Annotated in this window: 47 protein-coding genes and 1 riboswitch (1 of these 48 running past the window's edge); of the genes, 15 read left to right on the forward strand and 32 right to left on the reverse strand. The window is 47.2% G+C overall.

Going from position 1 to position 57,671, the window contains the following annotated elements:
- Positions 1–144: 144 nt before the first annotated feature.
- The 6 genes from BC351_RS08375 to BC351_RS08400 form a co-directional block, all read right to left on the reverse strand.
- Complete coding sequence (locus BC351_RS08375; protein ID WP_079410671.1) at positions 145–1,269, reverse strand: FtsW/RodA/SpoVE family cell cycle protein; 1,125 nt, start codon at positions 1,267–1,269, stop codon at positions 145–147.
- A 134-nt stretch (positions 1,270–1,403) separates the two neighbouring features.
- On the reverse strand, positions 1,404–2,807 hold the full coding sequence (locus BC351_RS08380; protein ID WP_079410674.1) for an NCS2 family permease: 1,404 nt from the start codon (positions 2,805–2,807) through the stop codon (positions 1,404–1,406).
- 135 nt (positions 2,808–2,942) lie between these two features.
- A riboswitch (purine riboswitch) is annotated at positions 2,943–3,043 on the reverse strand.
- Positions 3,044–3,138: 95 nt separating this feature from the next.
- The gene (locus tag BC351_RS44285) at positions 3,139–3,228 is read right to left on the reverse strand and encodes a GMP synthase (glutamine-hydrolyzing) (protein ID WP_079410676.1); all 90 of its coding nucleotides are present in this window, start codon (positions 3,226–3,228) and stop codon (positions 3,139–3,141) included.
- Positions 3,229–3,293: 65 nt separating this feature from the next.
- Complete coding sequence (locus BC351_RS08390; RefSeq protein ID WP_079410678.1) at positions 3,294–3,656, reverse strand: hypothetical protein; 363 nt, start codon at positions 3,654–3,656, stop codon at positions 3,294–3,296.
- Between the two features lie 41 nt (positions 3,657–3,697).
- On the reverse strand, positions 3,698–4,015 hold the full coding sequence (locus BC351_RS08395) for a hypothetical protein (RefSeq protein ID WP_079410684.1): 318 nt from the start codon (positions 4,013–4,015) through the stop codon (positions 3,698–3,700).
- Between the two features lie 205 nt (positions 4,016–4,220).
- Positions 4,221–4,664, reverse strand: coding sequence for a hypothetical protein (locus BC351_RS08400; protein ID WP_079410687.1), 444 nt, complete (start codon positions 4,662–4,664; stop codon positions 4,221–4,223).
- Between the two features lie 267 nt (positions 4,665–4,931).
- Between BC351_RS08400 and BC351_RS41455 the strand changes: the two genes are divergently transcribed.
- Entirely contained in the window at positions 4,932–5,138 is a 207-nt protein-coding gene (locus BC351_RS41455) for a hypothetical protein (RefSeq protein WP_144028316.1), read from the forward strand.
- A gap of 79 nt (positions 5,139–5,217) precedes the next feature.
- A complete protein-coding gene (locus BC351_RS08405) occupies positions 5,218–5,919 on the forward strand; it encodes a hypothetical protein (RefSeq protein WP_079410692.1) in 702 nt (233 codons plus the stop codon).
- Positions 5,920–6,490: 571 nt separating this feature from the next.
- On the opposite strand, the gene BC351_RS08415 is transcribed toward BC351_RS08405, so the two are convergent.
- The 6 genes from BC351_RS08415 to BC351_RS08440 all read right to left on the reverse strand — a co-directional run bounded on the left by BC351_RS08415 (position 6,491) and on the right by BC351_RS08440 (position 14,743).
- Positions 6,491–6,757, reverse strand: coding sequence for a S49 family peptidase (locus BC351_RS08415; protein WP_244208924.1), 267 nt, complete (start codon positions 6,755–6,757; stop codon positions 6,491–6,493).
- A 208-nt stretch (positions 6,758–6,965) separates the two neighbouring features.
- A complete protein-coding gene (guaA, locus tag BC351_RS08420) occupies positions 6,966–8,504 on the reverse strand; it encodes a glutamine-hydrolyzing GMP synthase (RefSeq protein WP_079410698.1) in 1,539 nt (512 codons plus the stop codon).
- 165 nt (positions 8,505–8,669) lie between these two features.
- Positions 8,670–11,051, reverse strand: a complete 2,382-nt coding sequence (locus tag BC351_RS08425) for a transglutaminase-like domain-containing protein (RefSeq protein WP_079410700.1) — start codon at positions 11,049–11,051, stop codon at positions 8,670–8,672.
- Positions 11,038–12,252, reverse strand: coding sequence for a DUF58 domain-containing protein (locus BC351_RS08430; protein ID WP_158082016.1), 1,215 nt, complete (start codon positions 12,250–12,252; stop codon positions 11,038–11,040). The genes BC351_RS08425 and BC351_RS08430 overlap by 14 nt, the downstream gene beginning before the upstream one ends.
- Positions 12,253–12,262: 10 nt before the next feature.
- Positions 12,263–13,240, reverse strand: coding sequence for an AAA family ATPase (locus tag BC351_RS08435; RefSeq protein WP_079410707.1), 978 nt, complete (start codon positions 13,238–13,240; stop codon positions 12,263–12,265).
- A gap of 57 nt (positions 13,241–13,297) precedes the next feature.
- Positions 13,298–14,743, reverse strand: coding sequence for a polysaccharide deacetylase family protein (locus BC351_RS08440; RefSeq protein ID WP_079410710.1), 1,446 nt, complete (start codon positions 14,741–14,743; stop codon positions 13,298–13,300).
- A 175-nt stretch (positions 14,744–14,918) separates the two neighbouring features.
- On the opposite strand from BC351_RS08440, the gene BC351_RS08445 reads away from it, so the two are divergent.
- Positions 14,919–16,436 carry a methyl-accepting chemotaxis protein gene (locus BC351_RS08445; RefSeq protein WP_079410713.1) on the forward strand — a complete coding sequence of 506 codons (1,518 nt, stop codon included), beginning with the start codon at positions 14,919–14,921 and terminating at the stop codon, positions 16,434–16,436.
- Here BC351_RS08445 and BC351_RS08450 read toward each other — a convergent pair.
- Positions 16,426–16,638, reverse strand: coding sequence for a hypothetical protein (locus tag BC351_RS08450; protein WP_144028317.1), 213 nt, complete (start codon positions 16,636–16,638; stop codon positions 16,426–16,428). The genes BC351_RS08445 and BC351_RS08450 overlap by 11 nt on opposite strands.
- Before the next feature lie 248 nt (positions 16,639–16,886).
- Entirely contained in the window at positions 16,887–17,363 is a 477-nt protein-coding gene (gene bcp / locus BC351_RS08455) for a thioredoxin-dependent thiol peroxidase (protein WP_079410718.1), read from the reverse strand.
- 159 nt (positions 17,364–17,522) lie between these two features.
- Between bcp and BC351_RS08460 the strand changes: the two genes are divergently transcribed.
- On the forward strand, positions 17,523–18,770 hold the full coding sequence (locus BC351_RS08460; protein ID WP_079410720.1) for an S-layer homology domain-containing protein: 1,248 nt from the start codon (positions 17,523–17,525) through the stop codon (positions 18,768–18,770).
- A gap of 48 nt (positions 18,771–18,818) precedes the next feature.
- Here the strand turns inward: BC351_RS08460 and BC351_RS08465 are convergent, their stop codons facing one another.
- Positions 18,819–19,829 (reverse strand): hypothetical protein, encoded by a 1,011-nt coding sequence (locus BC351_RS08465; RefSeq protein ID WP_079410722.1) that lies wholly within the window; start codon positions 19,827–19,829, stop codon positions 18,819–18,821.
- 76 nt (positions 19,830–19,905) lie between these two features.
- On the reverse strand, positions 19,906–21,207 hold the full coding sequence (locus tag BC351_RS08470; protein WP_079410724.1) for an ArnT family glycosyltransferase: 1,302 nt from the start codon (positions 21,205–21,207) through the stop codon (positions 19,906–19,908).
- Positions 21,208–21,351: 144 nt separating this feature from the next.
- Between BC351_RS08470 and BC351_RS08475 the strand changes: the two genes are divergently transcribed.
- The 4 genes from BC351_RS08475 (at position 21,352) to BC351_RS08490 (ending at position 25,846) form a co-directional block, all read left to right on the forward strand.
- On the forward strand, positions 21,352–22,047 hold the full coding sequence (locus BC351_RS08475; RefSeq protein ID WP_079411138.1) for a response regulator transcription factor: 696 nt from the start codon (positions 21,352–21,354) through the stop codon (positions 22,045–22,047).
- A complete protein-coding gene (locus tag BC351_RS08480) occupies positions 22,040–23,050 on the forward strand; it encodes a sensor histidine kinase (RefSeq protein WP_079410726.1) in 1,011 nt (336 codons plus the stop codon). The genes BC351_RS08475 and BC351_RS08480 overlap by 8 nt, the downstream gene beginning before the upstream one ends.
- A 98-nt stretch (positions 23,051–23,148) precedes the next feature.
- Positions 23,149–23,910 carry an ABC transporter ATP-binding protein gene (locus BC351_RS08485; RefSeq protein WP_079410728.1) on the forward strand — a complete coding sequence of 254 codons (762 nt, stop codon included), beginning with the start codon at positions 23,149–23,151 and terminating at the stop codon, positions 23,908–23,910.
- The gene (locus tag BC351_RS08490; protein ID WP_079410730.1) at positions 23,900–25,846 is read left to right on the forward strand and encodes an ABC transporter permease; all 1,947 of its coding nucleotides are present in this window, start codon (positions 23,900–23,902) and stop codon (positions 25,844–25,846) included. Before BC351_RS08485 ends, BC351_RS08490 begins: the two co-directional genes overlap by 11 nt.
- 85 nt (positions 25,847–25,931) lie before the next feature.
- Here BC351_RS08490 and BC351_RS08495 read toward each other — a convergent pair whose 3' ends face one another.
- The 3 genes from BC351_RS08495 to BC351_RS08505 are packed head-to-tail and all read right to left on the reverse strand — an operon-like array spanning position 25,932 to position 28,564.
- Positions 25,932–26,717 (reverse strand): ABC transporter permease, encoded by a 786-nt coding sequence (locus BC351_RS08495; RefSeq protein WP_079410732.1) that lies wholly within the window; start codon positions 26,715–26,717, stop codon positions 25,932–25,934.
- Positions 26,718–26,721: 4 nt separating this feature from the next.
- Entirely contained in the window at positions 26,722–27,516 is a 795-nt protein-coding gene (locus BC351_RS08500) for an ABC transporter permease (RefSeq protein ID WP_079410734.1), read from the reverse strand.
- On the reverse strand, positions 27,509–28,564 hold the full coding sequence (locus BC351_RS08505; RefSeq protein WP_079410736.1) for an ABC transporter ATP-binding protein: 1,056 nt from the start codon (positions 28,562–28,564) through the stop codon (positions 27,509–27,511). The genes BC351_RS08500 and BC351_RS08505 overlap by 8 nt, the downstream gene beginning before the upstream one ends.
- A 243-nt stretch (positions 28,565–28,807) precedes the next feature.
- Here BC351_RS08505 and BC351_RS08510 point away from each other — a divergent pair, with 243 nt between their 5' ends.
- The 4 genes from BC351_RS08510 to BC351_RS43255 all read left to right on the forward strand — a co-directional run bounded on the left by BC351_RS08510 (position 28,808) and on the right by BC351_RS43255 (position 36,663).
- Positions 28,808–29,803 carry an LCP family protein gene (locus BC351_RS08510; RefSeq protein WP_079411140.1) on the forward strand — a complete coding sequence of 332 codons (996 nt, stop codon included), beginning with the start codon at positions 28,808–28,810 and terminating at the stop codon, positions 29,801–29,803.
- A gap of 24 nt (positions 29,804–29,827) precedes the next feature.
- On the forward strand, positions 29,828–31,174 hold the full coding sequence (locus BC351_RS08515; RefSeq protein WP_079410738.1) for a glutamate-1-semialdehyde 2,1-aminomutase: 1,347 nt from the start codon (positions 29,828–29,830) through the stop codon (positions 31,172–31,174).
- Positions 31,175–31,868: 694 nt separating this feature from the next.
- A complete protein-coding gene (locus tag BC351_RS08520) occupies positions 31,869–36,419 on the forward strand; it encodes a glutamate synthase-related protein (protein WP_244208926.1) in 4,551 nt (1,516 codons plus the stop codon).
- Positions 36,420–36,552: 133 nt separating this feature from the next.
- On the forward strand, positions 36,553–36,663 hold the full coding sequence (locus tag BC351_RS43255) for a DUF6254 family protein (protein WP_244208927.1): 111 nt from the start codon (positions 36,553–36,555) through the stop codon (positions 36,661–36,663).
- Positions 36,664–37,671: 1,008 nt separating this feature from the next.
- Here BC351_RS43255 and helD read toward each other — a convergent pair.
- The 9 genes from helD to BC351_RS08565 form a co-directional block, all read right to left on the reverse strand.
- Entirely contained in the window at positions 37,672–40,113 is a 2,442-nt protein-coding gene (gene helD, locus BC351_RS08525) for an RNA polymerase recycling motor HelD (RefSeq protein ID WP_079410740.1), read from the reverse strand.
- A gap of 215 nt (positions 40,114–40,328) precedes the next feature.
- Positions 40,329–41,213, reverse strand: coding sequence for a VOC family protein (locus BC351_RS08530; RefSeq protein WP_158082017.1), 885 nt, complete (start codon positions 41,211–41,213; stop codon positions 40,329–40,331).
- Positions 41,214–41,277: 64 nt separating this feature from the next.
- Positions 41,278–41,940, reverse strand: coding sequence for a bifunctional 2-keto-4-hydroxyglutarate aldolase/2-keto-3-deoxy-6-phosphogluconate aldolase (locus BC351_RS08535; protein ID WP_079410744.1), 663 nt, complete (start codon positions 41,938–41,940; stop codon positions 41,278–41,280).
- A gap of 28 nt (positions 41,941–41,968) precedes the next feature.
- A complete protein-coding gene (locus tag BC351_RS08540) occupies positions 41,969–42,946 on the reverse strand; it encodes a sugar kinase (protein ID WP_079410746.1) in 978 nt (325 codons plus the stop codon).
- A gap of 471 nt (positions 42,947–43,417) precedes the next feature.
- Complete coding sequence (locus tag BC351_RS08545) at positions 43,418–44,278, reverse strand: inositol monophosphatase family protein (protein WP_079410748.1); 861 nt, start codon at positions 44,276–44,278, stop codon at positions 43,418–43,420.
- A 173-nt stretch (positions 44,279–44,451) separates the two neighbouring features.
- Entirely contained in the window at positions 44,452–45,222 is a 771-nt protein-coding gene (gene fabI / locus BC351_RS08550) for an enoyl-ACP reductase FabI (RefSeq protein ID WP_079410750.1), read from the reverse strand.
- Positions 45,223–45,320: 98 nt separating this feature from the next.
- Positions 45,321–46,310, reverse strand: coding sequence for a UV DNA damage repair endonuclease UvsE (gene uvsE / locus BC351_RS08555; RefSeq protein ID WP_079410752.1), 990 nt, complete (start codon positions 46,308–46,310; stop codon positions 45,321–45,323).
- Positions 46,311–46,403: 93 nt separating this feature from the next.
- A complete protein-coding gene (locus BC351_RS08560) occupies positions 46,404–46,721 on the reverse strand; it encodes a hypothetical protein (protein WP_079410754.1) in 318 nt (105 codons plus the stop codon).
- 95 nt (positions 46,722–46,816) lie between these two features.
- The gene (locus BC351_RS08565; protein ID WP_144028318.1) at positions 46,817–47,398 is read right to left on the reverse strand and encodes a TetR/AcrR family transcriptional regulator; all 582 of its coding nucleotides are present in this window, start codon (positions 47,396–47,398) and stop codon (positions 46,817–46,819) included.
- Positions 47,399–47,519: 121 nt separating this feature from the next.
- On the opposite strand from BC351_RS08565, the gene BC351_RS08570 reads away from it, so the two are divergent.
- Complete coding sequence (locus tag BC351_RS08570; protein WP_079410758.1) at positions 47,520–48,722, forward strand: MFS transporter; 1,203 nt, start codon at positions 47,520–47,522, stop codon at positions 48,720–48,722.
- 57 nt (positions 48,723–48,779) lie between these two features.
- Here the strand turns inward: BC351_RS08570 and BC351_RS08575 are convergent, their stop codons facing one another.
- From BC351_RS08575 to BC351_RS08585, 3 genes are read right to left on the reverse strand one after another with little or no spacing between them, the layout of a single operon-like run.
- On the reverse strand, positions 48,780–49,097 hold the full coding sequence (locus tag BC351_RS08575; protein ID WP_079410760.1) for a hypothetical protein: 318 nt from the start codon (positions 49,095–49,097) through the stop codon (positions 48,780–48,782).
- Between the two features lie 6 nt (positions 49,098–49,103).
- Entirely contained in the window at positions 49,104–50,249 is a 1,146-nt protein-coding gene (locus tag BC351_RS08580) for a D-alanine--D-alanine ligase (protein WP_079410762.1), read from the reverse strand.
- Between the two features lie 40 nt (positions 50,250–50,289).
- Positions 50,290–51,309, reverse strand: a complete 1,020-nt coding sequence (locus BC351_RS08585; protein ID WP_079410764.1) for an amidase domain-containing protein — start codon at positions 51,307–51,309, stop codon at positions 50,290–50,292.
- 343 nt (positions 51,310–51,652) lie between these two features.
- Between BC351_RS08585 and acnA the strand changes: the two genes are divergently transcribed.
- Both acnA and sleB read left to right on the forward strand, forming a co-directional pair.
- Positions 51,653–54,370, forward strand: coding sequence for an aconitate hydratase AcnA (gene acnA / locus BC351_RS08590; protein WP_079410766.1), 2,718 nt, complete (start codon positions 51,653–51,655; stop codon positions 54,368–54,370).
- A 257-nt stretch (positions 54,371–54,627) separates the two neighbouring features.
- Complete coding sequence (gene sleB, locus BC351_RS08595) at positions 54,628–55,287, forward strand: spore cortex-lytic enzyme (RefSeq protein ID WP_144028319.1); 660 nt, start codon at positions 54,628–54,630, stop codon at positions 55,285–55,287.
- A 1,741-nt stretch (positions 55,288–57,028) separates the two neighbouring features.
- On the opposite strand, the gene BC351_RS08605 is transcribed toward sleB, so the two are convergent.
- On the reverse strand, positions 57,029–57,671 hold the 3' portion of the coding sequence (locus tag BC351_RS08605; protein ID WP_079411145.1) for a cation diffusion facilitator family transporter. Its footprint extends 248 nt past the window's final position; the window shows 643 of its 891 coding nt (coding positions 249–891); the start codon falls outside the window, past its right edge; its stop codon occupies positions 57,029–57,031.

Raw genomic sequence — 57,671 nt, forward strand, 5'->3', positions numbered from 1 at the left:
TTTTTTTCAATTTCTTTCGTTCTTTCGTTCGACCGCCGAAGCGACAAGGAGTAATATAACAAAACTGAAAACAGAATGCAAGCTTTTTCTATATAAATAAAAAAGAATAGGAATGCACATTCATTCGCGCACTCCTATTCACTTCTAATCATTATGAATTTTCACACTCAGTACTAGACCCATACAAAGCATATTAGTCATCAAGGAGCTGCCCCCGTAACTAACGAAAGGAAGTGCAATCCCTGTAAGCGGCATTAAGCCCGTATGCATGGCAATGTTCTCGAAGATCTGCAAAGTAAACATGGAGATTACTCCAATAATGATATAGGACCCTGCGAGATCTTTAGATGCTATTGCAATATGGATCATTCGATAAATCAGGAAAAAATACAAGAATAGCAGCAAGGACGATCCTACAAAACCGAACTCTTCACCAATTACAACATAAATGGAATCTGCATAATCATACGGTATATAACCGCCATGAATCATTGTCCCACGCAGATAACCCTCACCCATCAATTGTCCGGAACTTACTGCCTTTATTGAATTAAGAACATGATAACTTTGGTCTGGATCGCTGGCAGGGTTCAGGAACGTTTGGATTCTGTGCAGTTGATGTGGCTTAACGATTTTATTAAACAAAGGCAAATTGTAAAAATAAAGAGCTGTGACGCTGCCAATTACCCCAACAATCGCACTTCCCCCGACTAAAGCGAGTTTAATCGGAATTTTACCAATCCACATCATCCCAATTAAAATACATACAAACACAATGGAAGTCCCTAGATCTGGCTGTTCCAGAACGATAAAAAAAGGAACTCCTACTAAAACGATCATTGGCAAGATATCACGAATCAGACGCAAGTATTCTCCTTGCCTAGCACTCAGCATCTTGGCCAGAAGTAAAATAACGAAGATTTTGACGAGCTCAGAAGGCTGGAATTGCATAAAGTGAAGGTTAATCCAACGCGTGGAGCCATTGATTGTCATTCCTTTGAACTTAACAAAGAGAAGCATGAGTATGCCGACAGCATATAAGTAAATTGAAAAGTGCTGAACTATTCCTTTGTAATCAATAAGAGCTATGGCAAGCATAACGATAAAAAACACAAAAAACATGACCAAGTTGTTTATATGAAGCCCCGCGTATTTCGTGTTACTGGTAGCGCTATAAATAGCCATCGTGCTGATTGCCATGAAACATAGCAAGATAATGAGCGTTGTGACATCGATTTTTTTGCCTCTAAATAGGATTTCTTTAAACACTTCATTTCCCCTGTTCTTTTCATTCTCCTTCTATCATAAATGAGTTGATAGGCATGTTACAAATATAGCTTCAAGGAACTAAAAAAAGCTATGGGATTCATTCCCACAGCTCGACGGTCATTCCGTTTATTTTATTAACCTTGGCTTCCAATAAAAACGTACCGAGCTACAACCAGAATAGCCAGCACCCACATTAACCAGTGAATCGGATATTTCGTCTGACTTTTGCCGCTTACGTTAGAAGCTGTTGCAAGAACAACATAAGTCACAATACCAAAAGATATTCCGTTGGCAATATTGTAAGTGAAAGGCATCAAAACAATAGTAAGGAAAGCTGGAATCGCAACAACGAAGTCTTGGAAGTCGATCTCACGAATGGATTGAACCATAAGCACACCAACAACGATTAGAGCAGCCGCAGTAGCGGAGCCAGGAATCAACATAGCAATAGGAGCCAGGAACAAAGCAAGCAAGAAACATACGCCTGTGGTTACTGCCGTTAAACCTGTGCGTCCACCTTCAGCAACACCTGCCGCGCTCTCAACGAAAGCCGTAACCGTACTTGTTCCAACCAGTGCACCACCACTAACACCAATGGCATCTACAAACATTGCTTTACCAACACGTTTGTTGCCTTCTTCTTTATTCTTCATCATTCCTGCACGGTTAGCTGTTCCAACCATTGTACCGAAGGTATCAAATAGTTCAACGAACGTAAACGTAGCAATGACAGATACAATCCCCGTTGTCATAATGCCAGCAAAATCAAAATCAGCAAAACGAAGCTTGGACAAATCCGGAACCCATGTCGTATCTGCACTAGTCAGCGTACCCAAGTTAACCAGACCCATGAAATAACCGATAACCGTAGTTGCCAAAATACCAATTAGAATCGCTCCACGAAGACGAAGCACCATAAAGATGGAAATCAACAAGATCCCGATGATCGTTAAAATAACACCCTTATCTTGCAAAGAACCTAAGTGGAAGATCGTTTCAAAGGAAAGGACATCGGTGTACTGATGCGCTTTAAGATCTTTGCCGCTTTCGACAGCAACGCTTAGGATACCGCTGTTTTTAAAACCGATCATCGCGATAAACAATCCAATACCTACCGTAATCGCGTGTTTCAAACTGTCTGGTACAGCAACGAGAAGCATCTGACGAACTTTCGTAACCGTTAATATGATAAAAATAATCCCCGAAATAAATACGGCGGTTAGAGCCATGGAAAACGTAAATTTACCTTGCGAGGTTAAAATGATCGTTGCAAAATAAGCATTTAAGCCCATTCCCGGAGCCAACGCAACAGGAAAATTAACGAACAGCCCCATCGCAATCGTCATTACTCCCGCCGCAATCGCTGTAGCCAAGAAAATCGAAGTCCAGTCACCGCCGGTAGCCCCCGATTTAAAAGCACTAAGCACGTCAGGGTTTACTGCTAAGATGTAAGCCATCGTCATGAACGTTGTAATCCCTGCCATGATTTCTGTTCTTACGGTCGTGCCGTTTTGTTTCAGTTTGAAAAAGCGATCCATTTTCCTACTCCTCCTAAAGTATGGTGGGACAGCAAAAAACCCGGAATCGTAATGCTGATTCCGGGTACGAAAAAGGAGCTTCTATATGAGAGCTGCCTTCGATGCTAGGTGCAAAGTGTAGTAGTAACTCATACAGATACCGTTCCTTTTTTTCGTAGCCAGATCATTTGCGGTGATCTCGTAGAAACTCTCGGGCCAATCCCCAAGATTATACGAAAAACTGTTATCCATATCACATTTTAGTAGGGAACTAAGCCGATGTCAATAAAAAAGACGAACATTAATGGGGTAATTTTTCCCACAACGTTCGTCTTTTCTGGCGATTCTATTTCTACTCGATTGTAGCAAGCGGTTTGGACGTAATGTCGCACGCAATACGGTTTACATTCTCGACTTCGTTCAAATTGAAACCAGCCCCCAACCAGAGTTCCCTAAGCTATTGAGCTGATTTTCATATTCTGCGGCATCAACTAATATACATGAAAGTCAGTTTTTATTGGTACCTGATGAAATCTTATCGAGGACTAACTTTGCAACAAGCAGAAATGAATAAGTCCCCATTAATAATACAACTCCAGCAAGAAGCGCTTTGATTATGTTGCAATGAAAGAGCAATCCAACAATAGGAAAACAAAGTAATATCAATCCACTGGTTATAACAATCTCCCGTTTACTCCCAATATGGGTTTGCTTCTTTACTCCTACAAAAGAACTTGCAATCAAAAATCCAATAAATGAATATAGTCCGACATGCCATTCCCCATTATTAATTAATAACGTCATAGTAGCTATCCAGAATGGACCAAGAATTAGCATCTTCAAGAAAAATACTATCATTCTCTTTTTCACTGTTAGATCCTCCAGAAAATGAAACTACTATTTCATTAAATTCAGTTGATTGTTTTTAATCTTCTATTTCTATCTCGAAGAAAGTCACCTTGCTTGATGCTCATTTGTTGCTTTTCTTGATTGAACACCCAACCATTCTCTATTGCATACTTAATGAGAGTGGAACAAGTATCTGGTAGGTTGAGATTGAAGTACCAAGATTCTTTCCATGAGAAGAGCACTTCAAAAAAAGATGTTTTTGTATTATGCGGATACACACGGAAAGAAACAGACTCATTTCTAAAGTATTCGTTAATTATACAATGGAATTGAAAACCATTCACTGTTACTTTTCTGATACGTTTTTCAAATCGCTTCAACTATTTCACCTCTAGCAAATAATGATAAATCTACTTGCTTACATCCTGTCAATATAAAAATAAGAATGAGTACGATTAAAATTATAGAATCTTTCATCTAAACACCGCTCTTGCAAAAAAGTGAATGGATTCCATTCATGAATTACCCTTCCTAACAATATCATCCATATTCATCAGCTAATTATTAATCAGTATAATCAGTCTCTCATTTACATTGTTCAATTCTACTTCTTAATTTTTCTATTCCTTTAGCAAGTTCTTCACGATTTTTTCTACTCTTTATCCATTCAGGAAGCCTGCTCGCCAAACTCTGGTTTCTATTAGGGATTCGTTCTCGCAGTGAGGAAGTAATATAATTATCCAAAAAATCTAAATGCTCTTTGTTATAAGCCCATAGCAAATTACCACAACAGTTAGTTTTTAGCCAGAGATTAATCCCCATGAAAGTACCGTAGCCACTCGAGCCTGCAGTTGCATTGGTCAGGATTCCACAACGACTGCAACTCAGCTTGTATTCAAAATCTGTATTTTGAGTTCTTATTCCTTTTGCACATTTCAAGCAGTAAGGACACTCAATAAGAATACCATCAGACTTTAAAAGAAAATCATACACACTTTTACCTTTGTCGTTAAATCTTGATTCCGTCATTCATATGTTCCTTTACCCTTTAATAAAATCTTTCTTCTAAGTTCATTTGCTAGCTAGACGTGCATCCCCCTTTTAGACATTAAGAGCAATGCAAGAAAAGATTAAAAAGACGTTCTAGGAACAATCCTCGCGTGTCTTTTTTTTAAAAAAATCCCCCAATTATTCTTCACCTAAGTTTTTAATTACCCTCTTGAAGTGCGTTATCGATGCAGGTATTTAGTAATTGAGGTGCAAAGGTTTGATTCTTTTGACCAGATGTGGGTTACTATGAATAGTATCCCTCTTAATAGGTCCTACTTTCAATCCGTACCCCATGTCTCTGAACAAATACAAGTAGAGTATCCGAATGCTAATCATCAAGATTATCGCATTAAGGTAACAGGCTACCTTACTGGTGCTGAATTGGGATCATCTCCTACAAGAACCGCATATTCGAACGTAGTTATTGAATTAGGCTATACGATTGCCAGATAATATCTATATAAAGGAACATAGATACTGGAAATGATTCAGTATCTATGTTCCTTTCACCACATCTTAAGGAGATAAATTAATGATTTATTTTGAAGATATTGATACCAGTCTTCTAAAACAAAAAACTAAAACTGAGTATTTTCAATATGTAGATACTAACTTTACATCTGTTCCACCAACAAGTGAAATAGAAGATAAATTTTCCCCATTATCAGAATATTACATCGCTCCATATATATTTAAAACAACGGAAATATGTATCATCATAACACTGACAGATTATATAAATCTAAATGAAGAAAAAATCAGAAGACTACTTGGTCATTTTCTTAATGTTCGTATCGTAACATCAAAGAGCATTCCAATTGAACTTAGGTTACAAAATCTTAAAAATGAGTCTAAAGAAATGTTTGATTTGTTGATAAGTCAAAAAAAAATTAATCCCTTTATTATGGATTTATATCATTTTCACGGAGTATCTACTTCATCTGGTAATATTAGGCATGTAAAATTAAACAGCAAATTTGAGGCGCCTATTTATGGGGATTTAGTAACCCCAAATCATATTCAGGAATTCGATGAAATATGGAATCATATAAAAGGAATGTATTCTGATAAGAAATATGTGCAGCTATATCCTAATTGGTTATTCTCTAACCAGTTACTAAATTCAAACGTCATGAAGTATTTTTCCAAAGCCTGCAATGAAGTTTATTTGTGTGTAGATAATACAACTTTACGCGTTAATGAGTTAATCCTTTCTAATGATGAAAATAGCTGATTCTGAGCGGTACTTTCTCATATCCTTTCATATGACTTTGCATAAAAAATACTCCCTTCTATTCGCTAAACAACGCAAATAAAAGAGAGTATTTTTTGCACTCTGTTGTTGCAGGTGTACATGGAATTTCAATAGCTTCAACATAATATCGTACACGATATAAACGGAAACTAAATTTGTATAAATTTGTATAAATAACCTGTAACGATGCCTGTAATCCAGTAGGTTATGAGATCATGCTTTTTATGGCTGATTTTTCTGTTATGCCATATGTCCAACAGTATAACCACGGCAAATAAAGAGATTTTTATGATGAGGATTGTAAAAGGCAGTGCAAGTCCGATCCCAAAGGCAATAATTCTGAGAACTGCAGAAAAGGGTTTCATTATCAACGTTACCTCCAACTCTATCGTGGGTGTATGGAGCCTATTAGATTGTTCATACGCGCTAGAAAAAAACACAGCTAAATTATATCATTTTAATATATAGGTAACTCTAGGTCCAGTTTCATTAACGGCAACTTTTAGCTCTTGAACAAGCTGTTTGAGAGACACGGAATTCGATGTTGCAGTCAGCAAAGCCAGCATAGAACTTTTTGTCCATAACGTACTACTTTGCCATCAGCTAAACCGAGTTTTTCCCCAATAAATTTGGTAGCGTCTTGCAAGGAACCGAACTCATCTATCAATCCAAATTCCTTAGCTTTTTTTCCAGAGTACACTCTTCCGTCTGCAAGTTTCAGAGCTTGCTCTCTTTCCCGCATTGGGTCTGCAATATCTTTATAGGCACCGCTCTTGGTCTGCAGCTGTTGATATATAGTATCCGCCTGATGCGGCAATTGATCCCATATGATGGAAGATTTACGGACGTATGCCCAGCAGCATCCTGACTTCTTGTAGTTTGCTTCTAAGGCGGTGGTGATGGATTTAGCATAAGCTAACTAATTTTGAGGTTGAATCTTAATTTTAGTTATAAAAAAATACTCTCTTCTATTCGCTAAACAACGCAAATAAAAGAGAGTATTTTTCGCACTCTATTGTTCCAACCTATTCCCACTCAATCGTAGCAGGCGGTTTGGACGTAATGTCGTACACAATACGGTTCACATTCTCAACTTCGTTCACGATACGAACCGAGATTTTCTCAAGCACATCCCACGGAATACGCGCCCAGTCGGCGGTCATTCCGTCGATGGAAGTTACCGCGCGGATACCTACGGTGTAGGAGTATGTTCTGGCATCGCCCATAACGCCAACGCTTTTCATGCCAGGAAGGGCTGTGAAGTACTGCCAGATCTCGCGATCCAAGCCGGCTTTGGCGATTTCATCGCGCAGGATGGCGTCGGATTCACGGACGATTTTCAGCTTGTCCTCGGTTACTTCACCAAGCACACGGATCGCTAGACCCGGACCTGGGAAAGGCTGTCTCCAGACGATTGCGGAAGGCAGACCGCACTCTTCGCCGACTTTACGCACTTCGTCTTTGAACAGAGTTTTGAGCGGCTCGATCAGCTTGAACTTCATATCTTTCGGCAGGCCGCCGACATTATGATGGGATTTGATCGTTTGAGCCGTAGCTGTACCGCTCTCTACGATATCCGTGTAAAGCGTGCCTTGCGCCAAGAACGTGAAGTCATCGAATTGAGCGGACTCTTCTTCGAATACACGGATGAACTCCGTGCCGATGATTTTACGTTTTTGTTCTGGATCGTCCACACCGGCAAGCTTGCCGAGGAAACGGTCACGCGCATCTATTTTAACCACTTTCATATCGAATTTGCCGACAAATGTATCCATAACGCTCTCTGCTTCGCCTTGACGCAGCAAGCCATGATCAATGAACATACACGTCAGCTGTGCACCAATGGCTTTATGCAGCAAAATAGCTACAACGGATGAGTCTACGCCGCCGCTGAGCGCACATAGCACTTTTTTGTCGCCAACTTCTTGGCGAAGCTCTTTGATCATATCTTCCACGAAAGAGGACATCGTCCAGTCGCCTTCGCAACCGCAAACGCCATAGATGAAGTTATGGATCATTTCGTTCCCTTGCAGGGAGTGACGAACTTCAGGGTGGAATTGAACCGCGTGAATGTTGCGCTCACGGTTGCTCATAGCCGCAATCGGCAGGGAATCCGTGCTCGCTTCGATCACGAAGCCATCCGGAAGAACAGAAACGTGGTCCCCGTGACTCATCCAGACCGTTTGCTTCGCATCCAAACCTTTGACCAGCGGGCTTTCGTTCGAAAAGGAAAGATCTGCCTTGCCATATTCACGCGTATGCGCACGTTCTACTTTACCATTCAATTGGTGAGCAATCAGCTGCATGCCGTAGCAAATTCCCAGAATCGGAATCCCCAAATCGAAAATAGCTGAATCTACAGCTGGAGCTCCTTCGCCATATACACTTGCCGGACCGCCTGAGAACACAATCCCCTTTGGCTGAAGCTCGCGGATTTTATCAACCGTGGTGTTGTGCGGAAGCAATTCGCTGTACACGCCCAAATCACGGATCCTTCTTGCAATCAGTTGGTTATATTGGCCTCCAAAATCTAAAACGACGATCATTTCACTCGGTTTACTCATTATCCGTTCCTCCTATTTTCATAGCGATTGAAGCATTTGGGGGTCCCCGAAAAGTAATCGGAATTGACTACAAAGCCTATCTTCACTTCTTGGGGACCGCTTGTCTACTAAGCGCTATTTATAGGTACTAATTTTAAACATTAGGTACCTAGGATGTAAAGGGGTTTAATGTGTCTTTTGAATGGCTTTCCAAATTGCCAAGATTTCCCGCTTCGAATAAGGGAGTGAATGGGCCGTGTCATAACGGACACTTTCATAGATCAAAGCAAATTCCAGCAGTGCTTTCTGTTGAGTTTGATGCGGAATTTTCAGAGCTTTCACATACTCACGAACGGTTTGATCCTTGGATTTTAAGCCGTATTTGCGAAATAACTGCATCCACAAACGATCCATATAGGGAATTAGTGGATGAGCGTTGTTCGGTCCGTATTTGTAAAATGGCGGCTGAAGCCGACCTTTGTAAAGGAACCCTTTGCGTCTGAGGAAGAGCAGAATACCAGCAAGCAGGAGCCCGCCTCCAATCATCACATTGAAAACTTGACGATAACGAAACGCAAAATCAACGAGTGCATCCTTGGCTGCTTGAAGCCATTCTTTTGGATTGGCTGTAAATCTATCCGACTTCGGTATGGTTGCCAAGGAAGCTGTCATCTCAGCCTGCGCCATAGCAGCCGTCGTCAACGTCAACTGAGCATGGTCAGAGGACAGGCCTGAGAATCCCGGTGTTGGCTCAAAAGGCACCCACCCTGCGTTAGGGAAGTAAACTTCCACCCACGAATGGGCATCTTGATTGCGCACTATGACCTCCTGAAGCTGATCCCCATCGTTCGCTGCTTGCAGGGAACCTGGTGCGAACCCTTTGACCCAGCGGGCTGGAATGCCAATAGAACGGAGCATGACGACCATTGAGGTTGAGAAGTGGTCACAATATCCAGTTTGATCTACGAACAGAAAATGACTAACGAAATCCTCATTGCGGCTGGGATGGGTTGGCTTCTCCAAGCTGTATGGATAGGTTCGGCTTAAATACTGCTCTATAGCTACGGCTTTCAGATAAGGCGTGGAGCTATTCGCTGTCACTTGCTCGGCCAAGCTGCGAACGGACCGCGGCAGGCTTGTCGGCAGTTGAAGATAATCCCCCACGATATCAGCAGGATAACGATTGGACTCGGCATTCAGCAAAGAGGAATCCGACTGTGAAGACTGGACGGTGACTTTGTAATACGATAACGGGTCCATCACTTCCGGCAGCGTTACTTTGCCGCTGAACGAGGAGGCCAGTAAGAAATCTGACGACAACGGCTTTCCTTTTTCGGTTAACAGCATATCTACCTGCTGTAAGTTTCCGCCTAGAAATAATTGTTTATTCGTCGAATTGCTGTTCCACAATATTTCCTGTGTAATGATTCGGCCTGACCCTGTCTGATGACCCGCGGAAAATGGCTCCAGCGCTTGATTGGTTTGTATCCAGCCCTTTCCATTATAGAAATTTTTGGATTCTCCGCGCCAATAAGTTAATTCCGAGGTCTTAGCCGTGAATACCGGCGTTGTGTCCACTTGGAGTGGACCACCCAGGGCAGAATCATTCTGGCCGTAGCCGGATTTGGCAGCAGCACTGCCAACTTCCAAATCTCCGTTGTAAAGCTCAAACATGCGATCATATAAATAGCCCCAACTCACTGGCTTCATCAAATGCGCAGGTTCTGCCTGCTTGGCCGATAACCAGCCCACTCCAGCCAGTGCCCCAACAATAACCATACTCACGGCAATCCATTGAAACTGATAGCTAGGACGCACTGAAGAAAAGCCGTAGGTTTGTTCGATCCGCGAGAGATTGAGTAAAGCCATAAGCAGCAGTCCATATCCTATTGCACGCATGATGCCAGGCACCGTATCTGCGCCTAAAACGAGCTGCAAGAAAACCAGATAGATCAGTGTAGCCCCAACAAACCAGAGGCTGTGCTGTCTTTGCAGCATCAAAGCTTGTACCACCGAGATGAGAAGTGACCAGCCCATAAGAAATAATAACGTACGCAGTTGACCGCTAATTAATTCAAAATGAGCGCCAACAAGGTACCCGATATCTTGGGCAATCACTCTTACTAAATCAATACACCATACGCCTGTCAGAAATCCCTCCCTATCGAACATAAATCCGATGAAAAGCAGGATAACGACGATTTTGGCAGTCCAGCCCCAAGCCAAAGGAACTTTGCAGCAATCTATGAGGATGCAGATCGCAAAAACCACAAGGATCGGTCCGATTTCTATAGAAGCATCCGCCATCCACGCCAAAGGGCGCAGCCATTCTGAGATGAGGAGAAAGAGCAGCAGGGAGATCAGGCTGTCTCGGACGAAACTGGTAGGGGTAGTAAGCGCTGATGACGTGCTTGGGATAGAGCCCGCTCGGAAGATTGGACGTGATGGGATGGATAGGTTTGAGATTTCGGGCTCTGTGGTAGAAGGCGTACTGGAACTTGATGCGCGAGAACCTTGATGGGTAGAGCGGGAAAGCGCGCCTGCGCGGCGTGGTTCAAGCGGTTGCATCCGCAACACCTCCTTGCTTCGGCCACTGGCTCAGCGGATGCGGCACTTCCGTGAAGCTGCAGCCTGCGGCCTGCAGCTGGGAAGCCCCCTCTCGCTCGGCGACCGAGAGCGAGGGCCGCGCGTGCACGTAGATCACGTGCACGGAGCGGCGTCTGGTGCCGCTATCTGCGATCGCGCGCACCAGCGCCAAATCCAGCGTCGATGTGATGCACAGCATCGACGTATCCGGCGGCAAGGCCGCCGCCTCCTTCCTGACGAGGTCAGGGAAGGATAGGGCGGGCTTGCCGCCCACGCTCGCGAGTACTTCGTACACGAGCGGCAAATCCGGGTGAATCGTCGGCGCGATTCGCCTGCTGTTCGAGCTGCTGGCGAAGCCGCAGCTCTCGCGCCTGCCCGCAGCGGCTTCGAAGAAGCCAGCCGCGAGGGCCACGCCCTTCTCCAGCAGCGGCTGTGCCGCTCCGGCTGGAGTCGCCGCAGGCGTTGCATCGAGCAGCAGCATCCGCTTCGCGGAGGCGGCCTGCTCGGGGTCCTTGGTCATCAGCCGGCTGAGCCGGGCTGTGGATTTCCAGTGAATGCGGTGATAGGGATCACCGCTGACGTACTCACGGACGCCGCTGACCAGCGGCGTTTCGGACTTGGGCCCACGGACGGTAGGCACATCGCCGTCCTCTGCCTGGAAAGTCATGCCGGATCGATCCAAAGCATCCGGCCGCGGATAAACGATACACCGTTCAATGTCATCGCGATGTATTTTTCGAATAGCAAAGCCGAACAGGTCTCCGGTCACCGCTTCGAACCCTGTGAACCGATAAACGCCGCGCATCAATCCCGTGATTTTGTAATGAAGCAATAAGGACGAACGAAACCAAGGAAACAGCAGCTTGCTATAGCTTAATTTCACACCGCTTCCTTCATGCACCCAATTCTCCCTGATGACGATCCACGGCAAAGGTATCCGTGTCAGATGATCAATCCCAAGTCGAATCGTCACCTCTTCCCCTGAGAGGAACACTTCCCCTGAAAGCTGCCGGTTAACAGATAATCCTTTTAGTGCAAAAACATAAAATAATCCGGCCTGAAGCCAAATGAGCAGCAAACAAATCCCCAGATACCATGCAGCGAATCCACCCTGCCAATAGGCCAAACAGACAGCTAGCACGCACCCTGCACAAAGCAGCAATGATTTACCCCAGCTTTTCATAGTCAGCCCCCTAATTCGCCGAAACATAGCGAAGAACAGGCGCCTGCAAAGAAGCAATCAAAGCCGTTAGTATCAATTCCGCTGACTTGCCAGTCATCCTCGCCTCTGAGGTCAAAATGAGCCGATGCGTCCATAGCGGAAGCACCAAATTCTTAATATCATCAGGCACGACAAAACTTCTGCCCTTCATATACGCCGATGTTTGCGCGGCACGCATTAACGCATAGGAAGCCCGTGGACTTGCACCCAAATACAGATCAGAGTGATCCCTGGTTGCTACAGCAAGACGTACAATGAATTCTTTCAACGTGTTATCCACATGTACCAGAGCCGCTTCTTTCTGTAATTGGACAAACTCATCCTGCACGATGACTGGCTTCAAATGCTCCAATGGCTGCCGATCCTGAAGACGATCCAGCATGAGAATTTCTTGCTCCGGGGATGGATACCCGAGTGACAGTCTCATCATAAACCGATCCATTTGAGCTTCCGGGAGTGCATAAGTGCCTTCGTAATCAACAGGATTTTGCGTAGCTAGCAGGACAAAAGGTTTGGGCAGCTCATAGCCGACTCCGTCGACGGTTACCCGCTTCTCCTCCATAGCCTCCAGGAAAGCCGACTGCGTCTTGGGCGAAGTTCTGTTGCATTCGTCCGCCAGTACGATCGGGGTCATTAAAGGTCCAGGGCGAAATTCAAAGTCCCCTGTTTTGGTATTGAACACAGATACTCCAGTCACATCGGAAGGCAATAAATCAGGGGTACATTGAATTCTCTTAAACTCGCACCCGATCGTCCTCGCCAAAGCGCGTACAAGCATGGTTTTCCCCACACCAGGTACGTCCTCAAGCAAAAGATGACCACCGCTCAACATGGCGATGAAAGCATGTTCTATCGTTTCTCTCTTCCCAACGATCACTTTCTCTACGTTCATGATCATCCGTTCCACGAGAGGCTGTGGCTGATCGAATATTCGGGTTTCTGGCGGCATAGACGAGAAGCCTCCTTTATAAGGGTATGCTTCTAGTTTTTCCAGCCGTCTACTCTTTTAGACATTACCCTCCCTAGTAAATAGAGCGTATTTTGAAAGAGTTTTATTTTCGTTGAACAAATAGAACTGTCGGAAGGTCATAGATACTTCTCTTCTGCTTGGTTCTATGATGGATTCCGTGATTTGCCCGCCTAATAAGTCGACTGTTTTGCGCAAAGGAACCATGATCTTCCCGTCCTGCAGTTCCATATCTGCTAGGAAGTAAGTGTTTACACATGTACCTAGGGTGTACAATCTTATACTTCTAGCTGACAAATCGTATTCCAAATCATAGACGCCATAATGGGCATTAGCTATTTTCGTGTCTGCTTGCCACTCCACTTGCCCGCCTATCTTCTCTATGAGAAAACGGAGCGGCAGTTCGATCCGATTCGAACGAAACTGGTACTCCGAAGGTTGCAGCGTGAAGGTGCCGCCTCCCACAATATGGACTTGCAGCGGTATCGCCGATCGCGCAGATAGAATTTGCGCCGATTCCTCGCGCGCCACTTTGGTCATCTGAATAAGCTGCTGCTCCGCTTCTTTCTGATCTTGATCCGCCTGCGGCAAATGCGCCGAAGCATATTGCTGTGTGGCTTTGAGCAACGATTGAAAGTGTGACACGCTCATACTTCTTGACCATTTGGACTTCCCTAACGGAAATTGTCTAGGCTTGACTTGTGTTGTCAGGGGAGCGAAAGCGTACCCTAACTTCTTGTAATAATCAATGACTTTCGGCAGAACCTCTACCGTCGACTCATGTCCGGTGCCGTCATGAAACAGGATCGTAATTTCATGCTCAAGCGGGGAGGCTTTCACCGTCTGCCAAATTTCATCAACGGGCACATGCGCTCTTTTGGAATCGCCGCTGTCTACGTTCCAGTCCACCATGGTGTAACCCGCTTGATCCATCAAGTAGTAATAATACGCATCAAAGTTCGTATAGGTCCCCCCTGGAGCACGCACCAATTGCGGCCGCACGCCAGCAATATCGGCAAAAACGTCTTCGCTGTGCTGCACTTGTTCCCAGAAGGTTTGAAAATCGCCGTACAGCTCTTTATATACATGATTATAGGAATGATTGCCTAAGGAATGTCCCTCTTTTACAATTCTTTTGACCATATCGGGCTGGGCCTGCGCCTGCTCGCCAAGTGCGAAAAATGTAGCCTTCACACCCTCTTTTTCTAAAATATCCAGCACTTTGCCGGTCAGCTTGCTAGGACCATCATCAAATGTCAGATACACCGTAGGCTGCTCCGGCGTTTCATAACTTTTGGCAGCCAGCAACCGTTTGCCCGCCTTGAGCTTCTGGTAAAGGTCCTGCCCCTCAGGTGCGGAGTCGCCCTGATCTTCCGCCGCTTGCGCGGGAATTGTGGAGAGAAAGAGAGAAACTAATAATAGAGTTACCACAATCAGTTGAATTCGTTTCTGCCAATGGGTTGCACGTTGAACCGGGAAGCGCATCCGATGATCCCTCCGCTTATTCTATCATTTTGCTTTGCTGATAGAGTATATGGGAGAAGGATCGAGAGTATGTCACTTACTTAGCTCCAAATGAAAAGGAATTCAAAAGCGTCCCGTAGAATGATCATGTCATAGAATACGCCGACATTTTTCGACAGGAAAGCAGGGGGTTCACATGAGTCTTTCGACAGATTTATTTAAACAAAACCAGAACAACGATTCACACATCTCGCTCAAAGATCAAGACATAATCCGCAGGAATTTCGTAGTCTTTCTCGCGATTACAGCAACTGCTTTATTGATGTACATGAGTGTTTTCGCCTTAGGCTCCGGGGGCACTATTGACAGGGATCTCAAATTTACACTGATCTTCGAAACCGCGATTTGGGTTATTTACGGTTACTTGCATTTCAGCAAAAAGTTTATTCATTATTTATGTTATTTTGCTGTTATTGCCAGTGGGATCAGCACAACGGTTCAGCTGATTGGCAAAGCCGATATTTCCAATATATTCTCCATTTACTACATGATGATTATGGCGCTTATTTTCATGAAAATGGTGCCTTGGTTAATTAGTGCCGCGTGGGGACTTTTCCTTGTTGGTTACCTGTTCATTGCCCAGAAGGATGCGCTTCTGGTAGATCCCAAAAGTGCTCCGACGTACATTATCTACTTCATTCTCATTAGCGTTTTGATGTTTGCCGCACTGAAAGTTTCCGGCTATATGAATAAAAGCATGTCTGAGGCGCGCGCTCAAGCGGAGCAATTCCTAGCCCTACAGCAGGAGCAGCGGCACAAAGCATTAAAGCAGGTCAGCATGGTCACGGAGCATCTGCAATCCATTACCAAATCAGGGGAAGAGGATGGCTCCTCCTTCGATGAGATGCACAATGCCTTCCAAGATATCGCAACAGGCGCAGGAGACCAAGTGGATTCGACCATTTCCATCAATGATTCAGTGAATCATATGAACGGCCTTATCAAAGAAATGTCCGACTCCATCCACACCCTATTAGGCAAAACGTCAGAAGCCGCCTCTCTATCTGATCAAGGAAGAGGCCGCATGGAGCTGCTCTCCGATACATTCGCTGTATTTAACAAGGATATCGAAGCTGTTTCTCAGGATACGGTATCTTTGATTGAACGATTGAACGAAACGAGTCAGTTCAGTGATACGATTCAAGATATCGCAAACCAAACGAATCTTCTCTCGCTTAACGCCAGCATTGAGGCTGCAAGAGCAGGCGAGCACGGCAAAGGGTTCGCCGTCGTCGCCAACGAGATTCGGAAGCTAGCCGATATGACAGCTAAATCTGCTATTCGAATCTCGGAGCAATTGGAGGAGTTCACGTCATTGTCTACTCAGACTCGCTCCCGTATGGACCAAGTTGCTCTGCGCATGCAGCAAAGCAATGAAATTACCGGTCAAACGAAGCAAGCCTTCGAATCCATTACGGATTCGGTTACCATGCTTAAAGAGCTTTCCACTAGCTACAGCGGTCTAATGGATCGCATCAGCGATTCATCGGTTACTATCAGCGACTCCACGAATAATCTGGCTGCTATCAGCCAAGAAGCTTCTGCGACGCTTGAAGAGTTGTCGGCAACGCTGCAATCCTTGCTCGTCAATAACCGCCAAAACTTGGATCGCATTAAAGAAGCTGAACAGGGGTTGCGGTTGGTTACAGAGTAAATCCAGTTTTACCTAAGCACCAAAAGGAGCTGTCCCCTAAGTAGATAAACCTACTTGCGGGCAGCTCCTTTGCTTTTGCTTTTGCTTTTGCTTTTTCCTTTTCTTTTTCCTCATTGCCTTGATGCCGTCTTGCTCTAGCTTTGGCTGCTTTAATAAGCCTGCAATTATGCATCCTTTTTACGCTCGGAACAGCCTCAAACATGAAATTCCTGCGTTTATACATGCTTTTGAGGCTTTTTCTGTCCGAGAGGCTGGAAAAGAAGAAAATGCCTGCACAATTGCAGGCATTTCCACTTTTTAACCGAACTCACCCGTGAATTCCTGCACTTTCGCAGTTTTTTCGCAAGTTTTTTCGTAGGTTTCTTGCAGGTATCTCGCAGGTATCTCGCACTAAGAAAACCGAGCTGGAACCCCAATGATTCCACGTGGAGCTGTGCCGCTCGCTCCCTCTTAAGCCATAACTGCCTCCAAAACCGACTGTACATGGTTCTTAATCCTCACCTTGCTCCATTCCTTCACGATATACCCTTCCTCGTCGATGAGAAATGTAGAGCGAATAATCCCCATATATTCACGCCCGTACAGTTTCTTAAGCGCCCACACTCCGAATTTCTCAGCCACTTGATGGCCAGGGTCAGAGAGCAACAAGAACGGCAGCTCATACTTCGCAATGAATTTATCGTGGGATTTCAGCTCATCTGGACTGATCCCGATCACTTCTACACCAAGTTCAGCGAATTTGCCGTTATAGTCGCGGAAATCGCACGATTCTTGGGTACATGTCGGGGTATTGTCCTGCGGGTAAAAGTAAATGACAAGCTTTTTGCCTCTATAATCATGCAAGGACACGCTGCTCCCGTTCGATGCTGGCAGTGTAAAATCAGGGGCAAGGCGTTTAATTGTCTCTATTTCTGTCTTCTTGGCCATCTGCAAACTCTCTCCTCTGTTTATCCCTTGGATATCTAGAACTATTATGCGGTATTTGCCCCTTTACATCAAACCACGTTTGCCAAGACTAGCATTCATTAAGAAAAATATGGTAATTTAGATAGGTTGCTATAAAACTTGAAGGAGTGATTCGTCGTCATGATACCTATCAAACGAACATCTTTACTTACTATTCTGGGATTAACTCTAGCAATCCCTACCCTTTCTGTATCGGCTGCATCCCCTAGTGACAGCTTGCCTATTACACGCGGGCAATTCATCAAACAGATTGCGGATGAGCTCAAGCTGGCACCGCTGAGCACACAAACCCAGCTGCCTTCGGATGTTACAACACAATCCCCTTATGCGAATGTTGTGCGCGTTATGCTTGAACGTCAAATTCTTCAAGGCTACTCGGATGGTACCTTCCGGATGGACCAAGCTGTCAGCAAGAATGAAGCTGCGCTCATTCTCGGACGATTCCTTGGCCTTTCGGACAGCAAGGCCCTCACGAAATTGCAAAGCGATTTCGCTGTTGATTTTGGCCAAACCGGAGGCATTAGCACCGAGGCTGCAGGAGCAGCCATCAAAAAAGCGCTAGCCACGGATTCGTCCGTATCGACTTGGTTAGTGTCCGATCCAACATTGCCAACCGACTTAAAATCGTTCCGTGCCCATATGAACATGGACATGCAAATTTTCTTTAGACCAAGTGCGGGCTATCCAGGCGACAGCCTTCAGACGGAAGCCAACACAGAAATAACTTTCAACAAAGATCAGGGGATCCATCAAAGCATTATCACAACAGCCCCGGGTTCGGACATGGTACCAAGAACGATCAAAATGGACCAATATACCGTCAGCCAAGGAACTTATATGAATATGCCAAATGCCGCCAATGACGGCTTCGAATGGTACGATTTCTCCAAGCAAATGCCCTTTACGTTCGATCAGCTGATGGAGCTGCAGAAGAAAAGTTTTGAGATGAACAAATCACTGGTTACTCCGTATTTCTTCTACAAGGATCTTGGCACTACCGAGAAGGACGGAAAGAAGCAGCGCAAGGTTTCAATTCAGGGCAAGCTCACGAATACAGCTGATATCGTGAAGACACTTGGCGGACTTGGCGGAAGTCAAAACGCCTTCAAAGATGTTCTGGACTCACCGGCGCTGGCCGGAATGGCGGTATCCCTCTCCGCCGTAGTCACGGTAGATGAACAAACGAAGCTCCCAGTCAATATGGACGGCGACTATATCATTACTTATGGCGAAGACCCCAATCTTCCGATCGATCATATGGATATGACGATGTCTATGACATACCAAGATGTGAATCAACCGGTGGACGTTGTTTTACCAGCGGCAGCCAAATCTGCTAAGCCATTTCCGATGCCTACGCCTGAATAAGGCAAAGAGCTGCTTCAAGTCGCAAGACTTCGCAAGCAGCTCTCTTTATTATTTTATACCAGGCAGAAGGTTCGGAAGATTGGCTCTTCCGTATTTGACGATATCCTTATTCAATTCCTCCGTAAGCACGGTTTGTTGATACTTCACCCCATCTATCCACAACGGATTTCCGTACTTCACCTTGCGATCTCCAACACTTAGCTCCATCGAAAAGAGAAATCCAAGAACTGTTCTCTGATCTCGGGACGGAATAAGCTCTATGTTAAGCAGCTTGGATGAAATGTCGGCAATCATGGCGTTATCCGTTATGACCAGCTTTTTCCCATCACCGAATCGAATATCTATTTGTTTGATATCTTTAAAATCAGTTCCCATTAAAGTCGCAAGGCTCTTCGGCGTTGTATCCTGAGGTTCTGCGATCTCTATTTCAAGGGCAGTTGCTCGGCCTGGAAGGCTTTGTTCCACCGCTCCTGTACTCCAAACATTAAGCCAATCCCCAAGCTTGAGATCTTCAAACTTGGCATCCCTCTCACCATGACGGATAACAACATCATTAACAAAATTCACCCAACACTTCTCTGTGTTCACGCACGCCTCATCCCTACAGTTATCAGTATTAACGATAAGCACCTGCCGATTCGTCGAATCGATTTTGGAAATGGCTCCAACAATATCAGCTTCCTTAGGAATGACCCTCGTGGTAATCTCCAGATTAAATCTTTTCCCGACAGCCTTATAGATGGCTTCCCTAATTTGGATTATTTCCTGATTACTTAGTTCCTCACGCGGCTTCCCCAATATCCGCAGCTCCAAATGAAGGGTTTCCCGAGGTTGGTCTTGCATAGACACTTCCATATTCATCGGTGCAACAGAAAATTGGCTATAAACGCTCTTCAATTGGAACACTTGATTCTGCAAATCAGCAGGCTTCGCTTCTCGGTTCGGATACGGCAGTTGATATCCTGCTTCTTCCTTCGCTGGCGGATTCAACACATCAGACACAGTGCCAGAATCCGTCATGCCAAAAGCGACTAATAGGAATAAAAGAATCGTATTCATGTTTGGGCTCTCCATTTCCAAAGTGATTTCTCATACACTTAGACGCCCATTTTTACCAAATGTTTCAAATTGCATATTAAAAGCAGCTTCGCTCTTTTTTGTATGTCATGCAGACATAAACACCGTAGCTTTGCAGAATAAATAGACAAGGCATAATATCAAATCGATAACGCGCTTGAATCTCAATCACCAAATGTAGCGCTGCATAACCAAGAAGTAATAACAAAAAGAACACTACCTGCGGATTTCCCCTTTTTCGTAAAAGAAAGACAACGGATAGGAATCCAAAAAGCGTAAGCGCCAAATAGGATAATCGCTCTATAATGATCAGCACCACACTCAGCTTCGGCTTATCCAGGTCCTTCAGACTCCAATCAACGGAGGTATCCGCGGAGCCCCAGAACAAAGCAAATTTTTTCGCGAAAAGTACGAACAGTTGCGAGTTATCCTCTATTCTCTCCCCAATCATCTGAAGCTCTTTGCGGTTCCGTTCATCCCCTACTGGGTACTGGGCTACAGCCCTATCATCCTCTAAAGACCAGCTGCCCAAAGTGGATTCATTGAGACCAACTACAAATTTCCAGTACGGCTCCTTGTTCGCTAGCGGTACTTGAATAAAGCTCGTATTCACAAAGGCATAGCTAATAAGCTGCTGCATGATAAAATAAACGAGCAGCACGCCCAGCGCCTTAGCCACTCGCGGCCTTTTGTTCTTCTTATATCGGTCGTAGATTTGGAACACGGCGGTATACACCAGAAATCCAACAAGATAAAAGCTTCCCAGTGGTCTGAACATATTGCCAATTGCCCAACATAAACTGACAAGCAGCCAATCATATTTAGCAGCCAGCCCTTTACGTACGACAAAGTAACATCCCAGAACAAATAAAAACGTGGAAATATGCTGATTCGTCAGAACTGAGCAAAGAATAATATTAGGGACGTACATCGCGTAAAAAAGCAGGGCAATTCGTCCGCAAGCCGGGTTAAATACGTGAGTGGCGATCACATATAGCAAATAAGCCGTTCCCACGCTAAATAAGATATTAAATAATTTGAGAAAAATAAGATTTGTACCCAATAAATGAATTATAAGAGCCTCATAGAGGGTAAAACCAATCTGGTAAGCCCAAGTGAGGAAATACTCGGAGTCACGGAACAGATACTTCCCTTCGGCCACTTGCAACGCGGCTGTATGCATGAATAAAAAGTCCGAAGCAGGCTGCGTATCAATCGCTAACACCCAGGCTAATCTAACTCCTATCGCCAGAAGCAGGACAATGCCTACATACCTGCTGGAAGAAAGCGAAAGGGCAGATAGCAACGATTTCACGGAAAAAAATCTCTGTTGCCCTCGATGGAAAGATTCAGTTCTCATGCAGCAAACTTCTCCTTCATCTTAATTGGTTAACCACATGATTATTACCCAAATGGCGGGATACGAAACAGGCGGCACTCGCACAAGCCGTTATTTTCCATTACAATGGGATTTAGAAATTTGGCTCAAAGCGGGGGATTCCTTTTGTTTAAAATAATGCTCGTTGAAGATGACGCTACGCTCTTCGCTGAAATTAAAATCAGGCTGGCCCAATGGTCCTATGATGTCCATGGGATTACGGATTTTAACCGGGTCGTTGAAGAGTTCATATCCTTGAAGCCGGATCTGGTTATCATCGATATTCAGCTGCCCAAATTCGATGGCTTCCATTGGTGCCGCATGATTCGAACCCATTCCAACGTTCCGATCGTTTTCCTATCTTCTCGCGATCATCCTACGGATATGGTCATGTCGATGCAGCTTGGCGCCGATGATTTTATCCAGAAACCGTTTCATTTCGACGTGCTCATTGCCAAGCTCCACGCGATTCTTAGGCGTGTTTATAATTATAATACGGAACCGATGAAGCTCAAAACTTGGTGCGGCGCAACGATTGATTATGAGAAAAACACCGTCACCAATCAGATGGGAGCAATTGAATTAACCAAGAATGAAATATATATTCTTAAGCTGCTTATAGAACGCAAGAACAACATTGTGAGCAGGGAAGAAATGATAAACAGCTTATGGGATGACCAGCGTTTCGTAAGCGACAATACTTTGACCGTGAATGTTAATCGATTACGGAAAAGGTTGGACGAGCTTGATTTAGGACGTTATATCGAAACAAAGGTCGGACAGGGCTATCTCGCTACGGAAGAAGTCCATTTCCATGATTAGTGCCTATGTGAAAGAACGGCTTAGCTGGATTCTGCTCGTTCTGTTCGGACAGCTCCTGCTCCTCTTAATCGCTTTTCTGGATTATGAGATTCCCTTCCTGCCTATTCTCTATATTGTCTTTCTGACAACAACCTTGTTCGCCATCTTCCTGGTTATCCGCTATAACAAAGAAACGAGATTCTTCAAGCAGCTGGAAGAGCGGGAGAGCACTCTCGATCTCTCCATTGCCGCCGAAGCAGAAAGCCCCTTTGAACACATTGTCGAGACCAGCATGAGCAATCTAACCGCACGATTAAGTCTTTCTGCCTCAGGTCATCAGCTCACACTCGAACAAGAGAAAGACGAGCTGTTGTCTTGGATTCACGAAGTCAAGACGCCGCTGACCGCCATGCGTTTAATGATAGACCGCTTGGACGATGAAACGATGAAAGCCGCTTTGACCTATGAATGGCTGCGGATTCATTTGCTGCTTGACCAGCAGCTTCATCAGAAGCGTTTGCCATCCATGGAGAACGATCTGTATATTGAGCATATGGATTTGGAAACCATTACTTATGCAGAGATTAAGACATTGAAATCCTGGTGTATTCAGAAAGGGATTGGCTTTGACCTGCAATTCGAGATTACCGATGTGCTCAGTGATGCCAAATGGCTTGCTTTCATTCTGCGGCAGCTCATCACGAATGCGGTGAAGTACAGTGAAAGCCACTCTTCGGATATCGTCGTGCGGAGTTTCCGTCGGGATGAGCGAGTTTTCCTTGAAGTGCAAGATTATGGACGTGGCATTGATTCCAAGGATTTGCCGCGCATCTTTGATAAAGGTTTCACTTCCACGACTTGGCATCAGGACCATGCCGCAACAGGAATGGGCTTATATTTAGCCAAAAAGGCTGCTGAAGCTATGCTCATTCAAATGGCTGTCCATTCAGAAGTTGGCGTGGGAACCACCTTCACACTCACGTTCCCGCAACCCAATGAAGCCTTGCGCATTACGGGCATGTGACATTATTGTCACATGCCTTTCTGCTTTGTTCGGCCAATCGCAGGAAAAACAAAGCGCAGCTTTTTATAATAAAGCTATCGAATAAAGGAGTGTGTGGGATGAATATCTTAGAAGCTGTGAAGATTCACAAAAGCTACGGCAATAAATTCAATAAGCAAGAGGTATTGAAAGGCCTGGATATGAGCATTGCCAAAGGGGAGTTCGTCAGTATCATGGGCGCTTCCGGCTCAGGCAAGACGACCCTTCTTCAGGTGCTTTCCTCGATCGACAGAGTAAGCCAAGGTTCCGTCCAGATTGAGGGCAAGGAAATCACTACGCTGAAAGAGAAAGAGCTGGCTGAATTCCGCAAACACCATCTGGGCTTTATTTTTCAAGATTACAATTTGCTCGATACCCTAACGGTAAAGGAGAATATCCTGCTGCCGTTGTCCATTACCAAAGCGTCGAAGCAAGAAGCCCATCACAAGTTCGAAGCGGTTGCCACAGAGCTTGGCATCTATGAAATCAAGGATAAATACCCTAACGAGATCTCAGGCGGACAGAAACAACGCACCTCTGCGGCTAGGGCATTCGTGCATGAGCCGAGCATTATTTTCGCTGACGAGCCTACCGGGGCACTCGATTCCAAAGCCGCTTCGGACTTGCTTAACAAGCTAAGCGAGCTCAATCATAAACGTCATGCGACGATCGTCATGGTCACTCATGATTCGGTCGCCGCCAGCTACGGGAGCAGGGTTATTTTCATTAAAGACGGACAAATTTATACCCAGCTCTATAAAGGTCAAGAAACCAGACAGACCTTCTTTCAAGCGATCATGAAAACGCAGGCCGTCCTGGGTGGGGTGCAGGATGAGCATTAACCAGCTGATTTTTCAAAATTTGAAGGCCAATATCAAGCATTACTATCTCTATGTATTTGCCTTAATGTTCAGCGTTGCGCTTTATTTCGCCTTCGTCACCTTACAGTTTGACCCTGCCTTGGACCAAGCCAAGGGTTCTATTAAAGGCGCCGCGGCGATCAAAGCCGCCTCTATCCTGCTTATCGCGATCGTAGCCATCTTCAATCTGTACGCCAATAATATATTCGTAAAAAGACGCAGCAAAGAAATTGGCTTATTGCAATTAATCGGTATGACGAAAATGGCGATCTTTCGCATTCTAAGCGCGGAAAACTTTATCCTTTATTTCGGGTCCTTGCTTGTCGGAACGTTTATCGGATTCTCCGTATCCAAGCTCATCCTGATGATTTTATTCCATATAACAGGCGTTGAAGCTGTCGCTTCGCTTCATTTTTCCTTACAAGCCCTGCTTCAGACCGTCCTTGTTTTTGGCGCTGTCTATGTGTTTATCATGCTGGTCAACTACGTGTTTATTAAAAGACAGACCATTCTCTCGTTATTCCGTGTTTCGACTTCCACAGAAATTAAAGTGAAAAAGATGTCCCTCTCGGAAGCGCTGCTTGGGATGTTTGGGTTACTTCTTATTTTGTCAGGGTACTACGTGTCCTCGAAGCTGTTCAGCGGAGATTTCACGACCATGATGGCCCTTTTTTCGGCTATGATTTTTATCCTGGGCTCCGTCATTATCGGTACGTATCTGTTCTATAAAGGTTCCGTCCGTTTGATTCTTAATCTCATTCGTACAAATAAAAATGGGTATTTAAACGTGCGGGAAGTCTTGTCGCTGTCATCCATCATGTTTCGCATGAAATCAAATGCCTTGTTATTGACAGTAATTACAACGGTATCCGCACTCGCCATCGGCTTGCTATCGTTAAGCTACATTTCCTATTACTCAGCGGAAAAAACAGCCAAAGACAATGTACCAGCCAACTTTTCTATCACCAACAGTGAAGATGCCGACAAATTCAAGGCTGCTTTAGATGCTCATCAAATAAAACATACGGATACGACAATGGAGGTCATCCAGACCAAAGCTAATTTAAAAGGTATTATGGCCTCCAATATGAAAGGACTTCTGCAAGATCCAAGCTCCATGACGATTTCCGTTGTCAGCGATAAGAATACGCCAGGGATCAACCTGTCAGCTAATGAGACACTGTTCACGGGGACAAATGACCTGATGAACAAATTCATGAGCTTCAAAAATTCCGGCCAAATCGAACTTAGCGGACAGCAGGTTGTGATCCCCCAGACGTATCTCGGCTCGAAGAAACAATCTGTCATTTCCTGGTACTACTCAAATGGCAGTCTCCCAACGGCCATAGTGGACGAATCGGTCTTCAACCGGTTGAAGCAGGACCTTGATCCTGCGATTCAAAGAAAATATTCCCTTTATATGGGGATTGATATTGAGAAGGAAGCGGAGCTCCAAACCGCCGATCAGATTTTCAAAGAGCTTGGCTTTGACAAAAATCGCTCGTATGACTCCCGTCAAAAGATTGCCAGCGACCAGAAAAACAGTATGGGTCTCATCATGTTCATCGTGGGATTCCTTGGCCTCACTTTCTTGATTACCTCAGGCTGTATTCTGTACTTCAAGCAAATGGATGAAAGTGAAGACGAGAAACCGACGTACACGATTCTTAGAAAACTTGGTTTTACACAAAACGATTTACTAAAAGGAATTAAGCTTAAACAGCTCTTTAATTTTGGCATTCCGCTGATCGTCGGGCTGCTGCACAGCTATTTTGCCGTCCAATCCGGCTGGTTTCTATTCGGAGCGGAGCTCTGGACGCCTATGATGATCGTCATGGTGCTTTATACAGCCCTGTATTCGATATTCGGGATTCTATCCGTGCAACATTACAAGAAGGTCATCCGCAAATCGCTTTGAGGGGCGAGTCAAGGGCTGCCCTAGGATAGCGAAAAAGCCTGTTCTCCGTTGAAACGAGAACAGGCTTTTTTTGCCTAACAGCACCCTACGATCCCGCACCGCGGTAACGTTTGACGCCAATATTCCAAATTGTAATGCCGATGAAGCTGAATACAATACCCATGATCGGGGTCAGCAGCGCAAACCATTTCCAGTTCGCTGGGTCAATGAAGTACGCAGCTGGATAGAAACCAACAAACGCAAAAGGGAGAATCCACGTCAAAATGCTGCGCAGCAATTTATTATAAATCGTCGCCGGGTACCGGCCATAGTTCTGGATATTCCAAATCAGCGGAAGAATACCCGTCGGTGCATCGGAGAAAAAGGCCAGCGCCGTCAGCGAAATGTAGACTCCTGCATAAATCAGAATAGAACCAATCACCATGAGCAGAAAGATCAGCGGATCGTGCCAATGAAACGGAAGTTCCAGCTTAACCCAGGAGTAAATCATTACAACAAAACCAGCTGCCGCACTAAACAATGAAGCCGGATCCATATTCTCCAGCATCAGCTGCCATAAATTATAGGCAGGCCGCGTCAGAATGCGATCCATTTCCCCTTTAACAATATAACGCTCACTAAAGCCCCATAAGTTAAAAAAGGAAATAAATATGCCATACGGGATCATAAAATAACCGTAGATGAACAAAATTTGTTCTTGATTCCAGCCGCCAAGCGATTGCGTTTGGAGAAATACGACAAGAATAAAGAAGAGGTTCAAACCATTGAACAACAAGTCGGAGATAACCTCAATCCAGAAATCAGATCGGTAGGTGAGACGCGTCTTCATATAGTTCTTGAGATAGTCAGCAACAAGGGAGATATAGAACATTGGGTTACCCTCCCTGTACAAATAAACGTGTTTTGGATTTCACCCATAGGGCATAAATCGGAATAATTAACAGCAAGAACCAGACAGCTTGGATGCCCAGGCTAGATACGATCTCAGAGCCTGTAATTTTCCCAGTAAACGTAGCGCTCGGCAGGTAAGTAATCGCTTGAAACGGCAGCCACTTCAGAAGTGATCCGAACCAACCTGGGAAAAAGGTAACTGGGATAATTAAACCGGAGAATAGATCTACGGCAATGCGTTTCATCCGCATCAAGCCTTCATTATTTTCCAAAAAGAAGGCAAACAAGCCGGTAATAATATTGAGCTGCGTATTAATCAGGAAGCTGAAAAACAACATCACGAAGTAAATCGTCCATAATCCCGGGTCTGTCGGAAATTGAATCGGCAGCAGCAGCCAGATGAAGAGCATGCCTGGTGTTGTGAAGAGGAACAGCCGGAATACACCTTCACCCAGTCCCTGCATCATTTTCACGAAAACGTAATTGTACGGACGAATGAATTGAATCGCTACGCTGCCATCGCGGATTTCGCTTGCGATTTCACGATCCAGATTATTGAAGTAAAAAGCGCGTCCCATCCAAGAAACGGCTACATAAGTTGTCATCTGTCCCAGCGTTAAGCCGCCAAGGATATCTTGCTCGCCATAAATGGCTTTATAAACAAAATAGTAAGAACCAATATTAAGAGCGTAAATCAAAATGCCGCTGTAGTAATTCACACGGTAGGCCAGCATCATGAGAAACCGCATGCGAACAACTTCTAAATAAGCACTAAGCATGGGAAGTGACTCCCTCTGGCTGTTCCGCTTCTTTGGGACGTTTCACATCGGCAGATCCTGACTTGTAGATTTCACGGACGATATCGTCGGTATTCGTTTCATTGATCTTGATATCCTGGATTTGCAATACGCCGACGACGCGGCTCAGGACTTCAGAAACATTGGCGCGCTCATGAGGAATGAAGACTTTGGCGGATAATTCATTTTCTAGCTGCCAAGCGACATCCATGCCTAGCGTCAGCTCTTGAAGCCGAGCGAGTGTAATGGGATTTTCGAATTGGAGTACGACTTCTTTGCCTTTGCCCCACTTCACTTTCAGTTCTTCCAGACCGCCATCATAAATAATTCGGCCATCATCCAGCATAATCACACGCGAGCAAAGAGCTTCAATGTCTTGCAAATCATGCGTGGTTAACAAAATCGTCGTTTCATACCGTTGATTCAGTGATTTGAGAAACTCGCGAATTTCGGTTTTGACAACGATATCCAGTCCAATGGTTGGCTCATCCAAGAACAAGATTGCTGGATTATGAAGAAGGGAAGCGGCTAGTTCACAGCGCATCCGCTGTCCTAGGCTCAATTTGCGTACAGGCCGCGACAATAAATCGGATAATTGCAGACGGTCAACAAGTTCATCCAGCCTTTTTTTGTAATCAGCTTCCGAAACACGGTACACTTTCTTCAATAATTGAAAGGATTCTACAACGCCAATATCCCACCAAAGCTGGCTGCGCTGACCGAAAACAACACCGATCCCGGCCACGAACTTTTCACGCTCTTTAAATGGAACAAAGCCGTTAACTTTGATATGTCCCGAGGTGGGTGCGAGAATGCCCGTAAGCATCTTGATCGTCGTCGACTTGCCCGCCCCATTTTCTCCAATATATCCACAAATTTCGCCTTTTGGGATTTGAAAACTGATATCTTTCACAGCGGTGATATGTTTGTATTCTCTATGGAACAAATCTTGGAAAGCACCTTTTAAGCCCCCGCGGCTCTGCTGAACCTGGAAATCCTTGCGAAGTAAATCAACATCTATGGCTAACATAAACGTCCCCCCTGTCCTTGTAGACTCGGCTACATATTGCGGCAAAAAGCGCCTTAACTTGCTATCGAAGTTTCGTAGCATCTATAATATGGATCATAACGATGCATTGTAAAACAAAGTCACCAAACTCATGATACATGAATTCTGTAAGAAAAAAAAGTACAGATTATATAACCCTTGAAAGGAGCCCAACATAATTTGAAAATCGTAAAACGAACCTTGCTCCTGATAGCCTTGCTGCTTATGGTAGTAGCTGGTTATTATTCCTATTCTTTTTATCAATTTGCGAACAATATTAATCATAAATCCGAAACACCAAACGTTGGTGGCGGCACTATGATTGCCCAGAGCATCAAAGATAAGGGCGAGAAATATACCCCTCCGAAGTGGGAAGGCAAACAGCGCGTGAACATCCTCCTCCTAGGCGGAGATTCGCGTGGAATGAAGAAAAATGAGCTTCCGCGCTCAGACAGCATCATGCTCGCATCGATTGACCCGGTCACCAAGAAAGCCCATCTGTTCTCCATCCTGCGTGATACTTATGTCAAAATCCCCGGCGAAGGCGAGGACCGAATCAATACGGCGATTACGACAGGCGGTCCGAATTTGGCAATGAAAGCAGTCAGCGACTTGCTGGGCATCCCGATTCAGTACTATGTGTACACGGATTTCGTTGGCTTTATCGCACTTATTGACGCCGTTGGCGGCATCGACATTGATGTTGAAAAGGATATGAAATATTCCGATTCCGAGGACGATCATGTGTACGATATTAATTTGAAAAAAGGGATGCAGCATCTCGATGGCAAAACGGCCCTGCAATATGTCCGATTCCGTCATGATGCCTTGTCTGACTTCACGCGCACCGAAAGACAACGGAAGTTCTTAACCGCTGTTGTACAGAAAATGCAGACAACCTCTTCACTGATTAAGCTGCCAAAAATTCTGAATGCGATGGACCCCTACATTGATACTAATCTCGCTGTTGCGGACATGCTCAAGCTGGCTTCACTTGGCTATGAAGCCAAAGCAGACGGTATTGTCAGTTCCCAACTGCCGCCAAGCGACTTGTTAATTGAGAAAAATGTCCGCGGCGCAGAAGTCATTACGGCGAATAAAGAGAAGCTGCAGCAATATGTGAAAGACTTATTCGCAGGAAAAGCGGAAGCCGACTCAGGTCCGACGAAGCCATCACCATCCCCTACACCAAAGTCGTCGGTGAAGACCACGAAGCAATAATCAGGCAAAGGAATGATTCTTCTTATGGAACGCAAACAATCTGAACTATTGTATCAAGAGGCACTTCAACATATTGTGGGCGGCGTCAATTCGCCTTCCCGCTCATTCAAGGCTGTCGGTGGCGGCGCCCCCGTCTTCATGAAGCGTGCGCAAGGCGCACACTTCTGGGATGTAGACGGCAATCGCTTCATTGACTACCTCGCCGCCTACGGCCCTATCATTACCGGTCACGCGCATCCGCATGTGACCGAAGCGATTTGCCGCGCCGCACAGAACGGCACGCTGTACGGCACCCCGACCGAACTCGAAATCGAGTTCGCCAAGATGCTGAAGTCCGCGATTCCCTCGCTGGACAAAGTACGCTTCGTCAACTCCGGCACTGAGGCCGTGATGACGACGATCCGTGTGGCGCGCGCGTTCACGAAGCGCACCAAGCTCATTAAGTTCGCCGGGTGCTACCACGGCCACTCGGACCTAGTGCTCGTGGCCGCGGGCTCCGGGCCGTCCACGCTGGGCACGCCGGACAGCGCCGGCGTACCGGCGAGCATCGCGCAAGAGGTCATCACGGTGCCGTTCAACGACATTCCGGCACTGGAAGCCGCGCTTGCGCGCTGGGGTGAAGAGATCGCCGCGGTGATGGTGGAGCCCATCGTTGGCAACTTCGGCATGGTCATGCCCCATGCCGGCTACCTCGAGCAGCTCTGCGCAGCTGCTCGCAAACACGGCGCCCTCGTCATCTACGACGAGGTCATCACAGCGTTCCGCTTCCATTATGGAGCGGCACAAACCTATCTCGGCCTCCCCCTTGTGGAGGGCGGCACAGCCGAGGCGGCGGCGCGCTTCGCCGCCGTCGAGCCGGACCTTACGGCCCTCGGCAAAGTGATCGGCGGCGGACTGCCGATCGGTGCCTACGGGGGCCGCAAGGCCGTGATGGAGCAGGTCGCTCCGCTTGGACCTGCGTATCAAGCCGGCACGATGGCGGGAAATCCCGCCTCCATCTCGGCCGGCATCGCCTGCCTGGAGGTGCTCCAGCAGGCTGGTGTCTACGCCAAGCTTGAACAGCTTGGCGCAACCTTAGCGGGTGGCATCGCAGAATCCGCCGCCCGGCACGGCATCCCTTTGACGCTGAATCGCATCGGCGGCGCCTTCTCCACCCACTTCTGCGACCACCCCGTCACGAACTTCGACGAAGCGCAGGATACGGATGGCGAACGCTTCGCAGATTTCTTCCGGCTCATGCTGGAACAAGGCATTAATCTCGCACCTTCCAAATATGAGGCTTGGTTTATGACGCTGGCCCATACCGATGACGATGTTGCGCAAACACTTGATGCCGCCGATAAAGCTTTCAAAACAATGAAAGCCCGCTAATTTCATTTGACAAGCGCACTGGCGCAAAAATCCATATTTCCACACGATTTGCTTCCATTGGATTATTCAGACAAATGCATGCACATCAACCATCAAAGACCTGCCCTATATTTCTGCGGTTTCCTGATCTGCAAGATTTCCTGCACAAACAATTATGATTTACCGAAACTGCCAACATGTCCCAGAAACGAACTATGATCCCACCTTGATCATAGTTCGTTCGTATTTTAAGAACACCCCAAGCTAGGAATTATTGGGTTTTATTCAGTAATATACACAAAAGGTAACGCTTACATTCGTCTTTTCGTTCTGCAACTATTGTCGGATCAAGTTTTTCATGCTATTCTAAGATTACTTTTACCCTTTTCTTGAAAAGTCTTGTTTTCACAGTATTTTCCTAGAAAGTTAGGGCATGATTTACAAATTCAAGATTGAATTTTGTGTGTGATGCCCTACTTTAAGACGGGTCGAGTAGTGTCTCATTTTAAAGGAGTAACCCCTTTGAAATTGACATACTATTCAGGTAGATTGCATTTTTATTCATATTCGTGCATATTTCGGTTTTAACCCTTTTGTGGTTATTCCTCGAAAATGCTTAGAGTTGCGGGCTCAATAGTGCCAGAATGCAAAAAATGCAGTACAAGAGGAGTTTAAATATGTATGGGAGGTGACGGTCAGGCGACTGACCTGAGCAATGAATGAAATTATGCGTAATGAAGGCCGTTTTCAAGATTTACTAGGAACTGAACACGACAGCTGCGGTATTATTTGTATTATTGAAAAGAACGGCCATCCTTCCCGTGATAACATCCAAAAAACGATTGATGCGCTTGTCAAAATGGAACATCGTTCAGGTTTTATCAACGGCGAGGGCGATGGTTGCGGTATTTTAACAGATATTCCGCGTGCTCTTTGGGAAAAGAAATTAACAGATGCGGGCCAAGACGGCAAACTTGCCTACGACAACCGTTTTTCTGTTGGACATATCTTTGTTCCGCGCAAACTTGACCTGACTGTTACCGAGATCCAAAATGGCATTCGGGAGCTCTTCGCTTCACATGATGTGTCCATTATCCTTGAGCAAGAGAACCAAGTAGACAGCAGCGTTCTAGGACCTAACGGTTTGAACGATGAGCCTACGTTCTGGCAAATTGCCGGGATTAGCAACAAAACAGAAGGCCAAGTAGCTGATCACCTTTTTGAGCTGCACATCGCCATTGAAGACAAATACAATGTTCACGTAGCAACCCTTAGCAATGTAACTTCTGCTTACAAAGTGCTTGGAGCCGCAAGCATTCTTCCAAAATATTTCAACGATACCCGCGATGCTTTATTTGCTTCCCAAGTTACCATCGGTCACAACCGTTACTCCACTAACACCTTATCCAGCTTCTTCCGTGTTCAACCGTTCTCTCTTCTTGGTCACAATGGTGAAATCAATACCGTTAAAAAACTTCGTATTGAAGCCGACATGGTTGGCGTTCCGCTCGTAAGCGGCGGTTCTGACTCCCAAGACATGAACAGAACGATTGAAACGTTCATCCACCGCTTTGGTTTATCCCTTTTTGAAGCGATGGAAATGGTATTCCCTCCTATTATTAATGAAATGAAACAATTCCGTCCGGAACTTCAAGATTTATACGTCTACTATCGTCAAGTTTGGGGTCATTTTGCCCAAGGTCCTGCAGGGATCGTTTCCCGTTACGGCAATGAATGCATTTTCAGCGTAGATGCCCTCGGTCTTCGTCCGGTATGGATGGTAGAGAGCGATACTTCCCTGTATTTCTCCTCTGAGCAAGGCGTTATCACGGTTGGCGAGATGGTTGCTGATCCAAAACCGATTGCACCAGGTGAGAAAGTGGGCGTTGTGCTGACACCAGGCGAACACGTTCAAGTCATTCCTTACCATGAAGTTCAAATGTTAGTCTACGAGCGTGCAAGCAAACGTCTGAATATTGGCGGTCTTCGCAAATATCTGAATCCGACCAAAACAGATGCACAAGCTGAGCTCAACGATAACATTGTCGCAACGGATCAAGTGTACAGTGCATTCGGTTGGGACCGTGACGGTATTCAACATATCGAAACGATGTCCGAAACAGGTGCTGAACCAATCCGTTCCCTAGGTCACGATTCACCTCATGCTGCTCTTGCATGGGAGCGCCAGAATGTGCCTGACTTCATTAAAGAGAGCGTAGCCGTTGTTACCAACCCTGCGATTGACCGTGACCGTGAAATGGAGCATTTCTCAACACGTGTTATTGCCGGTACGCGTACCCCTGTTTATGCACAAGTAGATGAGAACCTGCGTCTTGAGCTGCTGGCTCCACTCGTGCTTGAAGGTACGAACGGTGTCGACAGTGAAGAACATTTGTCCCAGCCATCGTATGAGCAATTGCTTGCCTTGTTCCGTGCACAAGGGGATAACAAAGTTGCCGTTCTTTCCGCTACTTTCGCAAGAGGAACTTCGCTCAGCGAAGGATTGGATAAATTAGCTGCTGACGCTATCTCCGCTGCTCGCAATGGCGCAGCCCTACTCGTTCTCGATGATGCTGACGCGCACCAGAATGATCGCTTGTGGTTGGAGCCGCACTTGGCTGTTTCCAAAATCGACATCGCACTTCGTGCCGAAAAACTAGGCTTTGGCGACAACCTTCGCCGTCATGTTACTTTGATCCTGCGTTCCGCTGCCATTCGCAGCCTGCATGATATTGCGGTTGCTTGCGGACTTGGAGCCGACGTTATTTCACCTTACCTGCTGTTCTCGACAGCTTCTGACAAAGAAGGCAACGCAGCAGCAGCACGCAAAGTATACGCAGCTCTATCCAAAGGCTTGGAGAAAGTCATCTCCACCATCGGTACACACGAGCTTCGCGGCTACACACGCTTCTTCTCCTCCATCGGCTTCCATCCGGAAGTTGCTGAGGTGCTCGATATCGTGAACTACTTGGGCAGCGAAAAAGCAGGAACAGGCTTCGCAGTGCTTGAAGCGGATGCTGAAGCTCGTTACAACGACTTCACGAATCCAAAAGCGAAAGCGGCGAAAAACTTCCGTTTCTTCCAACGTATGTGGAAAGCACTAGGCGATGCGGCATCCGGCACAGCTCCTTACAGCGACTACCGCGACAAACTGCGTGAAGAAGAGAAGAAGAACCCGATTTCCATTCGTCATATTGCTGGGTTTAATGTAGAGAAAGCTTTGAGCGATGGTCGCAAAGCACTTGACCCGTCTCAAGTTGATATCTCCATTGGCGGTCATTCCTTGCCGATGTTGATCTCTTCCATGTCCTTCGGTTCACAAAACGAAACAGCTTTCCGTGCCTACGCTGAAGCCGGCGATCGCCTGAACATGGTTACCATGAACGGCGAGGGCGGAGAGATTAAAGATATGCTTGGCCGTTACAAAACAACACGTGGCGCGCAAGTTGCATCCGGTCGTTTCGGTGTTAACATCGAGCTGGCTAACGCAGTAGCTTTCCTTGAGATCAAAATCGGTCAAGGGGCAAAACCAGGCGAAGGCGGTCACTTGCCAGGTTCCAAAGTAACAGCGAAAATCGCTGCGGCTCGTAACGCAACCATCGGTTCTGACTTGATTTCGCCTTCCAACAACCACGATATTTATTCCATCGAGGATTTGGCGCAAATCATTTCCGAGCTTAAAGAAGGTAGCGGTCGCAAAGCCAAAATCATCGTCAAAATCCCGGTTGTTCCTGGTATCGGTACGATTGCAGTTGGTGTCGCCAAAGCAGGCGCTGACGTAATTACCCTCTCCGGCTTCGACGGCGGTACAGGGGCGGCTCGTATTCACTCCTTGACACATGTTGGTCTTCCAACAGAAATCGGAACGAAATTGGCACACGTTGCTTTGATTGAAGCTGGTCTTCGTCACCGCGTTGAGCTGTGGTCCGATGGCGGTCTCAAATCAGGTGCTGACGTTGTTAAAATGGTTATGCTCGGCGCAAACCGCGCAGGCTTTGGCAGTATCGCGATGCAATCGATCGGTTGTACCACTTGCCGTGGCTGTCACTTGGATACTTGTCACGTTGGTATCGCAACACAAATCGATTCCATGGAAGAAGCCGAAGAGAAAGGTCTTCGTCGTTTCGTACCGCGTCAATTCGACGTCGCTGTTGACAGCTTGGTTCGTTTGTTCGGCGGTATCGGCGAAGAAGTTCGTGAAGTCGTTGCTTCCCTTGGTTTCAAAAGCTTACAAGAACTCGTTGGCCGTTCCGATCTATTGGAACAAATCAGCCACGTTGATCGCATTGATTTGTCCGACATTCTTCGTCCAGCTCCATTGCAGTTCATCTCGGCTGCAGAACGAGCAATGGAAGAAGCAGCTGTATCGTCCGATATCCGTATCGCGGCTGGCGCTGAAGGTCAAGAATTCTTCCCGGATTCCTTGGCATTGGATGCTCCAATCGTACGCAACTGGTCCAAAGTGGATGCCGAGTCCCGTATTCTCGGAGCTCGTTACTCCAGCCATCGCGTAAGAGACCGCTTCGACGGCAGCTACGATGCATTGCCGACAGTGAAATTGAACTTGATCGATGGTTCCGTACCAGGTAACGGTCTGGCTGCATTCAATGCTCGCGGCGTAGACATTACCGTTCATGGCGGTGCTGAAGACGGTCTTGGTAAAATGGCCTTCGGCGGTAAAGTCGCCATCGTCAAAGCACTTGGCAAAAACAATACCTTCATCAATGGCAGCGTTGGTAAATCCTTCGGTTACGGCGCTCAAAAAGGTTTGTTCTTGATCCAAGGCAGCGCAGATACGCGTGCATGTATCCGTTTCTCCGGTGCTGACGTTGTATTCGGCGGCGAGATCACGACACCACTTCAAGACGAACTCGGCGGACTTGCCGCTCGCGCCAACCTCAAAGGCTTCGCATTTGAGTACATGACAAACGGCCGTGCCGTTGTTATGGGTGATCCAGGTCCATGGATCTGTGCAGGGATGACTGGTGGCGTAATTTACCAACGTCTCGTACCAGAAATGGGTCTTGATCAAGCAGCAATCGAACGTCGTATCGCCAAAGGTGCTAAAGTCAAACTTGAGACCATTGGTGTACAAAGCAAAAAAGATCTAACAGAATTGCTCACAGCTTACCACACTGAGCTCGCTAACTCCGGTCAAGCCGAAGCAGCAGCTAAAGTCGAAGGTTTGCTAAGCAACCTCGAAGCTAACTTCATCCGGATTTCTCCGGTCAACATGCAAGCTGACCAATCCGTTGCGACTGAATAGATCTTTCCAAACTCCACAGGACCCTCACGGGTCTTGTGGAGTTTTTTGCATACCGCTCGGCTGCATATTAACCGTTGCTGTTTCACACTTTATAAGAGCAGCACCCACCATATGACCAGGGAGGTTTCCAACCATGAGCCACTCAAAACGCCGCGAAGAAGCTGCTTGGAAAAGCCGCAAACAAGCCGTGCATCCACATGGTAAGGTGAAGTCACTGGCCGAACTGGCCAACGAGCAAAAGTAGATCCTAAGTAACGCTGGGATTGATTAGCCACAGCACAAAGAACCCGAGACCTAATGTTTCGGGTTCTTTGGCATCAACAACCACTCTCCCTTTCCCTCAGGTTGTATTCCAGAACTCCCCCTGAGCCATGCGATAGCGAGCATAGACACAAACCTGTCTGCACTATCCCCTTCCCTCAGGCTGTATCTCAGACCACTCACATGAGACAATGGGATAGTGAGCATAGACACTGACCTATCTGCACTATCACCTTCCCTCAGGCTGTATCTTCAGACTCCCACCTGAGACAATGGGATAGTGATTATAGACACTGACCTGTCTGCTGCACTATCCCTTTCACTCAGGCTGTATCCTCAAACTCCCTCACCTGAGCCAATGGGATAGTGAGCATAGACACTGACCTATCTGCACTATCCCCTTCACTCAGGCTGTATTCTTAGATTCCCCTCTGAGACAAGGGTGAGCATAGACCTGACCTATCTGCACTATCCCCTTCCCTCAGTCTGTATCCTTAGACTCCCACCTGAGCCAATGGGATAGTGAGCATAGACCTGACCTATCTGCACTATCCCCTCCCCTCAGTCTGTATCCTCAGACTCCCCACCTGAGCCAATGGGATAGTGAGCATAGACCTGACCTATCTGCACTATCCCCTCCCCTCAGTCTGTATCCTCAGACTCCCCACCTGAGCCAATGGGATAGTGAGCATAGACACTAACCTGTCTGTACTATCCCCTTCCCTCAGACATATATCTGAGACCTCTCACTGAGCCAATGGGATAGTGAGTATAGACACTGACCTATCTGCACTATCCCCTTCACTCAGACTGTATCCTCAGACTCCCACCTGAGCCAATGGGATAGTGAGCATAGACACTAACCTACCTGCACTATCCCCTTCACTCAGAAATGTATCTCAGACCACTCACCTGAACCAATGGGATAGTGAGCATGGACACTGACCTGTCTGCACTATCCCTTTCCCCCAGACTTCATCCTCAGCCTCCCTCAGGAATGCAACTCAGACTCCTCCCCCACCACGAATTCATAGGTGTCAGTGGATTGATTCATAATCCACTGACACGGTTCGCCTAGCGAGAAGATGCTGAGCTCGTGCATGGCTCTGGTGCAAGCCGTGTAGAACAGCTTGCGGTCGTTTTCGTGGCCGTACTGATGATGGGAACCATCATAGATGAGTACGGCATCGAATTCTACCCCCTTCGCAAGATACGAAGGGATGACCAGCACGCCCGACTCAAAGGTCGGGCTCATCTTGGTGACGAGCCCCAGAGGCGCTTGCAGCTGGGGCTCTAGGGCTTCATGCGCGAGCCGGCTCTCGCTCGCGGTCTTGGTAATGATCGCGATGGAGGCATAGCCTTCGCCGAGCAGTCGCGCAATCTCGGCTGCCAGCAGGCTATGCAGCGATCCGCGATCGCTCGCTTGAATCACCCGCGGCTTAGCGCCGGCGCGGGTGAAGGGCTCTATGGCATCGCCGCCGGGCACGATGCCGCGGGTGAACTCCACGATCTCCCGCGTGGAGCGATAGCTTCGGAACAGACGGATAACTTCCGTTTGTTCCGGCCCATACAACGCGGCGATCGGATCCATTTCGCTATACGCGGAAGCGTGCGAATAGATCGCCTGGTTCAGATCTCCGAGCGCTGTCATACGGCAGCGCGGAAACAGCCGTTTCAGATAGGCCAGCTGAAACGGGGAATAATCCTGCGCCTCGTCGATGATGACGTGGCGGACAGCGCCGTTCGTCTGGAAGCCGCAAACCGCTTCCATCAAATACAGAAACGGCGTAGCGTCCTCATACGGCAGCCTGGCCTGGGCCAGCTCCTCCCGCGTCCGCTCGCAGATCGAGGACCAGCAGGAAGGCTTCGCTGCGATCTGATGAACCCAATCCCCATCGGCTGCAGCAGCTTTTTTATCCTCATGCAATTGCGTATATAAGCCGATCATATCAACGAACTTCAGCTGCTTCACCGCAGCGCGAATAGGCTTTAATTGCTCCTTGATCACCATGCGAGCCAGCAGTATTTTTTCTTGATCAAAATCATCAAAAGTAGCTCCCTGACCTCTCTCCATTTTGCGCAGCCGAACAAAAGCATCGTGATAATCCTCACTGCCAAGGAGTTCGATCTCATCCTCCACCCAAGCCGCTTCCAGTTCCCTCTCGGCAAAATGCTCTAATTGCTCCAGAAGCCAGCCCTGCATTAATTCCAAACGGTTCGGAAGCCGAATGGCGGGGTCGTAGCTGTAGAAGCGTTCAACCAACCTAGCCATACTCACCACTTCTTGCTCGCGAAACAGGATCGGGTTGAACTGCATGCCGGCTCGCTCCAAACGCAGTTTATACGCCTGAATCACAGCGAGATAATCAGCTGATGACTTGTAGCGGATCCCGCTAAGCCTCGCTTGATACAGTTGCTCAGCCTCAGCGCTTGCAGTCAACGTCTCCCCTTCACTTGCCTGAGGAGACAGTCCTCTCGTTAACACGTATTCCAATTGAGTGAACGAATCCTCTACCTCGAACCTATCGCCCAATCGATGCTCTAAGTAGGCTTGGTACGTCGTTTGCTGCATATTTTCTTCGCCTAGTTCAGGTAATACTGTGGAAACATAATGATTAAATAGCGGATTTGGCGAAAACAGCACCATCTGATCCGAGCTTAATTGATCGCGGTGCTTGTAGAGCAGGTAGGCGACTCTTTGCAGCGCCGCTGATGTTTTGCCGCTTCCTGCAACCCCTTGTACGATGAGCATCTGCGCTTTGTCGTTGCGGATAATGCGGTTCTGTTCCTTTTGAATCGTAGCAACGATGGTCTTCATTTGCGCGTCAGAGCTTCGGCTGAGCACCTGTTTTAATAATTCGTCGCCGATCGTTACGCCGGTATCGAACATCAGTCGAATTTCACGATCTCGAATGACAAATTGACGCTTCAACAGCATCTCGCCTGCTACGACCCCATTTGGAGTTGTAAACGCAACTTCTCCTGGCGCAAAATCATAATACAAGCCGGAAATGGGCGCTCGCCAATCGTACACTAGATATTCATCTTTTTGATCATCCAAAAAAGCCGCAATGCCCAAATAGATCGCTTCTGATGATTGCTCGGCTTTCTCCCTGAAATCAATCCGGCCAAAATAAGGCGATTGCACAAGCCTCCTCATTTTCCCTAATGCTGTTGAAGCTTGGCGATGTGTCCGCTCCCGCTCCGATAAAACTTCCGCCTGCTGTTTGATGCTGGCAATCGACTCTGCCGCGTCCTCGGGCGTACTCATATCCATCGTAACGTCATCCCAGTAGTGCTTCCGAATATCCACTACATCGGATTGCACTTGGCCAATTTGCTCCTCCAGCCCGTTTATTTTTGTTTGGATCTTGGTCGTTACTTCTTGCACTCTCGTCTTTTCAGCTGACCAGTCTTGCTCCAATAAGCTCATAAGATCGCCTCTTTTCTAACTTTTTGCTGCGATTTGACACGAAGCCCGTCTTAGTGCTATAATTATATTAGGATAATAATGTTATTTATCCCATTAATTATCAATCACTCTTTATCTTATCAATTTCCTTTTCAGAAATCAACAATAAACCCAAATCCATTCGTGGACTTGGGTTTTTCTATGTTTATCATGTATGGCTTCTCGAAATCCTTTGACTAGATCTCGTGCCGTTCCCGAATACGTCTCACAGCCCGGATATGATGCATCGCATGACCCGCCATCATTTTAAGCAATTTCCCAACAGACTCCTCGCGGTCTTTCGAAATTATCGTTCGCTGCAGCGCATCTGGCAGATAAGCGCACAAACTGAGAATATGCTGCCGCACAGCAACGAACATGCGGACTTCAACATGGATAGGTCGATTAGCATACAGAAGCCCCTGACTCCAATCGTCCTGTGAAAATGAATTGCCTGCATATGTACGTCCCGACTCCGCCAAAGCGAATTTCACTTTGTGTATGGTAACTAGCTCTAGGTCGATTAAGTGCAGCAAGTGTTCGCGTATGGACCACTTTCCAGGTACTTCTCGGAGATTCAGTTGTTCATCTGTCAGACTGGCAACGACTTCGCCTAATGCCTCAATACCTTCTGCGTACATCGCAATAATTTCCTCATCGGCCGCATAAAGCTCTTCCCAATAAACCAACATGTACCCATCTACACTAGGTACAAGCAGCCTTCGAATATGTCCCGGATCCTCTTCTTTATGCAGCTGTGCCACCCCCCGTTCCAGCAAGCTCCTCTCCACCTCTTGAACGGAGCTCACCCCGATGTAGACGAGATCCCCCGCTTGCGGACAGGACGGCTTTGGTTGAAGCCAATCGGCTATGCGGCTCTCTTCAGAATCCGTTTCTTGCTGGGCTGCTGTTTGGCTCCTATTCATCAACACAACTCGGTAATCCTCCCCTACTTGAAGCAAAACAGCATGCCCCGAAGCTGCGCGCTCAACGACTTCCCAACCCAGCTTTCCCGTATAAAAGGCTGCCGAGGCCTCCACATGATCCACCAGCAGCAGCAGTTTCGCTTTATTACGGTCCATTTTTTTCTCCTTTGTGTATAAAAAAATACGCTCCGTCATGGTTTCGACGGAGCGTACGTTTTTCCTACTTCTTGGCTGCTTTGTAGGCTGCGATATATTGAGCGGCCTTGTCAGCGACAAGACTGTAATTGCCGGTTTTGACAGCTTCGCTCGTCAAATCGGAACCGATTCCGACGGCTACAGCGCCGGCCTCGATCCATTCGGCGAGGTTGCTGAGCGAGACGCCGCCTGTTGGCATAATGTTCGCCTGCGGCAGCGGACCTTTGATGGCCTTGATCATTCCCGGCGAGTAGAGATTGCCCGGGAACAGCTTCACGATATCGACGCCAAGCTCAAGCGCCGTCTGGATTTCTTGAATCGTCATGCAGCCTGGCATGACGGGCACGCGATAACGGTTGCAGAGCGCAACCGTGTTCGGGTTCAGCGAGGGGCCTACGACGAACTCGGCCCCACTGAGAATCGCGGCACGCGCCGTCTCCGGGTCCAGGGCTGTGCCCACCCCGATAATCGCGTACTTGGCCGCGTCCTGCGCTGTGCTCGAGTAGCGCTTCGCCAGCGTCTCGATCGCGCGCAGCGCGAAAGGCACAGTCATTGTGACTTCGATGACTTTAATGCCCCCTGCAATGGCTTGATCCGCCATTTCAACGACTTCTTCGGGAGTTTCACCTCGTAGGACGGCAACTACGCCTTCATTGGATATTTGCTGAACCAATTTAATTTTTTTCAATGGTATCTTCCCTTTCTATTGTTAACATTTATCGTTCAATATGTTTAATGTCATGAAGGACTGCATCGACTTGCTCCCACGTAGGGGCGCCTTCCCAATCGCCTTCGGTCTGAACGATTAAGGAACCTACCAGATTGCCGATACGAACGGCTTCTGCATAGTCATACCCTTTCGTAACTCCGACCAGAAAGCCCGCACAAAACCCATCGCCCGCCCCAACCGTATCAACCACTTGCTCCGCCTTGAAATAAGGCACAGCCGTAATCGTGTCAGGAGTGACAACATACGTCTCGTTATCGCCGCCTTTGACAATCGAGATGGCCGACAATTCGCGCAGCTTGCCCACGATGACATCCCAATCCTCTGTCTGATAAAGCAGTTTCAGTTCATCCAGCCCCGGCAGAAAAATATCCGATAATTGAGCAAGCTCAAGCAGAACAGGACGTGCCTCTTCGATACTCCAAAGCTTCAAACGCAAATTGGGATCGAAACTAACTTTAACTCCATGCTTGCGGGCCATTCGAACAGCTTCGAAGACAGCTTCTTTACAGGACTCGCTCAAAGCCGGCGTAATGCCCGTCACATGCAATATCTTGGCCCCGGCAATATAAGCCTCGTCCAAATGCTTCACACTCGTCTGACTGGCCGCCGAATTTTTACGATAATAGTAGACGGATGTTTTGCCCATGAGCACTTCACGCATCATCAATCCAGTCGGTGCTTCTCCTGTTAGCTCTGCTCTGGAAACGTCAATTCCCTCTCCACGGAGCTTTTTGAAAATCATGCGGCCTAAAGGATCTTTTCCTAGCCGGCCAAACCATCCCACCTTGCCTCCAAGCCGAGAGATGCCGATCGCCAGATTGCTTTCCGCACCGCCAAACAAGCTGTGAAGCTCTGCGGAATATTCCAAACCCTTCCCACTGGAAGGCATAAGCAGCGCCATCGTCTCCCCGAATGTGACGATCTCGGGACCATTTGCCGCTTGCACTTGCGTGTTCGTCGTCATAGAAACTCTCCATTCATTCCCGGCGGCGCGAGTCCACACCCCGTTAATTGAAACGTTTAAATAAACCTTCTACCTCATATTATAGTGCATATGAACCGTTTGCACCAGACTCATGCCCGTAGAATCTATCTTCTAAAATCTCCCTTTAGCACAGAGATAAATTCGGTTCACCTAACTACTCAAAAGCCTGCAGAAGTGCAGGAATTTCTGGAGAATTCGCATGAAAAAGTGGAAATGCCTGCAATTGCGCAGGTATTTCCGGCCATTCTAGCCTCTAATCCAGCGAAAAACCCAAAAAGCCTGCACAATCGCAGGAATTTCCTGATTGAGACCACTCCAAGAGCAAAAAACCTGCACAATCGCAGGTTTATAAACAGCAAGCCCCTCTTCGATCGCCTAGAGCGAGCTGAGACGACGCCTCCAACAACAAAGAGCCACCTCAGTGGCTCTCCCTATTCCTACCTGCACCGTTTAGAATCCCGTCGCTTCAGCGGCGGCCAACTCTTGCTGTAATTCCTCATGGATCTTTCCATTCGTCGCAAGGATATTACGAACAGCTAGGCTGTACGGTTTGCCTGCCGTATCTGTCACTTGACCGCCTGACTCTTGAATCAGCAGCGCACCGGCGGCGATATCCCAAGAGTTCAAACCTATCTCCCAGAAGCCGCTGAGACGGCCTGCAGCGACGTAAGCCAAGTGAAGCGCTGCCGAGCCGGCAACTCGAAGGTTGCGTACTTTAGGCGAGAGGGCTTGCACGCCTTTAAGATTAACAACCAGAGCTCCTTGACGATCAGCGGGGAAGCCGGTGGCTACCAAGCTGACTTCAAGCTTTTCTTCCGTTGAAACTTCTGTTTTCTTACCATGCATGTAAGCGCCCTTGCCTTTTTCAGCAACGAACAGCTCATCTCGCGAAGGGTCATAGACGACACCTACGATAACCTCACCCTTGTGCGCTAGCGCGATAGAAACAGAGTAGAACGGAAAGCCATGAACGAAGTTGGTTGTGCCGTCGATCGGATCTACAATCCAGAGATATTCCTCGTCACTCATCGCTTGAAGCGCTTTGGCTGAAGCCTCGGGACCTGGCTCCACACCTTCTTCGCCAAGGATCGAGTGGTTAGGGAAATGCGTCATGATCAAATTGCGAATAAGCTTCTCTGACCCTTTGTCCACTTCGGTAACCAAATCCTGCGAAGAGAATTTTGTATCTATGCGATTGATGTCTCCTAATTTCGTTTTGATCCATTGACCCGCTTTGGCTGCCGTGTTAATCGCGACTGCCGTGAAGCTCTTGCTCCCAATCACGAACGGTTCCGCCTCACCATTTACCATTTATATCAACTCTTTCTTTTCAATAATTTCAAAGTATCTTAAGTATAGTAAATTATACGTTTCAAATACTAGAGCGTTTCATCCCAATTTATTCGTACATTTTTACATTTTTTTATCTTTTTGCATAAAAAAATCCGTATTGCGATTAAGCAATACGGATTTGAACAGTCCTCTTAGATTCCGACGATGTGATAGCCGCCGTCCACATAGATAACTTCTCCCGTGATTCCACGCGACAGGTTGCTCATCAAGAACATTGCCGTGTCGCCTACTTCAGCTGTATCCGTTGTTTTGCGAAGCGGCGCTTTCTCTTCGACTTGGCGCAGGATGGAGTTGAAGTCCTTGATGCCTTTGGCAGCCAAGGTGCGAATAGGACCAGCGGAGATACCGTTTACGCGGATACCGAATTGGCCAAGATCAGCCGCTAAGTAACGAACGCTAGCTTCCAGCGCAGCTTTGGCAACGCCCATGACGTTGTAGTTCTTCATCGCGCGCTCAGCGCCAAGGTACGTCATCGTCATGATGCTGCCGCCTTCTGTCATCAGCGGATAGATGCGCTTGGATACGGCTACCAAGGAATAGGCGCTGATGTCATGTGCCAGAGCGAAGCCATCACGTGAAGTATCAACGAACAGCCCGTCCAATTCTTCCGTTTTAGCAAATGCAATACTATGTACAAGTCCGTGAAGCACGCCAAACTTCTCTTTGAGCGTAGAAGCCAACGTTTCGATCTCATCATCTACGGTTACGTTGCAAGGCATCAAGGTTGAGCCTGGAATCGTGTCCGCAAGCTTGCGGACGCGTTCCTCAACGCGTTCATTTTCAAACGTGAATACAAGGTTTGCTCCTTGTGCAGCCAAAGATTGAGCAATTGCCCAAGCGATGCTTCGATCGTTGGCAACACCCATAACAAGTATATTTTTTCCGGTTAACAGTTGACTCATGGTAGTAAAACCCCTCTCAACATTGGATTATGCGGCATTTATTCCCATTCTCCAAAGTACCCCATTTTGTCCAACAATTCAAGGATTAAATATACAGCTTATAGCTCAATCGAGGCTTGATCCACAACGGCAACGCCCTCTTGTTGCTTGAAATCCTCCATGAGTCGAAATAAGGCTTCATCCTTCATCTTCGCTTCAATCATGATATCGAGTCTGGGCGTAATGGGCGCTATGCCTCGCAGAAAGGCAAGAAGAGGGCCCACTTCCACATAGTCAGCATGGCTTCTCGGATCCTTTTCACTTTTGGGACTGGAAACGTGAATTTTGGGAGGGAGGGCATTTGACCCGGCTTCTTGGTGTTCAATCTCCGCTCCAGCCCACGTCAGCTGAATGCGCGGCCACAAATCCACCGCATCCTCTCCTTCGTTATTCACAGCATGATGATGAATATCCAGCACCATGGGTGCTCCCACCTTTTCGGCAATTTCCAGCGTTTCACGGGCATTGAACGTTTTATCGTCATTTTCAAGGGTGATCCGCTTTTGAATCTCAGGACGCAGCGTAGAAAAGTTGGCTATAAAGCGCTTAGCTGCCTTTTCCTTATCGCCATAAGATCCGCCAACATGAATGTTGCACATAGCTTCCATTCCTAGCCCCATTGCGTTAAGCATCGCGGCATGCCGCTCCAGATCCTCAACGGATTTCTGCAGTACATCTGCCTTGGGGGTGCTCAGCACGGTGAAATGATCGGGATGAAAGCTCACGCGCATGCCCGCCTTCTTGGCATAGCTGCCAAGCTCTTTGAACTCCGCAGAAAGCGTCGGAATCGGGTCCCATTCTGCCAGCGTTTCATGCCCGATAAGCGGAATCAGCCTGGAAGAAAAGCGAAAAACCATAATATCATGCGCACGGTTATGTCTCAGCAAGCGAAGCGTATTATGCAAATTTTCAGCACCAAGTCGTTCCAGCTTCCGAATAGCCGCTTCCCGATCCAGAAGCTTGCTGAAGCTCGTGAGTGTCATTGTTTTCGACGGCGAAGCGTTCTTAACAACGGTCGACATCGCCACATACCCCAGGCGAATTATCATGCGCGTGTAACCTCCATTATGAGTATGTAAAAAATCCCTCTATAGGGTACCCTTTGGAACAGCCGCACATACACATGTCTTCGGTTTTCGCGATCAGGAAGATAGAACCGCAATAATTTTGAAGCTAATATAAGCAGAGACTGTCAGCGGCAGTAGACTTAGCACCAGCATGCCGAGCTTGGTCCCGCGGTCTTCTTTCCGCAAAACGATATAGTTGCCAACCACCCAGACCAACACGTAGATACAAAGCGCTGCAATAGCCATATAACGCTCCTGCGCAGCAGGTCTAGCCATGAAGCCATAGAAACCAAAAATCGTATAAATGAGCACGTGAGGCGTCGGTATGCCTAGTATAAGATTGAAAAGCCAATAAGCCATGAATTTGCGATTCGCGGGAATGATTTGATTCACTTGGACACGCTCCTTTAAACCGAAAATCTACAAGAAATATTGTAGCTTTTCCGGCAAGGAAGCATAAGTACTAACTTCTTATAGTACTGTCTATCCTACGACTGTGTTTTAATTCCTTCAAAAGCCATTGTCACCAGACTATGCACATACGAATCATCTATTTTGTCTCCGGTTAACAACATTCTATAGAATATGGGCCCGTATATGAGATCAATACATGCTTCCAGATCTAGGCCCGCTTTCAATTCCCCGTTCTGAGCCCCTTGCTCCAAAAGTAGCCGTGCCTCACGCCGTCGAGGCTGGAAGTATCTAGTGCGGTAAGCCTCTGCCAATCCTGCATCAAACTGTCCTTCTCCGATTAATTCCGAAATGATTTTACCTTCCCGACTTATCAAAAATCGGGCAACATTCGTCGCATGGATGCGAACATTGCTAAAAGCGGAGCCCGTGTCAGGCACGGGCAGTCTTGCCGTAGCCGCGGACATATAGCCATCCATAACAACGGCTGCTTTATTGGGCCACCATTTATAAATGGTCGCTTTGCTAACTTGGGCACGTTCTGCGATTTTCTCAACAGTTACCGCCCCAAAGCCGAGCTCCAGCAATAAATCGTACGAAGCAGCAAGGATAGACTGTTGGGTTTCCAGATTACGTGGACGTCCTCTTTTGACACTCACGCGAATCCCTCCTTTTGGGCAAAATGATAATCACCTATTTACAAAACGGTACGTTCAGTATATCGTGTAATTATCAATTAGTAAACTATACGTACAGTATTTAATAAGGAGGACGATTGCTATGCAAACGGAAAAAGGAATGGAAGGGAAACGCATTTCGAGCTGGATGACATTTTTGTTGGCATCTGCCTGTGGTCTTATCGTAGCTAATCTTTATTATGCTCAAACTCTGGTAGGGCCAATAAGTGCCGATACAGGTCTTTCTTCCGCAGCGGCCGGGTTAATTGTGACTTTAACTCAAATTGGCTATGTGGTAGGACTCTTGTTTATCGTACCGCTCAGTGACATCATTGAAAATCGGCGTCTCGCCGTCATATCGCTAATTGTGGTGGTAGCTGCTTTGATCGGAGCAGCATTCGCAGCGAATGCGCCGTTGTTTCTGATTGCGTCCCTTTTCATCGGTTTAGGATCTGTGGTCGCTCAAATATTAGTCCCCTACGCGACTTATTTAGCTTCGGAAGAGCAGCGCGGCCGCGTGGTGGGGAATGTGATGAGTGGACTGCTCCTCGGCATTATGTTTGCTCGTCCCGTGGCAAGCTTCATTGCCAGCTTCTGGGGATGGCAAGCCGTATTCGCTTTGTCTGCGGTTGTCATTACGCTTTTGACGGTACTTTTATGGCGTATTCTTCCTGAAAGAAAGCCTTCACCTGCGATCAACTACGGTGAACTGCTCGTCTCGTTAGTTGTTCTTTTGCGACAAACGCCTATACTGCGCCGACGGGCCCTCTATCAAGCTTGTTTATTTGGAGCCTTTAGCCTTTTTTGGACTACGGTGCCTTTGCGATTGGCTGATGAATTCCAAATGTCCCAGCAAGGCATCGCCTTATTTGCCTTAGCAGGCGTAGGCGGGGCCATCGCAGCGCCGATTGCGGGAAGACTGGCGGACAAAGGCTTGACGCGGCTTTTGACCGGATTGGCCATGCTGATTGCAGCCTTGTCTTTTGTGCTGGCCTATCTCTTCCAAACCCACTCAACAACAGCTCTTGGCCTGCTTGTTCTTGCCGCTATTATGCTGGATATGGCCGTATCGGGAAATCTCGTCCTTGGACAGCGAGCGATTTATTCATTGGGGAGCGCAGCAAGGGGACGTCTGAACGGGTTATTCATGTCCATCTTTTTCATTGGCGGTGCGGTCGGCTCCTCTTTGGGCGGCTGGTCTTATGCCCATGGGGGCTGGAATCTTACCACTCTGATTGGGATTGTGCTGCCGCTTGTGGCTTTACTTTACTACTTTACGGAAAAAAGATCCCTAGCTAGGACATAAGCATACAAAAAGGCGCCATCCCCAAGGGACGGCGCCTCTTTCCATCTTTTTGATCGATTACACTTGCTCTCCGAAAAACATTTCGTAAGCCAGTGCCGTTTGAATCTTCGCTTCTTCTTCGTTCAATCGGCGAATGAGTTCCATTTCTACCTGGGTCACTTCTTCCCCTTGGAAATTGATCTCCGCGATGGAAGCAACGATGCGAACAATCGCAATCGCCTCATTCTCCGGTGTATACGCGATAACCTTCTGACCTGTTGGGAAGACGCGGAAGCCGCTCTTCACCATTTTGCCGCGGCCATACTCCAGCAGCTCAAAAAGCTCCTGTGCGGACTTGAATTTGCATACTGAATTAAACTCCGTTTGAAATCCCATTTGCATCTACTCCACATCAAAAGAATATTGGATATTTTGCTTCGCGGCATGCCGTTCGATCGCCAATCGGATAAGATCATCGAGCAGCTCTGCATAGGGCTTGCCGGATTCTTGCCACAGCAAAGGGTACATGCTGAACGGGGTGAAGCCCGGCATTGTATTGATTTCGTTGATGTAGATTTTGTTGTCGGTTTTGCCCAGGAAGAAATCCAACCGTGACAAGCCGCTGCCATCTACTGCTAAATAGGCTTGAATGGCGAGCTGTCTGATTTGTTCAGCCGTTTCGTGCGGAATTTCGGCAGGAATCACCATCGCTGATTTGCCATCCAAATATTTGGCTTTGTAGTCATAAAACTCGTTGGACGAAACGATTTCCCCAGCAACAGAGGCAATAGGCTCATCGTTGCCCAAGATAGCAACCTCAATCTCGCGCGCATCGATATTTTCTTCAATAATAACTTTGCGGTCGTATTGAAAGGCAAAATTAACTGCTTCAATCAATTCCGCTTGATTTCTTGCTTTGGAAATGCCAACGCTGGAGCCTAGATTCGCTGGTTTCACGAAGCAAGGGTAACCAATCGCCGTTTCCAGCTCGACCAGATGATAAGCACGATTTTTTTCCCACTCTGTACGTGTAAAATGACGGAAAATGCATTGCGGAAGTCCTTCTTGCGCAAAAATCTTCTTCATCATGACTTTATCCATTCCCACCGCGGACGCAAGCACGCCTGCCCCTACGTAAGGGATATTGGCCATTTCCAACAAGCCTTGAATGGTTCCGTCTTCACCGAAGGTACCGTGCAATAACGGGAAGATCACATCCAAGCTTGTGTCCTTCGTCCCTACTGGATTAACAGCAGCAACGGATACATCGCCTTTGGCTTGAATTGCTCCGAATATCGGAGCCAGAGCGTTCGACACCGGTGCATTCCCTGTTTCTCCTGCTCTGAAGGTTAAAGCATCTTTGGATTCAGCAGGTCCGAGAAGCGGAGCGCCGCTCTTCCACTCGCCTTTTGTCGTTATATAAAACGGTGTTACCTCATATTTCGTGAAGTCCACGGCTTTCATAACGGCCAATGCTGTTTGCAAGGACACGTCATGCTCTCCGGATTTCCCTCCATAAATGAGTCCAATTCTGATTTTGCCGCCCATTCCGTACCTCCGTCTAGTCGTTCTATTTCTGTACTACCTATCACATTTCATCAGCAACTCGAACGAAAACGTATTTCGTCCGCTCCGTCCAAGCGGGTGAATCCTTATAAGCCCAATACCGATTGCGGCTATTATACGTATGTGCATTCACAAGAGGCATGCCGTTGGCATCCTTGCCGATTACAATGACATTGTGCTGAAACCGGCCGTCACCGTCCCAGTCGTAGCTGATCGTGTCTCCCGGCTGAAGCTCGCGCGGATCATGAACAATATGACCATGCAGCCCTTTGCGGCTATGCGATAAAAACGATTGCAAGCTGTTGGCTACTGCCCAGCTGAAGCTCCACAGCTCTTGATGGCCTCTTCTGCCTGCATACCACCAGCCCAAATCCCTTTTCCCAGTATAGTCCATTGGAGCCCCGCCTGCAAAGAGGCACTGCGATACAAAATTCGTGCAATCGACTTCAAATTCCTCAAATTTAGGGTTCGGTTTTTCCCACCAAGTCTCGGCATATTCCACAACTTTGGCGCGGTTATATATGATTTTGCGCAGAGCAGATTCTTGGGCACTGCCGCCCAATATACTATGGTTGATATAAGGAAGAGAGGGCGCTCTTCGCAGCCCTTCCACGAAGTCTTCCGGCTCAGGCAAAAGAAAGCCACGCTGCCTGCTCGAAAGCGACTTCTCGGCTTGCAGCGATTCTGTGTATCTCACCTGCCAACGGTTCGCCATGCTGTCAATCGTCACACGCTCCGTCTCGATGCGCTCTTCCACATGCTCAGTGGAACCAATCTGATAGTACAAATACCGATGCAGCCGGATATCGGCAATAATCCCTTGACCCGATTCTCTGACACCGCTGAGACGCAGCTTTGTTTCCCCGCGCAGCAGCTTGGCATCACGGTCCTGATAGCTGCTCAGCAGCCTGCGGACTCTAATATCCTGTGTGCGGACATAAGCGCTGTCTGTGACATGAGCTTCAAGCGGTGCTGCAGAGCCTTCGAGCTCTGCTTGATTTTTGGCGTGAACATAATTGTAGAGCGCTGTTTTCCAGGACATCTTGGGATCCTCCTAAAAGTTTTCTATGTCTTCTCATTCACACAATAAAAAGCCCCAAAGACTGCTATTTATTGAAAAGCACTCTTTTGAGGCATAATATGAGTCCTTAGAGACCCATTAACGACTCTTAGAGCCGCCTGCAAGTGTTTCCTGCTCATTTACTGAAGGACGAGCCCGATTTGCTTTGAATTGATTCAATATATGACATTTATCCGGTAAAAATGATTGAAATAAATCTTTACTGATACACAGTGAGACGGTATACTTAAAGTAGGGGATAAATGAAATTGAGTTTCACTAGTTGAAACTCAGTGGATGAAGATATTTTAAGGAGGAATTACCCATGCCCAACAAAGACTCTTTTTCTGTGCGTAAGCAGTTAACTGTCGGCACGAAATCGTTCCAGTATTACAGTCTTCCTGACTTTGAAAGCCAAGGTCACGGCACCATCAACAATTTGCCTGTTTCCATCCGCGTTTTGCTTGAAGCTGCTATTCGTCAATTCGACGGTCGCGCGATTACAAGCGAACACGTGAAACAAATCGCTGGCTGGGCTGAAGGCCGCGATGAAAACAAAGAAATTCCTTTCATTCCTGCTCGTATCGTTCTTCAGGATTTCACCGGAGTACCAGTCGTCGTTGACCTTGCGGCAATGCGTGCGACTATGGCTCGTGAAGGTGGAGATCCGAAACGGATCAACCCGCTTGTTCCTGTAGACCTTGTTATTGACCACTCTGTCATGGTTGATGCTTTCGGATCCCCGGATGCACTCGACATGAACATTAACTTAGAATTCGAAAGAAACGAAGAGCGTTACCGTTTCTTGCGTTGGGCACAAACAGCATTTGATAATTTCCGTGCTGTCCCTCCTTCAACAGGTATCGTTCACCAAGTTAACTTGGAGTACCTGGCTTCCGTAGCCGCTACCAAAACAATCGACGGTGAAACTGTTGTTTACCCAGATTCCTTGGTTGGTACTGACTCCCATACAACAATGATCAATGGTCTTGGTGTTGTAGGTTGGGGCGTCGGCGGTATCGAAGCTGAAGCTGGTATGCTTGGACAACCGCTTTACTTCGTAGCTCCGGACGTTGTTGGTTTCAAATTGACAGGCCACTTGGCAGAAGGCGCTACAGCAACTGACTTGGCTTTGACTGTTACACAAATTTTGCGTAAAAAAGGCGTTGTTGGTAAATTCGTTGAGTTCTTCGGTCCTGGTCTGAGCAACATTTCCTTGGCTGACCGTGCAACTGTAGCTAACATGGCTCCTGAGTACGGCGCAACCATCGGTTTCTTCCCAGTTGATAACGAAACATTGAACTACCTGAAAGCTACAGGCCGTGAAGATGATCAAATCGCACTTGTCGAAGCTTACTACAAAGCACAAGGCATGTTCCGTACAGACAGCACACCGGATCCTGTATTTACAGATGTTGTTGAACTTGATCTTGGTTCCGTAGTACCAAGCTTAGCTGGTCCTAAACGTCCTCAAGACCGCGTTGAGCTTACGAACATGAAAGAGTCTTTCAACTCCATCATCCGTACGCCAATCGACAAAGGTGGATATGGCCTCACCGATGAGAAAATCAACGAAGTTGTAGAAGTCGTTTACCCTAGCGGCGAAACAGCTAAAATGGGCACAGGCGCTGTCGTAATCGCAGCGATCACTTCCTGTACCAACACTTCCAACCCAAGCGTTATGCTAGGTGCCGGACTTGTAGCGAAAAAAGCGGTAGCTCGCGGTTTGAGAAAACCAGCTTTCGTAAAAAGTTCCCTGACACCAGGTTCCTTGGTTGTTACCGAGTATCTGATCAAAGCAGGCTTGCTTGAGCCTCTAGAAGCACTAGGCTTCCACGTTGCAGGTTACGGCTGTGCAACTTGTATCGGTAACTCCGGTCCGCTTCCAGACGAAGTCAGCAAAGCGATCATCGATAACGATATGACGGTGGCTGCTGTTATTTCCGGTAACCGTAACTTTGAAGGCCGCGTACATGCGCAAGTTAAAGCCAACTATCTGGGATCACCTCCACTTGTTGTTGCTTATGCTCTTGCTGGAACAGTTAACATTGATTTGGCTAACGATCCAATCGGCTACGACCAAAACAATCAACCTGTTTACCTCAAAGACATCTGGCCAACAAACCAAGAGATTCAAGAAGCTCTGGGCATCGCAATGAGCGCTGATATGTTCCGTGACAAATACAGCAATGTATTCCGTGCGAACGAGCGTTTCAACCAAATCGCAATTCCAGAAGGCGATCTGTACGAGTTCGACAACAAATCCACTTACATTCAAGAGCCTCCGTTCTTCACTGATCTGGGTACGGTTCTGGATGATATCGCGGATATTCGCAACGCCAAAACGTTGGCACTGCTTAGCGATTCCGTAACAACGGATCACATCTCGCCTGCAGGTAACATCAAAGTTGACAGCCCAGGGGGCCAATACTTGATCAACCATGGCGTCAAAAAAGAAGATTTCAACTCCTACGGTTCCCGTCGTGGTAACCACGAAGTGATGATGCGCGGAACGTTCGCCAACATCCGTATTCGTAACCAAGTGGCACCTGGCACAGAAGGCGGCGTAACAACTTACCTGCCAACTGGTGAAGTTGAGTCCATCTACGATGCTTCCATGAAGTATCAAGCTGAAGGCCAAAACCTCGTCGTTATCGCTGGTAAAGAGTACGGAACTGGAAGCTCCCGTGACTGGGCAGCCAAAGGAACATTCCTGCTCGGCGTGAAAGCTGTTATCGCAGAAAGCTTCGAGCGTATTCACCGCAGCAACCTTGTGGGCATGGGCGTTCTTCCACTTCAATTCCTTGATGGAACTGGCTGGAAAACACTGGGCATCACAGGTCGCGAAACATTCGATATCACAGGTCTGAGCAACGATGTTCAACCAGGTTCGACGGTTAAAGTTACAGCAACTCGTGAAGACGGAACAAGCTTCGAATTCAACGCTCTCGTGCGTTTGGACAGCTTGGTTGACGTGGATTACTACCGTAATGGCGGTATCCTGCAAACCGTTCTTCGCTCCATTCTTGCTGAGAATAAATAATTCAGTTTACAACACGCAAAACACACACATGTATGCACGCCAAATCCGGAATGCCTTATGGCATTTTCGGATTTTTTTATTTGGGATATGACGCGGTTGCTTATAGGCTCATCGGGCTGTGAAAGCGCTTTTCTCGAGTTTGTGTCACACGCTGAAACCCTAGAGCCCCAAGTGATTGACTTACATTTCCAATAACTGCGGGTTGAGCCTGCCCTTCTCCCCTACTATACTGGGTAGAGCGAAAGGGGAGATGAAAGATGAACACATTGAAAAAGCTCGTCTTAGTCATGCTGTTCGCGTCGATCGGGTTAGGGTATACTGCAAGCCAGTTCAGCCAACCAACTTACGCGGCAGAGGCTACCTTACAGTTAGGTACTCAAAACGGAGACGTATGGGACGCACAGTTTCGTCTAAAAATGTTAGGCTATTATACACAGCCGATGGATGGCAAATACGGTCCTGTAACTGCCGCGGCTGTTCGTAATTTTCAATATAATTATGGCTTAACCGTTGATGGTCTTGTCGGAGCGAATACGTGGCAGAGCTTGCGTAAATACTCCGTAAATCAAGAAGATCTGGACATTTTGGCTAGAGTGGTCTACAGCGAGGCACGTGGCGAGTCTTACGAAGGACAAGTGGCGGTAGCCGCCGTTGTCATGAATCGCCTGAAGTCGAGTCAGTATGCCAACACGATTGAGGGGATTGTTTTTGCCCCAGGAGCGTTCACAGCAGTAAGTGACGGTCAATACTGGCTAACGCCGGATAGCACCGCCTACAAGGCTGCACAGGACGCCGTAAAGGGCTGGGACCCGACCAAGGGAGCTACGTTCTACTTCAACCCAGAAACAGCGACTAGCGCTTGGATCTGGTCACGTCCGCAAACCGTGCGGATTGGTCATCATATTTTTGCGAAGTAATCGATGCCGTCAGGGGAATCCAGCCTGACGGTTTTTGTTTTGGTGCAGGCACCGATTTTGCGGTAATCGTGCGCAAAAACCAGTGTTGGCGTATCCGCCACCTTTATAGGTTAGATCCGCGGCTCGCGATTTCGGAAAGCCTGCATAAGTGCAGGCTTTTTCGATCAAATCGTGTGAAAACAGAAGAAAGCCTGCGATTATGCAGGCTTTTTAAGCTATTTCATCCTGGAATCGAAATAAGGGTCTCGAAAAGATGTATAATCGCAGGCTTTTAGCGATTTTGCTCATTCCCGAGACGAAAAGGATGCACAATTGCAGGAATTATGCGAAATACACGGGCGGGCTTGAGGCATTTTGCCAGCGTGAGCAAACTCTAGCTGATCAAGCTACTCAAGACACTTAAGACACTTAAGACACTTAAGACATTCAAGACACTCCAGACACCTAAGCTACTCAAGCCACCAAAGCCACTCCAGTCACTCAAGCTACTCAAGTCACCCAAGTCACTCCACGATTAAAGTGTATACAAGTATAAAATTTTTTTGTTGTAGACCCCGATTTCCCGGTATCGTGCGAAAAACCATTGTCAGCGTATGCGCCACCTTTATAGGTTAGATCCGCGGCTCGCGATTTCGGAAAGCCTGCATAAGTGCAGGCTTTTTCGATCAAATCGTATGAAAACAGAAGAAAGCCTGCGATTATGCAGGCTTTTTAAGCTTTTTCATCCTGGAATCGAAATAAGGTCTCGAAAAGATGTATAATCGCAGGCTTTTCGCGATTTTGCTCATTCCCGAGACGAAAAGGATGCACAATTGCAGGAATTATGCGAAATACACGCGGCGGGCTTGAGGCATTTTGCCAGAATGAGCAAACTCTAGCTGATCAAGCTACTCAAGACACTCAAGGCACTCAAGACACCCAAGCAACTCAAGACACTCCAGACACTCCAGACACTCCAGACACCTAAGCTACTCAAGCCACCAAAACCACTCCAGTCACTCAAGCTACTCAAGCTACCCAAGTCACCCAAGTCACTCCAGTCACTCAAGCTACTCAAGCTACCCAAGCTACCCAAGTCACCCAAGTCACTCCACGATTAAAGTGTATACAAGTATAAAAAATTTTTGTTGTAGACCCCGATTTCGCGGTATCGTGCGCAGAACCATTGTTGGCGTATGCGCCACCTTTATAGGTAAGATCCGCGGCTCGCGATTTCGGAAAGCCTGCATAAGTGCAGGCTTTTCGATCAAATCGTGTAAAAACAGAAGAAAGCCTGCGATTATGCAGGCTTTTTAAGCTTTTTCATCCTGAAATGGAAATAAGGTCTCGAAAAGATGTATAATCGTAGGCTTTTCGCGATTTTGCTCATTCTCGAGATGAAAAGGATGCACAATTGCAGGAATTATGCGAAATACACGGGCGGGCTTGAGGCATTTTGCCAGCACGAGCAAACTCCAGCTAACCAAGCTTTCACTGCGCAAGTGTGGAGGAAAGCGTTCTTCGATAAGAAAATTTCTAATAGAGAGGAGGTTCAAAAATCCAAAATGATTTTTGGGACAGACTCTTATGTTTTGGTGTAGGCCCCGATTTCAGATTATCGGGGTACTTGTTCTTGCTGTAAGGCTGTTTTACAGCCTTACAGCAGCAGATTCTCACGCCACGCCACCGGGACGCTTCCCGAAGCTGTAAAGGGCAAAAAAGCTATCCCAGGTCTGCAACCACCCGAATAGCTTAACGTTTTTCAAACTGATTCTTCATACCAAGGATTCAGATGCACCAGCACCTCATCCACGTCGCTATGAGCGTCTTTGATCTTTTGTTTGATGGCGCGGCTGATATCATGGCCTTCTTGGATGGTTAAAGTCCCCCGAACGGCCAGCCTTGCATCGACTAAAATGTAGTGTCCGTGCTCCCGCGCCCGCAGTCGATCAATGCGTTTGATCTCCGGCACAGAGCGGATCAAAGCGGCATACTGCTCAATATGCTCCGGACTTACACTCCGCTCCATGAGAATGTCGAAGGATTCTCTGCCCATTTCATAGGCCAGCTTCAACACGAGAAATGAGACGATGATTCCCGCTACGGGATCTCCATAAGCTAAGATCGCATAGCCGAAATGTTCGCCAATCAAAGCTAAGCCGATACCAACGGATGCGGCAATAGACGCATACACGTCCGCCAGATGGTCGTATGCGGTAGCGATCAGGCCCTTGCTGTTGCGCTCACGGCCGATACGCATCGTATAGATGTAAAGGATTTGCTTCCAGATCAGCGAAATAACGGCCGCAACGAAAGCAATCCAATGCGCGTTGCCGGGCTCTTCAAACAGCGCATGGATGGAGTGATAGCCCATGTAAATGGCCGCTCCACCCAGAATGATGGCG

This window comes from Paenibacillus ferrarius, from assembly GCF_002027705.1.
Classification (GTDB): domain Bacteria; phylum Bacillota; class Bacilli; order Paenibacillales; family NBRC-103111; genus Paenibacillus_E; species Paenibacillus_E ferrarius.

What these genes read in the sequence shown, in the direction of transcription:
- BC351_RS08380 (WP_079410674.1), bottom strand. Translation starts at nt 2,807, where the DNA reads ATGGATCGCTTTTTCAAACTGAAACAAAACGGCACGACCGTAAGAACA.
- BC351_RS08540 (WP_079410746.1), bottom strand. Translation starts at nt 42,946, where the DNA reads ATGACGACGAACACGCAAGTGCAAGCGGCAAATGGTCCCGAGATCGTC.
- BC351_RS08585 (WP_079410764.1), bottom strand. Translation starts at nt 51,309, where the DNA reads ATGTCCTGGAAAACAGCGCTCTACAATTATGTTCACGCCAAAAATCAA.
- BC351_RS08515 (WP_079410738.1), top strand. Translation starts at nt 29,828, where the DNA reads ATGGAACGCAAACAATCTGAACTATTGTATCAAGAGGCACTTCAACAT.
- acnA (WP_079410766.1), top strand. Translation starts at nt 51,653, where the DNA reads ATGCCCAACAAAGACTCTTTTTCTGTGCGTAAGCAGTTAACTGTCGGC.
- BC351_RS08495 (WP_079410732.1), bottom strand. Translation starts at nt 26,717, where the DNA reads ATGTTCTATATCTCCCTTGTTGCTGACTATCTCAAGAACTATATGAAG.
- BC351_RS08400 (WP_079410687.1), bottom strand. Translation starts at nt 4,664, where the DNA reads ATGACGGAATCAAGATTTAACGACAAAGGTAAAAGTGTGTATGATTTT.
- BC351_RS08465 (WP_079410722.1), bottom strand. Translation starts at nt 19,829, where the DNA reads ATGAATACGATTCTTTTATTCCTATTAGTCGCTTTTGGCATGACGGAT.
- helD (WP_079410740.1), bottom strand. Translation starts at nt 40,113, where the DNA reads ATGAGCTTATTGGAGCAAGACTGGTCAGCTGAAAAGACGAGAGTGCAA.
- BC351_RS08490 (WP_079410730.1), top strand. Translation starts at nt 23,900, where the DNA reads ATGAGCATTAACCAGCTGATTTTTCAAAATTTGAAGGCCAATATCAAG.
- BC351_RS08460 (WP_079410720.1), top strand. Translation starts at nt 17,523, where the DNA reads ATGATACCTATCAAACGAACATCTTTACTTACTATTCTGGGATTAACT.
- BC351_RS08440 (WP_079410710.1), bottom strand. Translation starts at nt 14,743, where the DNA reads ATGCGCTTCCCGGTTCAACGTGCAACCCATTGGCAGAAACGAATTCAA.
- BC351_RS08580 (WP_079410762.1), bottom strand. Translation starts at nt 50,249, where the DNA reads ATGGGCGGCAAAATCAGAATTGGACTCATTTATGGAGGGAAATCCGGA.
- BC351_RS08430 (WP_158082016.1), bottom strand. Translation starts at nt 12,252, where the DNA reads ATGAAAAGCTGGGGTAAATCATTGCTGCTTTGTGCAGGGTGCGTGCTA.
- BC351_RS08510 (WP_079411140.1), top strand. Translation starts at nt 28,808, where the DNA reads ATGGTAGTAGCTGGTTATTATTCCTATTCTTTTTATCAATTTGCGAAC.
- BC351_RS08505 (WP_079410736.1), bottom strand. Translation starts at nt 28,564, where the DNA reads ATGTTAGCCATAGATGTTGATTTACTTCGCAAGGATTTCCAGGTTCAG.
- BC351_RS08425 (WP_079410700.1), bottom strand. Translation starts at nt 11,051, where the DNA reads ATGCAACCGCTTGAACCACGCCGCGCAGGCGCGCTTTCCCGCTCTACC.
- sleB (WP_144028319.1), top strand. Translation starts at nt 54,628, where the DNA reads ATGAACACATTGAAAAAGCTCGTCTTAGTCATGCTGTTCGCGTCGATC.
- bcp (WP_079410718.1), bottom strand. Translation starts at nt 17,363, where the DNA reads ATGGCCAAGAAGACAGAAATAGAGACAATTAAACGCCTTGCCCCTGAT.
- BC351_RS08450 (WP_144028317.1), bottom strand. Translation starts at nt 16,638, where the DNA reads ATGTTTGAGGCTGTTCCGAGCGTAAAAAGGATGCATAATTGCAGGCTT.
- uvsE (WP_079410752.1), bottom strand. Translation starts at nt 46,310, where the DNA reads ATGATAATTCGCCTGGGGTATGTGGCGATGTCGACCGTTGTTAAGAAC.
- fabI (WP_079410750.1), bottom strand. Translation starts at nt 45,222, where the DNA reads ATGAGTCAACTGTTAACCGGAAAAAATATACTTGTTATGGGTGTTGCC.
- BC351_RS08545 (WP_079410748.1), bottom strand. Translation starts at nt 44,278, where the DNA reads ATGGTAAATGGTGAGGCGGAACCGTTCGTGATTGGGAGCAAGAGCTTC.
- BC351_RS08500 (WP_079410734.1), bottom strand. Translation starts at nt 27,516, where the DNA reads ATGCTTAGTGCTTATTTAGAAGTTGTTCGCATGCGGTTTCTCATGATG.
- BC351_RS08485 (WP_079410728.1), top strand. Translation starts at nt 23,149, where the DNA reads ATGAATATCTTAGAAGCTGTGAAGATTCACAAAAGCTACGGCAATAAA.
- BC351_RS41455 (WP_144028316.1), top strand. Translation starts at nt 4,932, where the DNA reads ATGAATAGTATCCCTCTTAATAGGTCCTACTTTCAATCCGTACCCCAT.
- BC351_RS08520 (WP_244208926.1), top strand. Translation starts at nt 31,869, where the DNA reads ATGAATGAAATTATGCGTAATGAAGGCCGTTTTCAAGATTTACTAGGA.
- BC351_RS08570 (WP_079410758.1), top strand. Translation starts at nt 47,520, where the DNA reads ATGCAAACGGAAAAAGGAATGGAAGGGAAACGCATTTCGAGCTGGATG.
- guaA (WP_079410698.1), bottom strand. Translation starts at nt 8,504, where the DNA reads ATGAGTAAACCGAGTGAAATGATCGTCGTTTTAGATTTTGGAGGCCAA.
- BC351_RS08480 (WP_079410726.1), top strand. Translation starts at nt 22,040, where the DNA reads ATGATTAGTGCCTATGTGAAAGAACGGCTTAGCTGGATTCTGCTCGTT.
- BC351_RS08470 (WP_079410724.1), bottom strand. Translation starts at nt 21,207, where the DNA reads ATGAGAACTGAATCTTTCCATCGAGGGCAACAGAGATTTTTTTCCGTG.
- BC351_RS08435 (WP_079410707.1), bottom strand. Translation starts at nt 13,240, where the DNA reads ATGCCGCCAGAAACCCGAATATTCGATCAGCCACAGCCTCTCGTGGAA.
- BC351_RS43255 (WP_244208927.1), top strand. Translation starts at nt 36,553, where the DNA reads ATGAGCCACTCAAAACGCCGCGAAGAAGCTGCTTGGAAAAGCCGCAAA.
- BC351_RS08445 (WP_079410713.1), top strand. Translation starts at nt 14,919, where the DNA reads ATGAGTCTTTCGACAGATTTATTTAAACAAAACCAGAACAACGATTCA.
- BC351_RS08530 (WP_158082017.1), bottom strand. Translation starts at nt 41,213, where the DNA reads ATGGACCGTAATAAAGCGAAACTGCTGCTGCTGGTGGATCATGTGGAG.
- BC351_RS08405 (WP_079410692.1), top strand. Translation starts at nt 5,218, where the DNA reads ATGATTTATTTTGAAGATATTGATACCAGTCTTCTAAAACAAAAAACT.
- BC351_RS08575 (WP_079410760.1), bottom strand. Translation starts at nt 49,097, where the DNA reads ATGGGATTTCAAACGGAGTTTAATTCAGTATGCAAATTCAAGTCCGCA.